The organism is Oscillibacter sp. 1-3 (genome assembly GCF_000403435.2).
Classification (GTDB): Bacteria; Bacillota; Clostridia; order Oscillospirales; family Oscillospiraceae; genus Oscillibacter.
Genome location: NZ_KE159707.1, coordinates 59,945 through 116,556, shown reverse-complemented (window position 1 = coordinate 116,556; position 56,612 = coordinate 59,945). Strand labels below are relative to the sequence as shown.

Below are 56,612 nucleotides of genomic sequence, written 5' to 3'. Positions count from 1 at the left end.
CAACCCCAGGCGTGGTCAATCAGCAGCTCTGCGTTGATTCCAAACAGCTTGTACAGCAAATCCTCATTATAAAAATCACTCGGACCGCCCAGGGAACAGCGGGCGATGTCCCCCATGGTGTACAGGCCGTTGGCTTCCAGCTTCCGGGCATAACCCCCGCCCACCCGCCAGAAATCGGTGAGGGGCCGGTGATCCCACAGCAGATGCCGGTAGCTGCGCTCGTCCAGCTTGGCGATGCGCACGCCGTTGACGTCCGGGTGGATATGCTTGGCCACAATATCCATGGCCACTTTGCAGAGGTACAGGTTGGAGCCGATGCCCGCCGTGGCGGTGATGCCGGTGGTTTCCAGAACGTCCAGAATCATTTTCATAGCCAGCTCCCGGGCACTGAGCCTATAGGTTCCCAGATAGTTGGTCACGTCCATCAGGACCTCGTCGATGGAGTAGTTGTGAATGTCCTCCGGCGCGATATATTTGAGATAGACATTGTATACTTTTGTACTCCACTCCATGTAATGAGCCATCCGGGGCGGAGCCACGATATAATCCACCGCCAAAGCCGGATTGGCCTTCAATTCAATATCGCTGGAGGAGGAGCCGGCAAACTGCCTCCCCGGCGCGGAACGGAGCCGCTGAGCGTTGACCTCCTTGACCCGCTGGATGACTTCAAACAGCCGCGCCCGGCCGGAGATGCCCCAGGCTTTCAGGGAGGGCGTCACGGCGAGGCAGATGGTCTTTTCCGTGCGGCGCAGGTCCGCCACCACAAGGTTGGTGGTGAGGGGATCGAGGCCCCGCTCGACGCATTCGACGCTGGCGTAAAAGGATTTTAAATCGATGGCGAGATAAGTACGGTCTTCCATCGCGGGGCCTCCTTCCTGAATGGCTTTCACACCTCTATCATAGCATACCCAGCCCAAGCCGGACAAGCCAAAATCTATAAGTCAAACGCATCCAATAACCGAGGGCGAAGGGCTGGAGCAGGTTGTTTACAGATAACAGCAAAAGAGGTGAGGCGGAGCATTCCTGACTTGGGATGCTCCGCCTCTTTTGCATTTCAGAAGGAGGTAATCAACATTATGAAACAGCATGCGGACGGCTTCGCTTCGTCCTCTAAAAGTCCCCCAAAGGAAACCTGCGAGATGAGCAGTCAGGAATTTATCGCTCGTATAAACGCGCTCATTCCCTCCCCAAATGAAGAAGCCAGCAAAAATCTGCTGGACTTTGGCAACAGCCTCTGGCTCCGACTGAAAGAGGACCTGTACAATACGTTTTCCTTCATTTCCCGTCACTTTACCCCGGATACATTACAAGGTGTGTACGACCTGAGCGGAATTGCGAATAAAGGGATGCTGCCGTGGGAGATGATAGGCGCGGCAATTTATTTGCAGACAAATACGCCGGTGCAGGAGATCGAGGAGGATTCCTGGGACTATTTCGTAGGTTTTACCGCCCCGGAAGCCCCTGACAAAATCAGCTCCCTGGCGCTCTGCACTGTGCATGAGAACGGGTGCGCAGCGCAGTTCTATACCCGCCACTTTGGGCGGTTCGACCCCCTGGAGCTGCTGTATAACGCAACAGCCCGCTCCGTATACAACGGCGTTACGATAACGGAGGCTATCCAACAGTTCGATTGCAATATGGAAATACGCCACCCATGGGAAACTGCTGTCATTCTTGACCCAGAGCCTAAAATGGTGGAAAAGCTGACCCAGCTGATGCCGGACAGTCCCATTATTGCCGCCCATATCAATTTAGACGCGGACAGTGGGACCGTTGCCACGGAGATAAACCCCCTGTGGGAGAAGCTGCGGGATGAGTTAGATGAGTTAAGTCACGGCCAGCAGCAGAAAACCTCCGAAAAAAAGCGCTCTTCCAAGCGCAGCCACCAAATGGAAAGATAAAGGTGAACACCCTCCGGCAACGCTCCCGGCATCCCAAAACCAAAGGGATGCCGGGGGCTTTTTTCGTTCCCAGCAGGGTGAGTCAGACGCTGAAATTCAACTGGCGATAGTAGCCGTCATAGACGCGGGAAATGGGCTTGTCCGCTACAGCGGGCCGGTCCGGGCCATAGAGCAAACTGCCCAGCTTATAGCTCACGCCATTGACACAGACATTCTCCCCGGCGCTGTGGCTTCCAAACTTTGTCAGCCAAGCCAGGGCCTCCCGCACCGTGCAGCCCCGGCGAAGCTGTCCCTGTTCGTCCCACAGCGGATCATAATCCAGTCCCATCGCACAAAAAACCTCCCATATTTTTTACAATACCGTTGAACATTGTAACTGGAAAGGCCAGGAAAAGCAATGCCGGACATGGAGAAAAAGACGGGCGGATTTCGTGAAAGTTGGGACTTGACAGCGCAAACATTACGGCCCCAGGAGAAGCAGCCGGGCAGGGTATCCCCAAAGGAGTACCCTGCCCGGCTGTTTTTGCTTTCGGCCAGATTGGAGGTGAATTTATTTTGAACGCAAACATGGCCTACGGCTTCACGGAAACGGAGCTGGACATCACCAGGCACACGGATTTGCCGGACCTGCTGTCCTCTCTGGGCTATACGCTGAAGCGGATCGGCAGCTACTACACCACAGCGGAGATGGACAGCATCCGCATCAAGGAGCGCCTTACCTGGAGGCGCTACTCCACCCGGCAGGGCGGCGATGCCATCTCATTCCTCCAGGAGTTCTGCGGAATGCGCTTCCCGGAGGCGGTGGATTACCTGCTGGCCTATCATGGGCGGTCCAGAGACTCCCCCGACCGGGACAAGCCCATCCCCCGCCCCAAGACGCCTCCGCCCAGGGAAAAGCCGCCCTTCGTCCTGCCTCCCGCGAACCCGGACCAGCGCCGGGTGTTTGCGTATCTTCGCAAGCGGGGAATTGCGTCTCAGGTAATCCAACGCTTTCTGGACGCCGGGCTTCTCTACGAGGACGCCCCATATCACAATTGCGTGTTTGTCGGCAGGGACGGCAGCGGCCAGCCCAAATTCGCCAGCAAGCGCGGGACCTTGGACTTCAATGGGTCCGGATTTAAACGGGACGTCCTGGGCAGCGACAAAAAGGTGGGCTTTCGGCTGCCCTGTGAGCCGGAGATCGAGGAGGTGGCGGTTTTCGAGGCCCCTATCGACCTCATGAGCTTCTGCACCCTCTGCCCGGAGGTCCACAGCAACGCCGTCGCCCTCTGCGGGCTGTACAGCGGACCGCTGGACACCTACCTTCGGGACCATCCCCACCTGAAATCCATCAAGCTCCTGCTGGACCATGACGAGCCTGGGATCACGGCGGCGAAGGAGATGCGGGAGAAGTACCGGGCGGCTGGGTACGAGGTGGAAATCCGGGTCCCGAAGTACGGCAAGGACTGGAACGCGCAGCTCAAATACAAGCTCACGGGGGTCTTAGAGGAGGTGAAGCCACCCAAAAGCACAGAAAATCCCACAAAAAAGGAGGAAACCAAACCTATGGCGAACTTAGGCAAGATCATCAGCGACAAATCCACGGCGGACGCCAAATGGCGGGAGGAGCGGCAGGCGGATAAGGAAACCGCCGCTGCCCTTCGGGACGCCAGCGTCATACAGATCACCAAGGACCCCGGGAAATTTGCCCGTTACCTGGCTATGCAGGGGGACAACCCTTCCTACAGCTCCGGGAACATCGCCCTGGCCATGGCCCAGCTCCCGGAGGCCACGGTTCTCCACACCCGCGGCCACTGGAAGGACCTGGGCCGCTTTGTTCTGGACCCGGAGCTGAAAAACGGCGCCAGCATCTTTACACGCTCCGCCACGGGCCGGGGCTACAGCCTCACCAGCGTCTACGATATCGCCCAGACCCAGGGCCGGGAGCTGCGGACGGTCCAGCTTAAGGAGGACACCGAACCCATGGAAGCGGCCCTGACCGCCCTGCTGAACTTCTCGCCCGTTCAGGTTGTTGCCGGTGAAAACCTGCCCTCCGGGGCCTATTATGACCCCCGGCAGATGACGCTGGCTATTGACACTGCCTGCCCGGACGGCCAGGCGTTTGCGGCCATCGCCGCCGAGATTGCCCAGGCCCGGTTTCATGACCGGGGCCGCAATCCTGTTTACAGCCGGGAGAGCTGTGAGTTGAGCGCCCAGAGCGTGTCGTACATCCTTTGCCGCCGCTTCGGCGTCCAGCGGGAGCTGCCGGACCTGACGAAGATGGCGGAGCGCTGCCAGGGCTGGGAGATCGAGGACCGGCTGGCCTTTCTGAAAGAGATTCAAGGCATGAGCCGTCAGATTGGCGGTTCCATTGAGAAAACCATCGCTCCGCCCCAGAGAGCGGCTCCTTCCCGCCGTGAGGCGGAACGATAATAAAATAGGAGAACATTACTTATGAAAAGATCGATTCCTTTGCTCCTGGCTGCATTCCTGCTTTCCACGCTTCTGTCCGTTCCCGTCCAGGCCGCCGAAGAATCCGGACCGGGCAGGGACAGCGCCTATTACCCCATTTCCGTAGAGGAATACACCTACGGTGACTTCGACGAGCTTCGCATCCAGAAGGTGTATCAGCTGTCCCTGGACGATGACCCCAGCCTCATTCCCACGGAGGACTTCGAGCGAAACGGGCGGCTGTACTACCTGCTGGACATGACCCGGAAGGACGAGGTGGGGGTGGATACCAAGCCCCATGTCCAGACCGTGACCATGCCCAGCGACACCAATAACATGGAGAAAATCCTCCAGACTCTGGATGCCGAGATCGAAACCGTCACGGAGGACGGCTACACCGGGAAGCTGCACCTGGACCACACCACGGTCAAGGTGACCACGGACGGCTACGCCACCAAGACCGGCACAGTGTCTGCGACTCGTACCTATCCGAATTTGTCGGACGCGGACCTGTCCCTGGTGCCCAAGACCATCTCGGACGGCGGACGGAGCTTGACCCTGGCGGACGTGCAGTGGAGCAATTCCACTCAGGAGTCCGGCGAGGGCGTGGTCACCCGCTACACCGCCACGGCCCGGTATACCGGCAGCACCTCCAGTAAGTACGCCACCGGGTACACGGTGACCGCCGACTACAGTGGAGAGGTCTCCAAAACCGGCTGCAATGTGGTCACCTACACCGCCGTGTTCGGCAGCACTGACGCTCCCAAGGATTCCGGCGCTCAGGACGGTGAGCCCGTCGACATCTCCGGCATCGGGCGCCCGCTCATGATCGGCGGCGTGGTACTGGCCCTGGTCCTGGGCGGTGTATTTGTATTCAAAAAGATCAGAGGAAGGAGATAATGCCATTGAAAAAGTTCAGACTGTTCCTGCTGGCCTGCATGATCTGCGTCCTGTGCGCCGTCCAGGCCAGCGCATTGGAGTACAGCTACGATGGAGCGGACGATTTCCTGTTCGCCCGGCCCACCAGCGACGATACCATCTACGAGGAGGAGAACCCCAACGTGGACCGGAGCAAAAACGTGGCCCTGGTGGCCCCCGGCTTCGGTACCCCTACCAGCTACCTTCCCGGCAGCGGCGAGGCCCTCACGCCGAACCTTGTCCCCGGCGCTTTGAGCGGCGGACTGGTGAATCAGGTGGGCAGCGCAAATTACTCTGTTTCGGAAAATGGTGTGTCCAGCGGCATGGGCGGGTTCCTGCCCAGCACGTCCATCCTGGACAGCAGTTCCTCCGGCTCTTCCACTCCCCCGGAGCAGTTCACTGTCACCACCCGGCCCAATGACACGGCCTCTGTCGGCTTTACCAGCGTCACCGAGGACAGCTACTACAGCAACGGCTCCCTGGGTACCCTGAAAATCCCCGTCATCGGCCTGAGCGTCAAAATCGTCCAGGGCACGGACAGCGCCGCGCTGAAGAAGGGTGTGGGCCACTTTGAGGAAACCTCCATCTGGAACGGCAACGTCGGATTGGCCGCCCACAACCGGGGGACCAATTCCTACTTCGGCAAAATCCATACCCTGGAGGCTGGCGATGAGATCACCCTCTCCACCAAGGAGGGGACCCGGACCTATGAGGTGACCTCCGTTGCAAAGGTGACGGAAACGGACCGGAGCAGCCTGGAGAACACCTCCGACAACTGCCTGACGCTGTACACCTGCGTCCGGGATGAGCGGGACCTCCGTTGGTGTGTGAGAGCGGTTGAGCTGACGGATTAAGCTGTTCAGCGATTCCATTCGACAATCCCCCAAATCTGTGGTAGTGTTGCGGTTGCGAAAGCCCTGACAAAATCACGGAAATGGAGGAAAAGCTATGAAAAGGAACAGTAAAGTGTTTGGGATGTTGGCGGCTGGCATACTGTCCGCGGCGCTGCTGGCAGGCCCGGCTCTGGCAGCGGACCCGGAGATCCGGGTAGGCAGCTACAAGGGCAATACCCTGGAGGCAGGCGAAAGGAGCTGCCTCATCATCGGACCTGTCGGACCGGAGTACATCGCCGAATCCAGCAACCCGGAGGCTATCACCCTGGAGCGGGTCCTGACCTATTGGGTAGCGGTGGCCAGGGCGGAGGGGACGGCTGAGATCACCGTCACCGATAAGGCCGGAAGCACCGGCGGTCTGACGCTGACCGTAGAAGCGGCGGAGCCGTCCCCGGCCCCCAGCGAAGCCCTGGACCTGTCTGTCAACATGGACATCCGTCTGGAGATGGTCCGGCTCATCAACGAGGTGCGCCGGGAGAACGGCCTCGCGGAGCTTCCCATGGACGAATCCCTCATGAATGCCGCCCAGGATGTCTCCGGTCAAGGCGTCACGGAGCACCGGCCCTATGACCACATGGCACTCATCCGCTACGGCTGGCCCCACGGCGGGCTCTACAACCTCACCATGTTCGGCGCCTATGACTGCCCGGACATCGCCCGGCAGGCCATTGACTACTGGATCGCGTCGCCTGGGCACTATGCCACTATGCTGCTGGAGGAGGCATCCCACGTTGGAACCGGCGTTACCTTCCAAAATGGCCGGGCCTACTGCTACATGGTCGTGGGTGATCCCACCAGCCATAATCCCTACGAATAAACCACTCTGGAACAGCTTCATACCACACGGAGGCCCATTGGCAAGACGCCAATGGGCCTTTTTTCGTTGCCAAATTCAAAATGGAAAGGAACCCTTTATGAACGAAAAACATCATTCCCTGCGAACGCGCCTGACGTCCCTGCTGCTGGCGCTGATCTGCGTCCTGGGCCTGTTCCCCACCACGGCCTTTGCCGCCGGGGATACCATCACGCTGAAGGAGTTCGGCCACTCCGGCGTGGCCTATGAGTCCGCGGCCCTGGGGCGCTGCACGCTCCATGAAATGACCTTCAAAAACGGAAACCAGACCACCACCGGCTTCTGCGGCACCAAGGGCGGCGACATGGGGAACTCTCTCCAGGGCCAGACCTGGGGGAACAAGCGGTCCATCTCGGACCCCACCGTGGAAACCATGATGGCCTACTACTATGCCCACTCCACCGGCGTTTTCACCGATGAGGCCATTGCCCTGGGCGTCAACGACGTCTGGAACGCGGGCTACCGCTGGTATATGAACGCCTGGGTTCAAGCGTGTATCTGGCGCTATCAGCAGGGCAGCATGAGCGACCCTGTCGTGGCCTGCGCCGAGGAACTGATGGCAGTCTACAATTCCCTGGAGGGCACCCACTACACCAGCATCGATCAGAAGCAGGGCAACTCTTCCTTCCGGGACCGGACCCAGTACATTCTGGAGCTGGGCAGCCAGGGCGTCTGGGGCAAGTGCGCTGTGTATGAATACACCTTCACTGGTGCCGGCAGCTCCGCCCACCCCGCCGGGTCTGTGCAGAAGATCATCCTGGGCGACCTGACGGTGGAACACGTTGAGCAGGAGGAATACGTCCTCATCGTCAAGAAGGTGGACGCTACCAATCCCAGCAAGGGCCTTCCTGGGGCCGGATTCCACATCGAATCCACTAACGGCTCCTATTCCAAGGACGTGGTCACGGGCCAGAACGGCACCTACCGGATCAGCGGCCTCAGCGCCGGAACTTATGCCGTGACAGAGACCTCTGCCCCGGAGGGCTATGAAATCGACAGCGCCGCCCCGCAGTATGTCACCCTGCCCAGCAATGGGAATAATACTGTGACGGTCACCTTCCGGGACAGCACCACCATCACCAGCGAGGGCAGCATCCGTAAAGTGGACGCGGATAATCCCTCCAAGGGCCTCGCCGGAGCGGTGATCAAGATCACCGGCGTGGACAATTCTTTCACCGGAACCTACACAACCGCCGAGGGCGGCTGGCTGACGGATGTGCCCTGGGATTCCATGCCCATCGGCAGCTATGTGGCGGAGGAGATGACTCCCCCGAAGGGCTACACGAAAAGCTCTGACCAAAGCAAGGTGAAGCAGAGCTTCCATTGGGATGGAAAATCCGATGTTTCCCTCGTTTTTGAAAATGACAGCAAGGTAAAAATTCAGCTCATCAAGCTGGACGATTCCAACAATCCCCTCCCCGGCGCTGTTTTTAATATCCTGAAGGACGGGCAGATCATCGGCACCGAGGCCACCAAGGAAGACGGCAGTATCACGGTGACGGATGTGACTGAGGGCCTGTACGCCTTTGTGGAGGCGTCCGCTCCGGCCCCCTGGGCCAAGCTGGAGGACCCTGTAATCGTCCATGTAGATCAGGCAGACATCAACGGCGGCGAGACTATTACCGTCTCCGCGGCGGATAAGAGGTTGCCGAACCTGACGATCTTGAAGCGGGACGCTCAGACCGGCGACGTCATCCCGGACACCCATTTTGAGATCAAAGGCATCCACTTCGGGTTCCACGACGACGTGACCACCGGACCGGACGGCAAAGCGGTCCTCACAGGCATTCCCGTGGATTCTTACGAGGTCACGGAAAAGAGCGTCCCGGACCCCTGGGTTGTCAGCGACGAGCCCACCCAGACGATCTGGCTGGGGGCTGGCGACGATCAGCAGCTCATCTTCGACAACCTCAAGCAGCCCTTGCTCAAAATCTCGAAAGTGGAGAAGGGCACCGGCGAAAAAATCCCCGGCACCGTTTTTCTTTTGGAGGCCATTGACGGCGACTACCGTCAGAACCTGACCACCGAGGCCAACGGCTCCGTGGAGCTGCGGGTCGCCCCCGGCAGCTACCGCATCACCGAGCAGTCCGTTCCCGAGCCCTATGTGATTGGCGAGGAGCGGACCAAGACGATCTCCCTTAACGGCGGCGACGAGAAGGAAGTCATTTTTGAAAACCTGAAGAAGCCGGAGCTGACCCTTTATAAGATCGACGCGGACAGTCAGGAGCCGATCCCCGACACCGTGTTCCGGGTGGAGGCCATCAACGGTGATTTCCAGGACGATTGGAAGACCGGGCCGGACGGCATGGTAACGAAGCGGGTGGAGCCCGGCACCTACCGGGTCACGGAGATTTCCGTCCCCGCGCCTTACTTCCTCCCAGACAAGGACGCCGACCGGGTGCAAACGGTTTCCCTGAACGCCGGAGATGTGAAGAAGCTGACGTTCAAGAACCGCAAGGCCCCCGAGCTGACCATCTTCAAGGAAGACAGCGTGGCAGGCGCTCCCATTGAGGGGGCCAAGTTCCATGTGACTTACACCAGCAACGGCGAAGCCGCCGAGGCTCCGGCTGCCATTGATTTTGGCTACATCTTCACGGACGCCAGGGGCGAGATCAAGCTGCACGAACAGGGCAAGCGTCTCTATCCTGGTGAGTACACCATCACGGAAGTGGCTCCTGCCCCCGGCTTCCAGATGAAGGAACCCACCACACAGAAGGTCATTATCCACGGAAACGAGAGCAAAACCGTCACTTTCCAGAACGAACCCTTAAACGGGATCGTCGTTGAGAAGTATGACTCTGTTACCGGCGAGGCCCTGCCTGGCTGCACCTTCCAGCTCCGCTTCCTGGGCGGCACCTCCGGCACGGGCGGCACGGTCATCGGGCAGAAGGTCACCGGGAAAAACGGCACCTGCATCTGGACGGGCCTCACTGCGGGCACCTATATCGTGGAGGAGATCGACCCCGCTGATGGGTATTCCATCATCAATTCCTCTGAAACGGTCTACATTTCGGACGACGGCGTGCAGAATGTCATTACTGTGACCTTTGATAATTCGCCGGACGGAAATCTCCTCATCAGGAAGGTCTGCTCCGTCAACCCCAGCATCACCCTCCAGGACGCTGAGTTCAAGGTCACCTACGCGGATGGAACTTTGATTGGTGATTCCAATGGGATTTACCGGACCGACACCCACGGAGAAATCCGCATTGAGGGTTTGAAGCCTGGCAAGAGCGTGATCGTAACGGAGACCAAGGCACCGGACGGATTCATCATTGACACGCAGTCGCAGACCGTCCAAATTAAGGAGGGCCGGACGGTCAGCCTGACCTTCAAAAACCAGCCCAAGGGAAAACTGATTATCCAGAAGCGGGACAGCGTCAGCGGCCAGCCCCTCCCCGGCGCTCAGTTCCGTGTGACAACTGCCGCTGGCTGCGAGGTGGGTCTGGACGGCGTGATTGGTACCGCTACGCTCACGCAGAACGGCATTTTTACCACAGATTCCAACGGTGAGATTCGGATTTCCAATCTTGCTCCCGGCGCGTATGTGCTGACGGAAGTCAAGGCCCCGGCAGGCTATGTCATGGACGAACCCAGCAAAAACGTGGTAATTGGCCCCAACGGAGACACCCAAACGGTCATCGTGACCAATACTCCGAAGGGCGGGCTCATTGTCGAAAAGTATGACAAGATCACCAAGGAACCCTTGGCCGGAGCACGGTTCAAAATTACCAATGCTAATGGAGAGCTGCTCCCCGATAATGAGGGACTCACCTCCAGCAATGGCCTTTATACCACAGACCAGAATGGGCAGATCGTAATCTCCAAAATTCAGCCCGGCACCTATGTCGTGACGGAGGACAAAGCCCCTGATTTTTATGAGAAGGACCCCACGCCCCAGACGGTGGTGGTCAACGCCGGGGACACGCAGACACTCCGATTCTATGACGCCCCTCTCTGCACCCTGACCATCCTGAAGCGGGACGCCGTGACCCATAAGCCTCTGGCTGGGGCGCAGTTCCTGGTCCAGTACAGCGACGGGCATGTGGCCGGCCCCAACAATGGGCTCTACACCACCGGCGCCGACGGTACTGTGACGGTCTCCGGCCTGAAGCCCAACGCTACCGTTGTCGTGTCTGAGCAGAAAGCGCCGAAGGGCTACATTCTGGATCAGACGCCGAAGAATATCGTCGTCCGCTCCGGTGTGGCCAACGGGCTGATTTTTGACAATCAGCCCGGAACAACACTGATTATTCAAAAGTTCATTGAGGGCACCGAAAACGAGCCTCTGAGCGGCGTTGCGTTCAAGGTCACCGACGGCTCCGGAGCGGCGGTCGGCCCTGATGATGGGACCTATTACACGGACAAGGCCGGCGAGATCGTGCTGAGCGGCATTGAACCCGGCACTACTGTGAAGGCCCGTGAGATCAAAACTGTGGACGGTTTTGTGCTGGATGGGACTCCGCAGGACATTCTCATCAAGGGCGGCGAGGTACAGCGCCTCACGTTCTGGAACAAACGGGCCGGAACTCTCATCATTGAAAAACTGGATTCCGTCACAAAGGCCCCCTTGGCGGGCGCACAGTTCAAGGTGCTCTACGCCGACGGGTGCGTGGTCGACACCGAGGGCGGCAAACTTTCTTCCAACGGCATCTACACCACCGACAGCAACGGGCAGATCAAGATCACCCAAGTGACCGGAACCCTGGTGGTCACGGAGGAAAAGGCCCCCGACGGCTATGTCATGGACCCCAACAGCAAGAGCCAGACCGTCGTGGTCAATCCCCAGGACACCCAGACCCTTCGCTTCTACAACGAACCCATGTGCAGCCTGACGCTGACCAAGTTGGATTCTGTCACCGGAAAGCCTGTGCCCAACACGGAGTTTACCGTCAAGGACGGCAATGGCAATGTGCTGGGCCGCTACACTACCGGAAAGGACGGGACCGTCGTAGTAACGGGCCTCATCCCCGGCAGCACCGTTGTGGTGTCTGAAAGCAGAGTCCCGGACGGCTATGTTTTGGACACCACGCCCAAGACCATCATCGTGAAAAACGGCTCCGGCAACAGCTGGACCAGCGGCTCTTCCGGCGGGACCAGTTCCGGAGGAAGTTCCAGCGGAGGCAACAACGATCTCACTTTCGAGAATGACCCCAAGATGACGCTGACAATCCACAAGTACATTGAGGGAACCGCCAACGAACCCCTGGCTGGCGTAGCCTTCAAAGTGGTGGACGGCTCCGGCAAGCCCTTGAATCCCGACGGAGGCATCTACTACACAAACAATGCGGGCGAGATTGTGCTGGAGGGCCTGGAACCCGGCACCACCATCACCGCCCAGGAGATCAAAACCGTGGACGGTTACGTCCTGGATGGCCGTCCCCAGAGCATCAAGATCGAGGCGGGCAAGGCTCAGAATCTCACCTTCTGGAATGAACCCGCCGGTTCGCTGATTATCCGCAAGCTGGATAAGCAAACCGGAAAGCCTCTGGCTGGCGTAGAATTTGAGGTTATCTATGCTGAGGGCGGCTACGTTGACACAGACAATGGACACCTCTCCAGCAAGGGCCTCTATACGACTGATGACCACGGGGAAATCCATATCTCCGGCATCGTGGGGACCGTTGTAATCAAGGAAACCCGGCCCCTGCCCGGATATACCATCGAACCGGGCAGAGAGAGCCAGACTATTACGGTCAATCCCCAGGAAACACAGACGGCAACCTTTTACAACATCCCCGCCAACACGCTGACGATTCAAAAATTCATCGACGGCAGCGACAACGAGCCGCTGGCTGGTGTGGAATTTCTGGTAACAGACAGTTCCGGGGCTGTCGTGGGACCCAACAGCGGCTACTATACCACTGACAAGGATGGGCGCATTTCCATCCCCGGCCTGACCCCTGGCACGACCATCACCGTCAAAGAAACCAAGACCCTGGACGGTTATATCCTTGACGGTCAGCCCCAGAGCATCCTCATCAAGGAGGGCGAGGCCCAGAGCCTGACCTTTTGGAACAAGAAAGCCGGAGGGCTGATCATCAACAAGATCGACGCCGCGACCAAGAAGCCGCTGGCGGGTGTGAAATTCAAAATCACCTACGCCGACGGCTCCAACGTGGACCTGGATGGCGGAAAGATTTCCTCCAACGGTCTCTACTCGACGGATTCCCTGGGCCAGATCAAAATCCCCGGTATTGTGGGCACGATAATCGTGGAGGAAATCGAAACGCTCCCCGGCTATGTCATCGATCCGAACACCAAGCGCCAGACTGTCCAGGTGAACGCCAATGACACCCAGACCATCACCTTTGAAAATGTCCCCGCAGGCGGCCTGGAGCTGATCAAGGTCAACGAGGCCGACAAAACCCAGCGCATTCCCAACGTCAAGTTTGAAATCCGCAGAATGGACGGCGCTCTGGTGGAAACCGTCGTTACGGATTCCACGGGCCGGGTCCATGCGGACCTGGACGCCGGGGATTACTATGCCGTCGAGATTGAGGCCGCAAAGGGCTTCAAGGTCGATGAAACCCCGCAGTATTTCACCATCAAGGATGGCGAAACCACCACACTCACGGTGACGAACAAGGCTTTCTCGGGCATTTTAATTCACAAGGTTGATTCTGTCACCAAGAAAGGCATCTATGGCGTCAGCTTCCTGCTGTACGACAGCGCCAACACTCCCATCGGGCAGTACACCAGCGACAATTCCGGGTATGTGTACATCGAGGGCATCACCACGGCAGGCCGCTACTACCTGCGGGAACTGGAGAACGAGGGCTACATCACGGACACCCAGATGAAAACCGTCTATGTAAAGCCCGGGGAGACCACCCTAGTGGAGTGGGAGAACACCCCCATTTCCGGTCAGATTCAGATCACAAAGAAATCCGCCGACTACAATTCCACCAATGGCCTCCCCGCCGGAACGCTGCTGGAGGGCGCGGTCTTTGAAATCTACGACAAGGCCAGCAACCTCGTGGACACCATCCGCAGCGATGGCCGGGGCCTCGCCGTTTCCCGTCAGCTCCCTCTGGGCCGCTATACCATCCGGGAGGTCAAAGCGCCCGCCAATTACGGCGTAAACGAAACGCCCCTGACAGCATACCTGGAGCACGAAGGCCAGATCGTCCGCTTCGAAGTGACAAACAAGAGCATGACCACCGGCGTGTCCATCACCAAGACCGGCCCCGCCGAGGTCATGGCGGGCCAGCCGGTCAATTACATATTCTCCGGCATCGCCAACAGCTCCAACGTGCGCCTTGACAATTTCTATTGGCGGGACACGCTTCCCGCCGAGGTGCGGCTGGAGAAGATCGTCACCGGCACCTATAACTTCCCCGGAACCTATAAGATCACCTACCGGGTGAACGGAGGAGAGCCCCAGACCCTGGCGGACAACCTCTCCACCCAGAAAAACTACACCCTCGCCGCCTCCGCCACGGCTCTGGGCCTCGCCAGCAACGAGCGGGTCACAGAAATCATGTTCGTCTTTGGGCAGGTCCCCGGCGGCTTCGCCCAGGTGGAGAAGCCCATGATCCACTGCAAGGCCGTGTCCAGCATCGCCGCCAGTTCCTTTGTAAACAAGGCGGACGTGGGCGGCACCTACCAAGGCGTATGGGTCCAGGCGGTCAGCCGCTGGGTGACCACCGTCTACGGAAAGAAGCCCTCCGTGCCCAAACTGCCCCGTACCGGCTATTGATTCCCGCGCCCAGGCGGTCCGCTTTCCGGCGGGCCGCCTGTAGTCCTATACATTATAAATATATCACCAAAGAAGGAGACTGTCTATGCTAAAAATTGCCGCAACCGGAAACCTGACCAACGACGTGGAGCTGAAGACTCAGGAGGACGGCAGGCCCTACGCCATCCTGCGGATCGCCTCGGACCGGCGCTACCGGGCCAAGGACGGAACCCGCCTCACCGATTTTATCTCCATCAAGGTCCGCGGCCCCCTGGCGGAACGCTGCGCCGCCATGGCCTATAAGGGCTGCAAGCTGGCCGCCGCCGGGGACTTCGAAACCGTTGTGCCCTCCGAGGACCCCACCCGCCAGCCCGGCTTCCTCATCAAGGCCAGCGATGTGGAAGTGCTTTCCCCCAGAAAGGCGCGGGAGGCCGCCGGGGCCATTGACGCTGCCAGAGCAAACCGGGAGGCCGCCGCCTGCGGGATGCCTGAGAGTGAGGCCATCGCTTAATGCGGAACACTGGCGTCGAATATGGCAGCGCGGACCGGACCCCGGTGGTGCTGCCGGAGATGGCAGAGCTGCTCCCCCCTCTCACGGGGGAGCAGCTGGCCGCCCTGGAAGCGGACCTGCTGAAAAACGGATGCTACTCGCCTATCATCGTCAATGAGGATATGGTCATCATCGACGGACATAACCGCCAGCGGCTGTGTGAGGAGCACGGGATTCCGTATAAAATGGCGGTGTTCTCGTTTGAGGACTTGCTGGAGGCGAAACGCTGGGCCATTGAGAACCAGCGGGGCCGCCGGAACCTGGAGAAGTGGGAGCTGGGCAAGATCGCCCTGAAGCTGAGGCCGGATATTGAGGCGAAGGCCAGGGCCAATCAGGCTGCGGCCGGAGGAGACAAATCTGGAGAGGGAGCGCTTTTGACAACATTGTCAGAAGCGCTCCCTCCTGTCAGCACGAGGAAAGAACTGGCTGAGTCGGTTGGCATTGGCGAGGTCACCATGGGCAAGGTCATGCAAATTGATGAGCACGCCCCATCCACCGTGAAGGAGGCCCTGGACAGCGGGGACCTGTCCGTGAACCAGGGCTACAACATCACCCGTCAGGTTCAGGAGCTGCCGGAGGAGGAACGAGAGGAAGCCGCCGCCCAGGCGGTGGAGCTTCTGAAAGCGAAAAAGGAGGTCCAGGCCATCGACGCTGAGGCGGACCGCCGGGGCAAGATCGCTTCTCTCTTCTGTAAAGCCTTTGAGCGAGCCGTCCTGCTGACCCCCACGGAGGAAAACGTCCGTATCTGGGTGGAGAACACCCGTATGCGGCCCGACGAAATTGAGGATTCTGTCAAAGAGGCCCGCGAGCTGGCGGAAACCTTCTCCGCCATCGCAGACGTCCTGGAACGACTTCTGCCGCAGGGAGAGGAGGCGTCTTCGTGAAAGAAGAAATCTCCATCCGCCAGTGGCAGAAGCAGTTCAAGGCCGGATTTTACGACAGCCCGGACATTCACACACAATGCGGGGCGGGCTGGTACGACTGGTTCTGCCAAGACAGAGCCCTGGCAGGACGGCTGAAGAAGATCGCCAAAGTGGTCATGGGCGTCACCAACCCTTTTATTTTGGACCATTATTACATCTGGTTCAAGAACAACGCCCTGGTCTCCGGCCCTATGTACGACGACGTCCGCTTCGAGCCGCTGTCCGGGAAGCGGGACGGCAAGTATTTTCTGGTCCGTCTGGACTGCGCCGGAAGGAAAAAATGGTCGCTGTTCAGCGAACGATACGGCTTTTTTGCGCCGGAATTTGAGTGCGGCAATGTGCGCGGCATGGCCAAGTACATAGACGGCATAGGGCGGCAGTTTGCGCAGGAAATACAGCCTGTGTTTCTTTTGGAAAAGCGGGCAGTGGAGCATTTTATCACACAGCAGGACGGTTTGTGTGACAGCATAGTCTACCGTGCGGGAGAGCACTGCTACCACTACAAATCCTCCAAAAACCCGAAACTGCGGACTGCCATTGCCGCCTCCGCCTCGGGGCCGCCTCCAGACGGTTTCCCTGCGGATCAGGCGAAGGAATTCCGCGGCATTCTCGTCTGGTCCCCGGATGGAATGGAGCGGGATATGAAAAAGGAGGCCGACGCTCAGAAAAAACCGAATTTGAAAAAGAAAGAAGGAACCGAACGATGACGCAAAAAACCACAGGTCCTCCCGGCAGGCCCATTCTGCCTCCGGAGGCGGAGAATGAAATTCTGAACACACTGTTTACCAATATGAGAATCAGCTCTGGCGAAATCGCCGCTATTCTCAAGAAGCACAACGTCTCCGGCGACACGGAGCTTCTCCAGGACCGTTACCGGAAGCAGCTGGGCCAGCGGCTCATGGCCAGCATCCGGGACGAGCAGGGCCGCCGGGAGGTTTTGGCCCGCGGCAGCGAGTACATCGTGCTGGAGTGCTGCAACGACCGGCAGGCCCTCCAGGCCATTCGCCGCCGCATCCAGAGCCAGATGAACGGCCTGGAGGTATCCTCCATGAAGGTGGGCGGGCGCATTCATGTGCTGGAGCGGTTCCTCGCCCGGTTCCGAAAGGCGGGCTGACCATGGGCCCGAGAGAAATGCTCCGGGCGATCCGGGAGTATCCCGCCGCCTGTGTCCGCCTGGAAACCACACAGAGAGAGCTGGATCGAGCGCAAAAGGCTCTGGAAAAGAGCGAACTGGAGTGCCAGCGCCTCAGCGGCGATTACAGCGAGGCCCGGCGCCGGGCAAATTTTTCCGAGAAAAAGTCGGCTGCCCTGCAAGCCGCTTTGGACGCCTACAGCCCAAAGCTGTCCTCCCTGGCGGAGATGATCCGGTTTTATGAGACGGTCTCCCCCAGCCTGGACCCCCAGGGCTTCACACTGTTCCGCGCGGCGAAAAAGATGACGGGCATCGACCTGTACAGCTATTTCGCCTACGAGGACAGCCGCGGCCTGTTTGAGCAGATGGATGGCCGCCAGCTTCTGCGCTGGCTGACCGCCGCCCGGTTCGGCGCGGTGGATTGGGAGATCGTGACCGGGACCGTCTACGAAGAAGCTGTCCTGCGGGAGGTGGATACCTCCGCGCCGGAGTATCTGGCATTTGAGCGGAAGTTGTACCGGAAGGTCTTGGAGCGCATGGGTTTCGGGGACCTGCTTGCCTCGGAGGAAACTCAAAAATCTCAAAAAACAGAGGTGATTACCGCGGAAGAAAAAATTACGGAATGGAAGCTCTACAGCCCCCTGTATGCCGAGCTGTTTGAGGCGGACCCGGAGGAGGAACCCGGCTGCGGGCCTCAAATTCTGACGGGTGGAAACCTGACGGGCTTCCAGACGATCATCCGCCAGGGCATTGAGGATGAGCGGATGCCGGAGGAAGCCGAACGGGGACTCATGACCTACTTTGACGGCTCGAAGGCTGTGGATGAAAAAGTTCTCTCCATCAGCGTAGACGTTGAGGAGGTAGATGGGGAGCTGTTCGGCGTGGCCGTCTGTAAAGTCAGGGGCGCCCTCAGCCCTGGTGAGCTGGAGGAACTGAAGGAGTTTTGCATGGGACAGTATTCCGACGGCTGGGGCGAGGGCTATGAGCAGCGGCCACGAAAGACAGACTATGGCGACCTCTATGTCTCCTTTTGGGAATACGACGGCTTTTTCATCCGCACCAAAGAGGAACTGGAGACTGCAAAGGCCCACGTCCGTCCCCGGCCCCAGAGAGGAGAGGACAGCAGATGAGCGAGACCGTAGAACTGAGGCTGTACAGCCCACTCCAGATTGACATCATCAACCGGGACGCTCCCGGCCGCGCCATTCCCTTTCAAGCGGTAAGCTATCATTGCCGGAGCGAATACACCAGAATCATGCTGATTGATCAGGCAAGGGCCTCCTGCGGCGGAAATCACAAAGAATCCGTATACTGGCTGACGGACCACCTGCTGGCGATGAAGCCGGAACAAATTCTGAATTTCCACAGCATCATGCACGGCTACATGGAATTGGCAAACAGATACGGTCTGTGGAACGCGGCGCTCATCATCCAGGAGAACGGCTGTTATACCGGGCGTCTGTGGAACCATGACGACTCGGCCATCCAAAAGGCAAGGGCGGCAGCTCCCCAAAGGAAAAGGGCGCGGTCCGGCAAACAGAAGGGCGGTGAAAGCAGGTGAATCAGCCTATTGCAGAGATCAACAAGGAAACCTTCTGGGCGCTGATCGCCCAGGCGAAGGAACATCCAAGCGGCCCCGGCGAGTGGCTGATGGAGCAGCTGATGGACCTGGGGCCGGAGCAGGCCAAGAGGTTCGATGACTTTGCCCACGCCTACAGCAGCTTGGCCGATCAGTACGGCCTGTGGACCGCCGCCTCCGTCATGGAGCGCGGCGGCTGCACAGATGACGGCTTTATGGACTTCCGCACATGGCTGGTGGCCCAGGGCAAGGGTGTGTACATGGCCGCGCTGAAAGACCCGGACTCCCTGGTTGACGCGCCGGACTATCAGGACCAGCGCTTTGACTGCCTCCCCCATATGGGAGAGCGGGCCTACGAGGAACTCACGGGCCGGAGCACATATGAGAATTTTGATCCCGCTAGGTTTCAGGCGCTGAAATCGGAGCTGGAACAGGAGGTCGTGTATGGCGACGGAATCGGATATCCCTATGACGCCGCCGATGTCCCCGCCTACCTGCCCCGCCTGTGCCGCAAGTATATGCCGGAAGAAATGTTTCAAAAACAAAAGGTGGATATCGGAACCTGGAACTTGAATAACCCCAATATTCAAAAGGCCCGCGCCACCGCTCAGAAAAGTAAAAAAGTCAAGAAGGAACGAGGTGATGTAAGATAAGCGATCAAAACAAGGAACTGAAGCTGTATACCTCTCTGCGTGTGGATGTGACCGATCTGGGCCGGGAGGACAGCACAATGGAGATGCCCGACCCGGACTTTATGAGCGACGCTGTCAGGGAACGTTTCTCTGAATACCACAGCGCTATCCGGACGGCCCTCGCAGCGGACCCGCCCAAAACGGACCTGACCAGTCTGTTCCAAGCGGACTTCTTAACCCTGGAGGCTTTCCGGGATTTGGCCGGCAAGGTATCCTCCCTGAGCCTTGGGGTGGAGGATGTGGAAGGGAAATTTTTCGGTACAGCTGTCTGCCGCCTGAACGGCGATCTGGAGGCTATAGAGCTTCTGGCATTGAAGGAATACTGTCGGAGCCTTTTCGACGAGGGCCTTGGGAATAAAGCGCTCCAGTGCCCTGCTTCTCCTTCCCATGGGGAGCTCTCCGTTCGAGTCTGGCGGAGCAAGGGCGGCTTTATGCTGACGGAAGATGAAGTGGCGATGGCTCCCTGGTGTAAGGAGCGGAAGCAGAAGCTGGAGCAGAAACGGCAGCAACAGCGGAAACGAGGTGAATCCCGATGAGCGATACCCTGGCCATAGGCGTGGATCACGGCTACGCCGCCATGAAAAGCGCCCATGTTTCCTTCCCCACCGGGCTGGTGGAGTACGAGCATGAGCCGTATACCCAGCAGGATGTGCTGGAGTATAACGGCAAGTTCTATGTGGTGGGCAGCGGCCGCCAGCCGCTCCAGAAGGACAAAACCCTGACGGATGACTACTACCTCCTGACCCTCGCCGCCGTCGCCAAGGAGCTGGCCTGCCGTAAGGCGGACGCCACAGCCTCCGTCCATCTGGCGGCAGGGCTTCCCCTCACCGGCTTTGGGCGGGACAAGAAGAAATTCCGGGCCTACCTCCTCCGGGACGGCAGGCCCGTGTTCTTTCGCTTCGAGGGAATCGCGTACACCGTCAGAATCACGGAGGTGTCCCTGTTCCCCCAGGGCTACGCCGCCGTGCTGACCCAGCCGGAGCTGCTGAACGAGCCTTCCGTCATTCTGGCGGACGTTGGAGGCTGGACGGTGGACCTGATGCGCCTGGATAACCGGATCCCCAACGCCGCCACCTGCCGGAGCCTGGAGCTGGGCATGATCCGCTGCCTGGATGAGATCGCGGAGCAGGTGCGCCGTTCTCTTGGCCTGTCCATGACGGCGGCACAAATTGAGAGCGTGCTCCGAAATGACGCCAGCAGCGTGGACGGGCGGGCCAGGGAGATCATTCAGAGGGAAGCGGACGCCTACGCCCACCGCCTCCTCTCCGCCATCATGGAGAGCGGCCTGGACATCCGGGCCATGCCCGCCGTCTTCCTGGGAGGCGGCGCCGCCCTGCTGAAGCGCCATGTCCGGGCCTCGGACGGCCTGTGCCGCCCGGTCATCCTGGATGACGTATGCCTGAACGCCAAGGGTTACGAGCGGCTGGCGGGCCTCCTGCCGAGGGGCGCTGGCCATGGCTGAAAAGAGGAGATTGAACCTCTCCCTCTCCATGGCTTCTCCTCTCCAGCGGGAGGCATGGAAACGGCTGTGCGCCATCCCCTCGGGGCAGCGGACGGAGGCCGTTTGCCGGGCGGTCTGCCGGGTGCGGGAGCAGGACAGCCTTCTGGAGGCGGTCCGCGCCGCCATCCGGGAGGAGCTGGGCAGCGCCAGCTTTGTTCCTTCAACAGAAAAACCTGTGCAGCCACAGGCCGGGGACATGGATGAAAATGTCCTCGGTTTTTTGCTTGCGCTGCAGCACGACGGAGGTGAAGAATGAACTGATTCGCTATTTTGATATGTTCGCGGGGATCGGCGGCTTCCGGGCCGGGCTGGACCGCGCGGGCGGTTTCCAGTGTGTCGGCCACTGTGAGATCGACAAATACGCCGACGCCAGCTACCGTGCCATGCACGACATTGGGGAGGAGGAATGCTATTATCCAGACGCCAGAGAAATCGACCCCGGCGGAATGCCGGACTTCGACCTGCTTTGCGGAGGTTTTCCTTGCCAAAGCTACTCAATGGCAGGGCATCGACTTGGCTTCGCTGACCCCCGAGGCGCTCTCTTTTTTGAGATTGCCCGACTGGCTGAAGCAAAGCGGCCTTCGTATCTGCTTCTCGAAAACGTACCCGGACTCCTGTCACACGATCAGGGGCGGACATTTGCGGCCATCCTCTCCACGCTGGGCGACCTGGGGTATCATGTCGAGTGGTCTGTGCTTAACAGCGCCGCTCATAACGTGCCGCAATCCCGGAGAAGGCTGTTCCTTATCTGCTATCTTGATTCCCGATGCGCCGGAAAAATATTACCTGTCTTCGGAAATGGTGAAAAGGCTCTTATACAGCTCATCGGCGGTCCCCAGGGCTACCGGGTCTACGACGTCGAAGGAGTAGCCTGCACGCAAACCGCTGGTTCCGGCGGCACCGGAGCCAAGACCGGGCTGTACCTCGTGGACCTGAGCAAGGGCGCGCCGGAACGGACGGAGATCGCCCGATGTCTCACGGCCCGTTATGGGCAGACAAGCCTTTCCACTCATCCACGGGAACGGTCCGGGGTGCTGCTGGTTCGGGAACCCACCAAGCAGGGTTACAAAGAGGCCGTCCCCGGCGACAGCGTGGACCTGGGCTATCCCGGCAGCAAAACCAGAGGCGGCAGAGTCAGCAAGCTGGCCCATGACGCCGCCAGTGTGCAGGGCATCGTGGAGCGGGGCGGACGAATCCGCCGCCTCATGCCCAGGGAATGCCTCCGGCTCCAGGGCTTCGAGGAGGACCAGATCGACCGCCTCCTGGCTATCACCTCGGATGCCCAGGCGTATAAACAAGCCGGGAACAGCGTCACGGTCAATGTGATCGAGGCCATAGGCCGCCGTATCCGGGCCGTGGATGACGAGCTCCAGAAGGAGAAAACGGCATGATCGGGATGAAGGAACAGTGCTTCGGCGTGGAGATAGAAATGACAGGAATCACCCGAGAGGAGGCCGCTCGGGCTCTGGCGGATTATTTTGGCACAACACCCCGGTATTATGGCCGCACCTATGACGCCTGGATCGTGAAGGACCCGGCGGGCAAAGAATGGAAGCTCATGAGCGACAGCAGTATCCACCCGGAGTGTCAGAGCGAAGATGGATATTTGCGGCTCGAAAAATATTCCAAAGAAGGAAAGCGTTATAAGGTGGAGATGGTCACCCCCAAGCTGACCTATGCTGAACTGCCCCGCCTCCAGGAGTGTATGCGGCGGGTAACAGCCATCGGCGCGAAGGTGAACGACTCCTGCGGGCTTCACGTCCATGTGGACGCCTCCAACCACAACCGCCAGAGCCTCAAAAACCTGATCAGCATCATGTATTCTAAGGAGGACCTCCTCTTCAAAGCCTTGCAGGTGAATGAGGAGCGGGCGCGGCGCTGGTGCCGGAAGGTGAGGGAGCCGATGCTGAAAGAGGCCAGAACACTGTCTGCGGAGGAAACGCCGGACCTTACCCGATTGGAGAATATCTGGTATGAAGGCTTTGAGAATGAAGATCAAGACCGCCATAGCCATTACAACAAATCCCGCTACTATGCCCTGAACCTCCACTCCGTCTTTTACTGCGGCACCGTCGAATGGCGGTGCTTCAATTCTACCCTGGACCCCGCCAAGGCGGCGGCCTATGTGCATCTGTGCCTCGCCATGTCCGCCCAGGCCATCGTCCAGCGGAGTACCGTCATGCAGAAAACCCGCAGCGACAACGAGCTGTTCACCTTCCGGGTCTGGCTGGTCCGCCTGGGCCTTAACGGCGATGAGTTCAAGGAGACCCGCGACCTGCTTCTCGCCAATTTGAGCGGAGACCGGGCGTGGCGCCACGATAAGGACAGCTATGAGGTGAACAGAAGGAAAAAACGAAACCGAGAGAATGAGAGGTAGTTTATTGCGCATGAAAATCCGCATTGATACAAGGAGCTATGAGGGAACCGGGACAGAAATTCTGGACCAGCTCCGGCTGACCGCCTTTGATCCCACCGAGTTTCCCGACGCCGAGAGCTACCTCTGGCAGCTCCGTAGCAATTTCATGAGAGCCACCGATCTGGACTGTCCCCTGCCAAACGGCAGTCTGGAGCGGCAGGCCCGCGCCATGTTCGCCCTGCTGGCCAAGGCCGGGGCCCTGGAGGTGCTGGAGGATGGCTGACGGGAGACTGTATTTCGCCTATGGCAGCAACATCAACCTGGAACAGATGGCCTGCCGCTGCCCGGACGCCACGGTGGTGGGGCCGGTAATGCTGGAGGGCTATGAACTGCTGTTTCGTCGAAATGGCTTTGCCTCCATCGCTCCCAAGGAGGGCGGGACCGTCCATGGCCTGTTGTGGAGCATTACGCCAGAATGTGAGCGGTCTCTGGACAATTACGAGGGCTATCCCCGTTTTTACGACAAGCGGACGGTGTCCGTTCGAGACAACAAGGGCCGCTCCCTGTCCGCCATGGCCTATATCATGGACGAGCGGTTCCGGGAGCCGATGATGCCCTCCGAGTCCTACTACGCCGTCATCCTGGAGGGCTACCGTCAGAACGGCCTGCCGGTGACTTTTCTAAAAGAAGCGTGGGAGCACACTGTGCAGGAAATCCACGCGGAAACGGAACGAATCAACGCCGGGTTTATCAGACGCGGCAGACCGCCGAAAGGAGGAAAACCGCATGAACGGTAAAAAAGTTTCATTAACCGGCGAGATTCATATCTCCACCGGCAGCGTGTACACCACCGTGGACGCTCTGGAGACCCTGAAATGCGTTGGCTTGACCTATGGCCTGTACGACCGCGCCGAGGATATTCGCGGCGCCCGCGTCATGCTGGAGGAGGGAGATAAGCCCGCCCTGGTTGTTCAGTCGGATATCAGCCATCATGGGTCCCCGCTGTGGGAAACAATTCGCGTCATTACAGATGACCCGGAGCAGATTCACCGTTATCTGGCTTTTCGGGAAGTTGTGAAAATGATTCGGCAAATGGAGATTGAGCGGGAGCACGGTCCCGCGCCGGAGAAACCCTTGTCTCCCAAAAAGAAGGAGGCGAAGGGCCATGAGCGCTGAAGCATATTCGCTCCATGTGGTTGGCAAAGATGAGGAACTTCTGTCCTTCTCCGGCAGCGACGAGGAACAGGCTTGCGTCGGCCACCTGCGGGGAGATTTTGGCCGGGGGACGGAGTTCTGGACCACATGGTGGGACCACCAGGGGGAACTGAAGGACCAGGAGTTCAAGGACGAGCTGGACGAGGTGGTCAACACCTTGCGGAAGGACGGCCCCCTCAAGGATCTCAGCGCCATGCAGAGTTTTTGCCGGAAGCATGAGCAGGCCCGGATGAGTCCCGCAGCCGGTACGGACTACTACGGCTTCCGGGTGGATACCCCTAAGCGCCGCTACTATCTGCGCTTCCTGCCCCTGCGGGGAAATTACAATTTTTACATTTACTGCTACCAAACAGACAAGCTGGAGAGGATGGCGGAGCTGCCGCCCAGGGAAGAAAGAATGAGCAAACAAACGATTAAGGTCCTTGTGGTTGAGCCGACGAAGCCCTGCGAGGTGCGGGAAATCCTTCCCGATCTCAAGTCCCTGCAGGGTGTTGCCGGCGGGAAAATTGAAATGGTTTCTCCTTGTACGGAGTCTGCTGCCATTATCTGCAACGCCGAGGGCAAAAACCTGAATTTGCCTCCCAACCGTCTCCTCTGCGACTGCTATGGCGATCCGTATGACGTTCTCTGCGGGACCTTTCTAATTGTCGGAGTGGGCGGCGAAAATTTCATTTCCCTGACCGATTTCCAGCTTCATTCTTACAAGGAGATGTTTGATCATCCCCATCTGCTTGCCATTCCGTTGGAAGCGCCTGATTCCCCCGAAAAACCCACAGAACAAAAAAAGAAAAGAGGAAAGACTCATGAGAGATAACTACATCCTGACCGCCGAATCGGTCACCGAGGGCCATCCGGACAAGCTGTGCGACGCCATCGCCGACTGCGTTCTGGACGCCTGTTTGAAGCATGATCCCGCCGCCCATGTGGCCTGCGAGGCCATGGCCACGGCGGGAAAAATCATTGTCGCCGGGGAGATCACCGCCCGGCAGCTGCCGGACATCCCCGCCATCGTCTGCCGGACGGTACGGGAAACCGGCTATTCCTGCGATTACGAAGTGGAGGTTATCACCCACGATCAGAGCGGCGACATCGCCGGCGCCGTGAGCGGCTCCAGTGAGATGGGGGCTGGCGACCAGGGGATCATGTACGGCTTCGCCTGTTCGGAGACGCCCCAGCTCCTCCCCCTGCCCGTGGTCCTGGCCCACCGGCTGACGCTGATGCTCACCAATGCCCGCAAGCTGGGGACCATCCAGGGCCTCGGTCCGGACGGCAAGGCCCAGGTATCCGTGGAATACCGCAAGGGCAGGCCCACCCGGATCGCCGCCGTGGTGGTTTCCTGCCAGCACGATGAGGAGAAAAATCTGGAGGAGCTTCGGAAGGAGGTCACCCGCCACGTCATCGTCCCCGCCCTGCGGGACCTCTACCCCGACCACGAAACGGAGGTCCTCATCAACCCTTCCGGGCGCTTCGTCCTGGGCGGCTTTGAGGCGGATACGGGCCTGACGGGCCGGAAGCTGATGGTGGACACTTACGGCGGCCTCGTCCCCCATGGAGGCGGGGCGCTCTCCGGAAAGGACGCCAGCAAGGTAGACCGCAGCGGGACCTACATGGCCCGGTACGTCGCCAAGAACATCGTGGCCGCCGGTCTGGCGGAACGCTGTACCGTCGGCCTCGCCTACGCTATCGGCAGGGCGGAGCCGGTGGCCGTGGACATTAACCTCCATGAGACCGGACGATACCCGGAGGCGGTTCTGGAACAGGCAGTCCGGCAGGTGTTCGACCTGACTCCCGGCGGTATCATCCGGGCCCTTGGGCTGGATCGTCCCATCTTCGCTCCGTTCTGCAATTACGGGCATTTCACCCACCAGGACGCTCCCTGGGAGCAGACGAACCGGGCCGCCGCCCTGGCGGAAGCCTGTGAAAGGGAGGCGCGATGAACGGCGATACCCCCGTCAATGTATTTGGTGTTCTGGCTTTCCCGAACGAGGCGGACGGCGGGTTAGTCCGCTTCATCGATAGCGATTACAACACCCTCTTCCATGTGCCGGACGGAGAGAATATCACCCTCACCACCTTCGGCGATGACCGGAGAATCCTCCCCTGCCGGTACATTGACGCCACACACGCCCGGATCGGCGGCGAAACCTTCCACATCTGCCAGTTCGCTGAGATCCAGGAGCGGAACGGGGCTGTTTATGCTCCCGAGCATCCCAAAGAGGGCGACGTCTGCGACACCTATACCATCTACCAGCTCAAAGACGCCAGCGCCGCGTCGTACGCCTTCATGCCCTACGAGCAGGCGAAGGCCAAGCTGCGCATGGCCCATTACCAGCGGGCCTACCGGGGCGTTCTCGCCCCCAAGGTCACCCTGGAGGCTTTGTACGCCAAGCACAACCGGGGCAGCCGCCCCTTCGGACAGCGGATGCGGTCCCTGTCCATGAGCGACGTGATCGTCCTGAACCGGGGCGGGGAGGAAAAGGCGTACTACGTGGACACGGTTGGCTTCCAAGAGGCAAAGCGGTTCCTGAACCCGCCTATTCGGAAGCGGAAGCCGCCCCGTCAGGAGCGCTGATATGGAACGGACCAAATTTATTGCCTCCTGTTCTTTTGGCAAGGACTCTCTGGCGACTCTGCTGCTGGCTTTGGAACATAACGAGCCTCTGGACGAGGCGGTCTACTGCGAAGTCATGTTCAACAAAGACATTTCCGGCGAGGTGCCGGAACACCGGGACTTCATCTACAAAACCGCCATCCCCGCCCTGGAGCGAATGGGGGTCAAGGTAATCGTCCTTCGAGCTCAGAAGACCTATGTGGACCTGTTCACCGGCAGGATCACCCGCGGCCCGAAGAAGGGCATGGTGCACTCCTTCCCCCTGTGCGGGAAGTGCGCCGTCCAGCGGGACTGCAAGGTCCGGCCCATTGAGCGGTATCAAAAGTCCCTTCCTCCTGGGACCGTGCAGTACGTCGGCATCGCCCAGGATGAAACGGACCGTCTGCTGCGCCTGGAGGACGGCAGACAGATTTCCCTGCTGGAAAAGTACAACTTCACAGAAAAAGACGCCTGGGAGCTCTGCAATCGCGCGGGGCTCCTTTCGCCTGTCTACGCCTTCACGGACCGGGGCGGCTGCTGGTTCTGCCCCAATGCCAAGCGGGCGGAACTGCGCCACCTTTACGACCATCACCCGGACCTGTGGGCCAGGATGCTGGAACTCCAGGCCATTCCTGGAAAGGCGACAGAAAAATTCAACCGCACTCAGCGCTTCTCGGACATCGACGCCCTCTTCCGGCAGGAAGATCAGGGCGCGCTTCGGAGCGCCGCATGAAGTACAAGACAATAGTTCGGGGAGGTTCTATGAAAAGAGAAGAATTTGAACGTCAGCTCCAGCAGTTGGTCCCCCGCCCGAACGCCAAAGCCACGGAGGCGTGGTACGCCTACGGGCTGGATATGTGCGACGAGTTCTCCCACAGCTTTTTAGAGAAGATGGTCACGGTCTTCGGCTTCCTTGCGAACAATTTCAGCCCGGAAGCAGTACAGGCTGTTTACGAGTCCATTTCCTGCGCCACGCTCCTGCCTTCCGAGATGGCCGCCGCCGCTGTGTATATGCAAAGCGGCAGTACGTTGGAACAGATCGCCGCGCTGGCGGATCAGGGCTGCTTGATGTACTTCCATACGCCCCGGTCGGCAGACGAGAACAGCCCTCTGGCTCTGCTTACGGTCCGGGAGGGTAATAAATTGAAAACCTTCTACACCGTGGACTTCGGCTGCTTCCATCCGGAAATGGCCCTGCTGCGGGCCAGAAACTTTGCCAGGGAACACGCTGTCCCTGTGATCAATGCTGTCTCGCTGCTGTGGAACGACAAGAGTACCTGCCCCGCCAAGGCGGACGATTCCTCCCACCGGCTGTTTATGGGAAACGACCCGGAGATGACCCAGGCCATGACTGCCATATTCAAAACCTGTCCCGCCGTCGCCGCCCAAATCACCTTTGAAGTGGAGAAAAACCGTGTTCAGGTAGAATACAACCCCCTCTGGCGGGAGCTGGCGGAACGGCGGTTTGCGGAGGCGTTCCGCCAGAGCAAGCCGCTTCGCCGGGAAAAGGGCTCCAAAAGGAGGGAAAAGCCAAAGGACAGGTAGTCTGCCCCCTGTCGCTTTCGCCGGGTTTCCACCTGTTTCTTTGTTGAATATCGTGATAGCCTTTTCACCATAAAAATAGTACTGTTTGGGGCTGACCCAAAGCACAATTTTTACAGAGGAGTTGATGTAAACGAGCAGTAAAAAATATGAGATCACGGACATCGCCCATGAGAAGTACCCCTTCCTCCACCGCATCCGCGCCCTGCGGGACGTGGGCATTGAGGTGCGGGCCGGGGACCTGGGCGGCTTCGTGGAGGGGGAGCACAACCTTTCCCAGGAGCAGGAGGACGCCTCCTGGATCTTCGGCGACGCCATCGCCGCCGGGAGCGCCTCTGTGGACAAGGATTCCTGCCTGCGGGATGAAGCCGTCGCCTGTGACCAGGCGTATGTAACGCAGCGGAGCACGTTGTCCGGCCACGCCAGGGCGGAGGACGCTGCGTACATTCGGGGCGCGGTTCTCAGTGAGTCTGCCAGGGCAGCCGGCACCGCCATGCTCCTTGACGCTAAGGACAAAGGGAAATTCCCAAAGCTCAGCGGGCAATCCGTCGTCTACGGCACGGTGGCGGGCGCTGTGGTGGTTACCGGAACCGCGGTGATCCTCTGGGAGGAAAAAATCCGCAACGACACACAAGATGCGCTGATCCTTGACGGCCTGAGCCGCTCCATCATTCCGGGGCCATCCAGGGATGAGCTGAAACCCTGCCGGGGCGCTGAAAAACGGGAGAAACAGCCCAAGAGGAAGGGGATGGCCCGATGAACTTTTTCGAGGGAGAACTGCGGAAATTATTTGGGGATGGTCAGACCATTTCGGACCCCAATTTCACGGGCAAGATTTGCCTGGGAACGCTGGGGAAAGAGCTGCGGGTCCGGGCGGAGTTCGTCACCACCGGGGTCATGGATCATTACGACGCGATGAAGCTCACGGTACTGAACCGCTCCGGCGGACCCGTGGATACCCTGCTGCTGAGATTCCGGGACATTTGGGGCAGGAAGCCCGTTCCCGGAAACCCTAATTTTGCAAACGGCGTTATACCGCATATTTGGACCTGCAACGGCCAGACGGAGTGGTATGCCTGGGTCCCCACCCAGGCGGACCGGGAACAGCTTGTCCGGCAGGTCCGGCAGTATCTGGAGCCGTTCCGGGAGAGGCCGCCTCAGCCTGTTCACAGCAGCCCAAAGCTGGTGTACATCTGCGTCCCGCTCCGGGGGGATGTGATCGGCAACATTGAGTTCGCCCGGCAGAAGGCTCAGGAGGTATTTCAATCCGGCAGCATCCCCGTCTGCCCCCACATTACGCTTCCTTCCAACGCCGATCCGGCCTGTTCCGTTCAGGACGAGGCGGCGCGGGAGATGGGCCTGCAGCTGGTGGAGTCCTGCCAGCAGCTCAATGTCTACGGCTCCACAATCACCGAGGGGATGCGGGCGGAAATCCACCGCGCCCAGGAGCGGGGAATTCCTGTCGTTTATGAACAGGAACCTGTCCGGCAAGTCTGGCCCCGCAAGCAGCCTGTTCGAAAGGCGGGCCGTGACAGATGAGTCAAGATCGAAGTGAGCTTTTGCAGGCGAGATTGGACCAAAACTACCGGGACTATCTCGCCCAGCTTCGGGAAAAACCCTTTGATGAGATCATTAAACTGGCCCCGGAGATTACCGCCGCCCAGCAGCTCTGCGGGGAGCTGCTGAACGCCTGTGATGACGATGACATGGAATTTCTGCTCCAATTCGATGACCCGCTGGAGGTTGTGCGGGGCTGTTGGGAATCCGAGATCACAGGATACAGCCACAAGGGCGAAATGGGCCATATGCTGTGGGAAATCCGGGACAGGGAGCTGTACAAAAAAGAGCAGCTTGCCCAACCTTCGGAGAAGGCGCTCCCTTCTCCTGTCACGCCGGATAACCCCGCAAAGCCCAAGATTCCGCTTGCCTATCCGGGCGAGGATGTTTACTCTGTCCTGCGCCGCGCCATCAAGACGCTGAAGGAGGCCGGACAGCAGCAGGAAGCGGCGGCGATGGCGTTTCTGGTGTTCAGCGCCAAGAACCCGCAAGACGCTTTGACGGTCCTCTCCAATTATGTAGAAATTGAACCACCGCACACTCCAAAAAGGAAAACCAGATCAGGAAAGGGGAAAAACGTACATGAGCGATAACGCAATCCGGCAGATTACTGCGGACGATCTGCGAACAATGAACAATCAGGAGGGTCTCATCCTCCAGGGCTGCGGCGGCCCTTTGCGGGAATGGCTGAACGGCGTCAACGGACTGCTCACCGAAAGCGGTATCCTGCTGGACGGCAGCACGTTTCATACTGAGAATGTGACCGTGTTCCAGCACGATGATCGGACCTGCCTGCTGTTCCCCTTCGAGGATGTGAAGCTGGACGTAGGCAAGCTGGCCATGTGGCGGCTCCAGACCCACGGCCAGTTCGGCGGCACATGGCTTTCTGATTACGTCCCCAACCGGCTGGGCGGCTTCATCCAAGCGGAGCAGCGACCTCCCCGGAAGCCGAAGATGGAGCTGATGGGCCATGACGGCAACATTTTCTCCATTATGGGCCGGGCCTCCTTCTTGCTGCAGATGGCGGGAATGAACGCCGAAAACAAGGAGATGGTGGATCGCATCACCTCCTGCAAGGACTATGACAAAGCCCTCAATATCATCAGCGAATATGTGGACACGGAGCTGTCCACGCCCTCTATTGAACCTAAAAAATCTCATAAAAAGAAAGGAAAATCTGCCTATGAACGATAAATGGACAATTCTTCACGGCGACGCACTGAAGCTGCTGGGAGAGTTCTCCCCCGGAACCTTCGACGCCGTCATCACCGACCCGCCCTACGCCTCCGGGGGACGGACCCAGGGCGAGAAAAATAAATCTACCATCAAAAAGTATTCCAGCATGGGCGACGCCGCGCCCCCGCCCTTCGAGGGGGACGCCAAGGACCAGCGCTCCTGGACCCGCTGGGCGGCGGCATGGCTGGCGGACGCACGGAAGCTGTGCAAGCCCGGCGCGCCGGTTTGTATGTTCATCGACTGGCGGCAACTCCCTGCGGCCAGCGACGCCCTCCAGTGGGCGGGCTGGATCTGGCGGGGCACCGCCGTCTGGGATAAGGGCAACAGCCGCCCTCAGAAGGGCCGCTTCCGCCAGCAGGCCGAGTACATCATCTGGGGCTCCAACGGTGATATGCCCATCAGCCGCCCGGTCCCCTGCCTCCCCGGCGTGTTCAAGTACGGCAATCCCCAGAACCGCATCCATCTGACGGAGAAGCCCCTCCAGCTCATGCGGGACATCGTGAAGATCACGGAGCCGGGAGGCCACATCCTGGACCCCTTCGCCGGGTCCGGCACCACCGTCCTGGCCGCCGTGCTGGAGGGCTACACCGCCACCGGCATCGAGGTCACGGATGAATACGCCCGCCTTGCCAGAGAGCGGATCGAGAGGGAGCTGGAGCAGGCAGCGTAAGGCGCGGCTGTCTGCCGATTCTTCTGGATATGGTCAAAAAAGTACGGTATGATGTGGGCTACAAAACAAAGAGGAGGTATCAAGCATGAACGTAAAAATTACCTTTGACAAAGCTGCCGTGGAGCGGCGGGGCCTTGTCCTGGAGAATGTGCGGCAAACCGTCAAGAGCCTGTTCGCCGTCCATGATTTACCCTGCGTCTCCGACGGCGAGGTCCTGATCTTCCAGGACAAGGGCCACGGCGACGACTTCGCCTCCATGTGGGACGTGATCCTGTCCCTGCTGCGGGCGGACTGGTTCCGGGACTGCGCCGCCTCCTGCGTCTGGCAGGACGAGGACGGCGAGGAGGATGTGCTTGCCCAGGCTGGAAAGGTGTGTGTGGAGCAATGACGGACGTATTTCCCGGCGGGTGGCGAAAAGGGGATGTCTGCTATCTGATCACGAGCAAGGCCAAGAGGACCTCTCTGGCGCATACCGTGGAGTCCTTTGACGGCAGATACTTCGGTGTTCGTGGGAACAGCGGGCTGTTCCACCGTGTCTCCCCTGGCCGTATGTTCCGCTCAAAGGAGGAGGCGACCGCGTCCTTGCGGGAGAGCGCTCTCGAAGGAAAAAAGGAGCGTGAGCGCTGACCATGAAGACGACTCGAAAGCAGATCACCTTTGACCTCAGCCAGGAGGCGCTGGAGGCCCACTATCCTCGCGGCGAACGGGCGCGGAGCGAACATCATTACAGGAAAGCCTATCAGGACATTCGGCGGTTCATGGAAAAGCAGGGCTTTGCGTGGCGGCAGAACTCCGTCTACGTTTCCGACGCGCCAATGACCACCATGGACATTGTGCTCCTGTCCCAGCAGATGGCGGAGAGTCTCCCCTGGATGCGGCTGTGCGTGAAGGAGATCACGGCGACGGATATCGGGGCGCAGTACAGCCTCCTGGGCCTGCTGCGCTCCGACACGCCGCCCGCCGAACTGCTGCCGTCTGCTCCACAAAAACGGTCTGTTTCAACCAAAAACCGTGTCTGTGAAAGATAATCCGCGCGAAGGGAGGAATTGACGATGAAACGTTTTTATGTTTTCAAGGACGGCACACAATGTGGAAGTGCGGCCACAAAAGACCGAGCCGTGGATCTGATACGTCAATATCAAAAGGACGAAACGCATTATCTCCTGCGGTCAGAATTCAGCATCATTGAGGGAGAGGAAGAATTTGTACCTTATCCCTCTCAGCAAAAGTCGTCCAGAAAAAAGAAGAATATGGAACGATAGCCGGGGAACGTGTTTTGCGTTCCCCGGCTTCGCTGTGTGCGAAGGAGGCGAATGATCATCCAATATTATTCCATCAATGAGGAGCTGGCCCGCCGGGCCAAGGAGATGACCAGCTACTTCGACTACAAGGAGGGCAGCGCCACGGCGGAGTACCGGAGGTCCGTGGACGAGGCCGCCCGGATCGCAGAGGAGCAGAAGCGAAAGGTAGACCCCATCCATCACGAGAAGATCGACCACCTGCTGGACCTCTACGCCCGGAGACTGGCGGAGAATATCAACCGGCGAAATGCCATCGCCACCCGAGTCCCGTCCATTCTGGTGGCCGGAGGGGGCAATTTCCCTGTGCGCAAAAAGGAGAAGCAGAATCAGGCGGAGAATGCGGCCTTACAGGAGTGGCAGGAGATCCAGGGCATCCTGGACAAAATCCGCGGCACAGGCCGGGGCGGCATCAGCTCCGACGATCCCGAGGTGGTCCAGAAGCTGAAAGCCAAGCTGGAGAACCTGGAGCGGGACCAGGAGTCCATGAAGGCCGTGAACGCCTACTACCGTAAGCACAAGACCTTGGACGGCTGTCCGGGTCTGGATGCTGTGGAGGCCGAGAAGCTGAAGGCTTCCATGGCACGGGACTGGAGGAAAGACCCCGTGCCTTATCCGAGTTTCCGCCTCACCAATAATAACGCCTCGATCCGGCAGACGAAGAAGCGGATCGAGGAGCTGACGCGGAGAGCGGAGACAGAGTATGAGGGCTGGGCCTTTGAGGGCGGCAAAGTGGAGATGAACCGGGAGGCGAATCGCCTGCAAATTCATTTTGATGAAAAGCCGTCCGCCGAGGTCAGGGCCGCGCTGAAGGGCAAGGGCTTCCGCTGGTCTCCAAAGGCCGCTGTCTGGCAGAGGCAGCTTAATCACGACGCCATTTGGGAGGCGAAGCACCTGGAGTGCATCCGGCCCTTGCCCGACCGGCAGCCTGGAGAAGCCGGCCCGGAGCCTGAGAATGACTGGCGGCTGTATCTTGTTCAAGACCTTAATACCTGGTCCGTCAAATCTGAAAAGTACACCCCCATAGAACGCTTTGCCTCTCTGGAAGAAGCAAAAGCCCGTTTCTTGGAGTTGCGGCCCCAGGACTATAACAGTGAAGCTGTAGGACTCGGTCCGGATGGACGGCCTCCCGCCCACCTCGCCCTGGGTATTGAGAGTGCCGATGGCCTCAGTGCCGCTGACATCCTCTATGTGCGTCAGGGACGGAACTACCTCGTCACCGATTTTACTCAGATGGACCGTCTGCGGGAGGACCCGGTTGTGTCGGAAATCCTGGGCTGGGTGTCCAAGGAAATCGGCTTCGATCTGGTGCAGCCTCCGGGCTGTGCGCCGGTTTCCTTTGAGGAGTGGGACAACCCATACTTCCCCGCTGTCACGGCTGGCAGCATCGCCGCGCGAATCTATGACCTGGGCCGGCAGTGCATCCCCGAGGACTTTGCGGACGAAACATCCCGAGAGGGTACGGTTGCCGTTTTTGCCCGGATGCTTCAAAAAGGAGGAACCGGCGGCGCCAGGGAGATCGCGCTGGCTGTGTCCGGCATAGCGATGGATGGGAACGAGGCTGTACAGGCAGAGGCCAATGCGATCATCCAGGACATTGCCGCATATGGGCTCAAAGAAGAAGCGCCGGAAAAAGTGCGGCGCAAATCATCAAAAGAGCGGTAACGTCAGGGGGCTGGGTGTTATGTACTAGCACCCAGCCCTGTCTGCCAAGGGGGTTATATGTAACACCCTCGCTCTGGAAAAGGAGGATAAGATGGCGGTATCCACGATCTATACCCATTTTCATTTCAAGGCCAATCGTCTGCGGGATTTGCAGAACATAACACAGGACAAGCCCATTCGCGTCGAGGTTGTCAAGGTTGTTGAGCTGACCGAGAAGCAATTCCGGCATTTTTCCACGCATATGCTGGATGACATGCCCTTTATTATCGAAAACAGGAACCTGATGCGTGAGGTTGACGGCGTGTATCATTGCCTTTTAGTGTGCGTCAAAAATCATCGGGGCGGCATTTTGGTGGAGAGCGAGGGCTACAATTACGCCCGCTACGCGGCAGACGTACTGGATAAATCGGCTCTGGACCTGCGGGACGTGCCGGTGGACCACTATGACCTGAAGCTCCGGCAGCCACCCTCGGGGCCGGAGCGGTGAGAGTGATCCTCTCGAAACCGCGGCCGCCTCCTGCGGCCATTCCAATCAGCCCTTCCGCTTGAAAACGGCCCCGCCAGAGGCGGGGCAAGACCCTGCCGCCTCTGGCGGCAGGGCCGCAAGCATAGCGCAAATGTACATTTTGCGCGCTTGCAGGGGGAAATCCCCCTGTCCCCTATGCCGCCTGCGGGCGGAGGATCGGCGGCCGCAGGCCGGGAAAGGAGGCAGTACGAGCAAAACAGATAAAAACGGGTTGCATCATCTTCATATCACATTGACGCCGGAGCAGTACCAGAGCCTGTCGGAACAGGCAAAGTCCTGCGGCCTGAGCAAGCGGGCCTACCTCATCCGGCTTATGGAGGGCAGACCTGTCAGGGCCAAGACCTCTCAGGAGATCAAGGACCTCCGTTGGGAGGTTCACAAAATCGGGGTGAACATCAACCAGATCGCCCGGAGCGTCAATGCTGGCGTTGCCAAAGCCGGAGACGCCAAGCGAGGGCTGTTCCTGCTGAATCAGGTCTATGAGCTGATGTATGAGATTGCCAAGAAATGAATCCCCCGCAAGCTGAAATTTTACTATTTCATTTTTTCTTGGCATTCGCTGCATTCTCTATCGTGGATGGAAATAATACCTCCGCATATGGGGCAGGTGTATATGGCTTTCTGTTGTTCCATGAATTGTTCCAAACCATGCGCTTGCACAAAACGGCTGTTTTCTATAAGACTTGCCTGGCAGCGTTTATTATAGCTTTTTTCAAGGTTTTTCATCAACTTACATGGATACTCCGAACATTCAAAACAGCGGGACAACGTTTTTCCGTTGATACAGTCCTTTATTTTACATTTGCGATCATGCTCTGGTTTTCCCTTATCACGATTCAAACACCCGGCACATGGTTTTTTATGGTTACAGTGCCTGTAACAGACTTTACAGTTCATTCCGCACGGGGCGAACATATTTTTATCAATGTTTCCTTCTGGCATTTTCATAGCTGACCGCCCTCTTCTGTAACTCCTGATTTACCAGTGCAATTATACCCTGCTGATACCAGAAACACAATATTGGAAAGGGGCCATAACCATGGCCGTCACAAAAATACTGGCCCGGAAAGGACCGCTGGCCGCTGGCGTCGATTATATTCTCAATAAGGACAAAACCGAGGAGCAGATTCTCACCGTCCACCTGAACTGCGACCCTGGTCGGGAGGTCCGTCAAATGCTGGAAACGAAACAGACTGCGGGGGTCCATGGCAAGATGGACGGTGTCCAGTATTACCATGTGATCCAGTCCTTCAAGCCGGGAGAGGTCACGCCGGAGCTGGCGCTGGAGATTGCCACGGAGTTCGCACAGGAACATCTTCCAGGCTTTGAAACTGTGATTGCCGTCCATGTGGACAAAGAGCATATCCACGCCCATCTGGTTTTTAATTCTGTGAATGCGGACACTGGACAAAAATACCACAGCAACGCCCAGAGCTACTACAGCCAAATTCGGGCCACCTCGGACCGGCTCTGCCGGAAGCATGGCCTGTCCGTGATCATGGAGGGCAGCTCCGGCAAGACCGTCAGCTACATCGAATGGCTGCGGCATAGCAAGGGCCAGCCCACCTTCCGCTCCATGCTGGAGGCGGACCTGCGAACCGCCATCGAGGACGCCAACGACCTGGGCCACTTCTTTATGCTCATGGAACACATGGGCTGGGAAATCAGTCACGGGAACCGTCTGGGCTTCCGACTCCGGGGACAGGAGCGGTTCATGGTCCCAGGCCGGAAGAATCCGCTGTTCACGGAGGACGGCATCCGGGCGGCAATTCAAGGGAATCTATCGGCTATCGAGGCAGGCCAAAGGCCAGCGGCGATGTACCGCATCCCTTACCAGCCCTACAAGAAACATCCGAAATATACGGGCTTTCTTGCACTGTATGTTCACTACCTGTATGTCCTGGGCAAGATTGAGAAACGGCAGTACCCTCCCCGGATAACGCCGCAGCTCCGAAAGGAGGTCCTGCGGTTCGAGCGGTGCCGGGAGCAGTTCGCTTTCCTCCGTGAGAACGGCATCGCCACCTCGGAGGACATGGCTTCGTTTCAGACCCGCACGGAGGACGCACTGTCCGGGCTGATGAAGCAGCGGACCATCCTGAACGTGCGGAATAAAAAGCGCCGCGCCCTGTACAATGCTCTCGCCGACGCCGAAGCGCTGGCGGAGGCCCGGCGGCTCTACGAGGATGGGCTGTCCGGCATGGAGGAGGAATACGCCCGCTACATAGACGCTGTTGCCCTGCTGGATACCTGCGGCATCCCCAGGGAACGTCTGCTGGCGGAAAAGGCAGAGGTGTATCAGCAGTTGGCGGAGGTCAATTGCCAGATTCGTGACCAGCGGAAGAAGCTGGTCCTCTGCCGGGAGATACAGGAGCATATCCCCAAAATGAAACAATCCATTGAAAAAATTGAAGCGAAGGAAGTGATTCGTGATGACTATCGGAGGCGGTGAAGCCGCCGATCAGCTGGTGCGCATGATGCTCTCCGGCTCGGAGGTGGCCGCCCGGCTGGGCGGCTCGGCCCTCAAGAATATGCTGGCGCTGACCATGGCGCTGGCGAAAAACAACAAGAAGGTTTCCGGTAAAATCAACCTGGGGAAGATGCTGCGGGAGACGCAGGACCTTCGCCGGTTCCCCATGACGCCGCGGCAGTACAAGGAGTTTCAGAAGCTGGCCAAAAAGCACAAGCTGTTATATTCCATGATCCGCGACAGGGGCCGCCACGACAAGCTGATGGACGTGATCCTGCCCGTAACCGAGTTAGACCGGGCCAACGCCATTTTTGAGCAGATTCTGTACACGATCCCGCCGGAGCCGGAACGGCAGCCAAAGCGGCAGCTCCAGCAGGGGCGGGAGGTATTCCAGCCGGAGCGCTCCGCCCCCCAGAAGGCCCAGGAGGGGCGGCAGGCGAAGCGGCAGGATCGTGGGAGGGCCGACCCCCAGAAGGGCCAGGAACAGCCCCAGAAGGCCCCGGAAGGGCGGATTCCCAAGGACAAGAGCTGGCGGGAGGTCATCCCGCCAAAAAAAAATTCTCGGTCGGGACGAGACTCGCCCGCTACAAAACCCAGCTCCTCTACACCCAAAAAAGCGGCGGTTACGAGGACGACGAGTGACCGCCCTTCCGTGGAGGGGCGGCTCAAGGCGTACCGGGTCCAGCTGGACCAGAAGCGGGCGCCTGTTCCGGCCAGGGCAAAAACGAAGGGCAAATCCAAGCCCAAGACCAGATGACGGTTTTCAGTCATTGAAATTTGTGGTATGCTGTTTTCATCATCAACACGAAGGAGCTGTTCAAAATGCGGAAAATGCTGATTGTCGTGGATATGCAGAACGACTTCATTGACGGCGCTCTCGGGACGCCGGAAGCGGAAGCCGTCGTGGACCGGGTAATTGAAGAAATTGGCAAGTATCCCCTTTCCGATATCATTGCCACCCGTGACACCCACGCTGAGAATTACCTGGAAACCCAGGAGGGCCGGAAGCTGCCGGCCGTCCACTGCGTCAAAGGCACTCCCGGCTGGGAGCTGCATCCCAAGATCGCCGCCGCCCTGGAAGGCGCGGTCATTATCGACAAACCCACCTTCGGTTCCAGGGAACTTGCCGAGAAGCTGGCTCTGCTGGCGGAGCTGGACGAGCTGGAGATTACCCTCGTGGGGCTCTGCACCGACATCTGCGTCGTCTCCAACGCCCTGCTGGTCAAGGCGTTCCTGCCGGAAACGCCGGTCCGGGTCATCGCGGACTGCTGCGCCGGAGTCACGCCGGAGAGCCACAAGGCGGCGCTGGACACCATGCGGATGTGCCAGATCGAAATTTTATAAAATAAGCGGTGAGCGCCCTGTGCCGTTTGGCATGGGGCGCTCGCTTCATGGAGGTGGTTATCATTTGAAGCAAACCACAAAAACAGGCCGTCTCGCCGTCTGCCTGTTCCTGTACATTCCGGTGGTCTGGGCCGCGTTGCTGATCGCTCAATCCCTGGGCGGAGGGCTGCCCGACATCGTGGCCAAGCTGACGGCGGCGCTGGAAAACCCTTTTGACGTTCACTGGACGCAATACAGCGGCCTGTCCATTCTGGCCTGTACGGGAGCGTATATCCTGGCCCTGCTCTACCGTTCCGCCAACCAGGGCCGGACGCGGGAGGGCGAGGAGCACGGCTCCGCCGCATGGGCCTCGCCCCGTGAGGTGAACGGGCAGTTTTCTCAAAAGGAAAACAAGCTCCTCACCCGCAACGTCCGCCTGGGGCTGGATACCCACAAGCACCGCCGCTCCCTCAACGTGCTGGTCATCGGCGGCTCCGGCGCCGGTAAATCCCGGTCGTATGTTAAGCCGAACATTTTGGAAGCCAACACAAACTATGTTGTCACGGACCCTAAATCGGAGGTTTTACTGGCCACAGGCGGCTGGCTGAAGGAAAAAGGTTATGATATCCGGGTGCTAAATCTTGTGAACCTGGAGGAGAGCGACGGCTACAATCCCTTCCGCTATATCCGGGACGAGAAAGACGCCCTGCGGCTGGTGAATAATCTCATCCAGGCTACCACGCCCAAGGGTACCAACAGCAGTGACCCGTTCTGGGAGAAGTCTGAAACAGCTCTGCTGCAAGCCATCATCCTCATGCTGTTTCAAGAGGCCCCGGAGTACGAGCAGAACTTCTCCATGGTGATGCGGGTGCTGGAATACGCCGAGGTCCGGGAGGAGGACGAGGAGTATGTCTCGCCGCTGGACCTGCTCTTCCAGGCCATCGAGCGGGAGAAGCCGGACAGCGTCGCCGTGCGGCAGTATAAAGTCTTTAAGCTCGCCGCCGGCAAGACGGCGAAAAGCATCTTAGTGTCCACAGCCGTCCGGCTGGCTCCCTTCAATCTGCCGCAGATCCAGGCCATTACAAATCACGACGACATGGATCTGTATACGCTGGGAGAAAAGAAGTGCGCACTCTACGCCGTCATACCGGACAACGACCAGACCTTCAATTTTTTGGTGAGCCTGCTCTACGCCCAGGCGTTCCAGGCCCTCTACTACAGCGCCGACCAGATCCACCACGGGGCCTTGCCCTGCCACGTCCATTTTGTATTGGATGAGTTCGCCGCCATGCCCCTGCCGGGCTTCACCAGAGAGCTTGCCACCATGCGTTCCCGCAACATTTCCGCAAGCACCATTATACAGAATATGGCACAGATCAAAGAGTTGTATAAGGACTCGTGGGAAACAATTCCGGGCAATTCGGACACGATTTTATACCTTGGCGGCAACGAATCCAGCACCCATAAGTACATTTCCGAGGCCCTTGGAAAGTCAACAATCGACACCCGGACCCATGGTCAGACCAAAGGCCGCTCCGGCTCGTACTCCACCAATTTTCAACAGAGCGGCCGCGAACTTTTGACCCCGGACGAAGTGCGGATGCTGAACAACCGTTACGCCATTTTATTCATCCGGGGCGCGAAGCCGGTCCTGGACCTGAAGTATGAGCTGACCCAGCACCCCGCCATCCGCCACACCGTCGACGGCGGCGGGCCGCCCTACATCCACCATCAGAAGAAACCCGAAACCTGGCTCTCAGGCAAACCGCTGTTTGTCCTGGGGGCCGAATCTTTTGAAAACGAAAAGGAGACTGCAATCTATGAAGAAACCGAAGAACACCCTGACGAGAGAGCAGACGAGGATTGAGCGCCGGGCCAAGCGGCTGTACGCCCTGGCCGCCTGCCTGCTGCTGGCCATGGCCGCCATGATCGTCCCCGCCTTTGCTGCCGACGATCCCCTGGCCGTGGTACAAAACCTGTCCGACTTCAGTGCGCCCGTAAGCGGCAGATAATTCCAAAATCTGTTGTGCGGGTTTATGTAGGATTCCGCCTTTGGCAAGGCGGCGGTGTAAAAGTATACCCGGCGCAAAAGCGCCACACTGTCATCACCCAATTTATCCTGATGGGAAACCTGACGGGGAGTGTAGCATATTGGGAACGTCGTAAGTTGGGAAAGTCATCTACCCACGACTGAACGGCAAGATGAAATGTTGTGAATGAGGGTGAAAGCTAAACTGCTTGATGGGCAGTCCGAGGGGGCATAGGACAAGCCAGCAGCGAAGGATGGTTGAAAAGCTGCGCGCCGCGGCAACAGGTATGATGAAGTGACCTGTCGCATTATACTCGTGGCGACCAACCGCAATAAGCGGAAAAGGACGAAAACCCCACTCCGACATCACAACGAGCTATATCCAGTAAACCTAAACGGGGATTGCCTAAACCGGAACGCCATAAAAGGCTATGGCTGTAGAGTCTGAAAATCCGGCATGGCAACGGAGCCGCCGTAGTAGTCCGAGCAAGGGAAAGCTTTGCACATGGCGAAGGGCGGCAGGAAATCACCCAATACAAATTGAGGAAAGGTGCGTGAGGCATTATGAGAAGTCCCATAAATGTATTGGAAAGTCTAAAATCCAAAGCGTGCAATCGCGATTATCGCTATGAACGGTTATACCGCAACCTGTACAACCCGGAATTTTACCTGCTTGCTTACCAGAACATCTATGCAAAGGAAGGCAATCTCACAGCGGGGACAGACGGGTTGACAATCGATGGAATGAGTACCAAACGAATTGACACGTTAATAGCGTCACTGAAAGATTTCAGCTACAAACCGCACCCTGCCCGCAGAACTTATATCGACAAACAGGGCAATCCGCAAAAAAAGCGTCCCCTGGGTATTCCCTCTTTCAACGACAAACTGTTGCAGGAAGTTATCCGAATGATATTGGAAAGTATTTACGAGGGTACTTTCTCCACCCATTCCCACGGATTCCGACCGCACAGGAGTTGCCACACGGCACTTCTGGAGGTCAAGAAGAGATTTACAGGGGTGAAATGGTTCGTTGAGGGCGACATCAAAGGCTGCTTTGACAATGTTGACCACCATGTTCTTGTTGATATTCTCCGCAGAAGAATCAAAGATGAGCACTTTATCGGCCTGATTTGGAAATTCCTGAAAGCCGGATATATGGAGGACTGGGTTTACCACAATACCTATTCCGGCACCCCACAGGGGTCTATTATCAGTCCAATCCTTGCGAACATCTACCTGAACGAATTGGACATTTTCATGGATGAATATGCCAGACGTTTTAGCACAGGGAAATGCCGCAGACGCAGTAAGGCTTATCAGAGTAAATTAGGACATTTTCTATATCTCAAACAGCGGAAATACAGCAAGGATAAGTGGGACAGACTGACGGATGAACAGAAAATGATAGCTAGAGAGGAAATGAAACAAGCCCGCAAGCAGATGATGAGCCTGGAGTGCGGCGACCCGATGGATGAATCTTATCGCCGGGTCGTGTACGTTCGCTATGCGGATGATTTCCTGATTGGCGTGATTGGTTCCAAGCAGGAAGCAGAAACCTTAAAGCATGATGTGGGTGTATTTCTGAAAAACACCCTACACCTCGACCTGTCGGAGGAAAAAACGCTGATAACCCATTCAAAGGACAAGGCGCATTTTCTCAGCTATGAGATTTTCTCCTGCAAAACAGTCACGCCCAAAAAGGACGTAAGAGGATTCACCCGCCGCTCCAAGAGTGGGCGAATCATGCTTTATGTTCCAAAGGAAAAATGGGTAAGGCGGCTGATGTCGTACGGCGCACTCAAAATCCACTATGACGCACACAACGGAAACAAAGAAGTTTGGGAACCCATCCACAGAAATCACCTGATACACCTCGATGACCTTGAAATCCTGAAGCAATACAACGCCGAGATTCGTGGCCTGTACAATTATTATAAGATTGCCAACAATGTCTCGGTGCTGAACAATTTCAACTATGTGATGAAGTTCAGTATGTTCAAGACATTTGGCGCAAAATACAAGGCGCATATTGGGGAAATCAGAGATAAGTACCGTATTGGTAAGGATTTCGGCGTCAAGTACCAGACAAAAAAGGGATGGACAACATTGTTGTTCTACAACCAGGGATTCTGCCATGTGGAGACACCCGCAACTGGTAACATTGATTCCATGCCAAACCAATATTTCCGTACAAGTGCCAACAGTCTTATCACGAGGCTGAAAGCCAAAAAGTGCGAATGGTGCGGTGCAGAAGATGTGGATTTGGAGATTCATCACGTTAGAAAACTCAAAAATTTGAAGGGCAAGGCTGCATGGGAACGTGCCATGATTGGACGTAAGAGGAAAACAATGGCATTGTGCGTATCTTGTCACGACCTGTTGCACGCAGGAAAATTAGACTGATTTCTGGAGAGCCGTATACGCAGAGATGTGTAAGTGCGGTTCGGAGGGGAGCGTTTGGAAACCTACCGCAGCAATGCGGCAAGGCGCTGGGTGCTTACCCTACTCTTCTCCCTCATCCGCGCCGTGGGCCTGATCCTGCTGGGCTACGGCATCCTCCAGGTGGGCCTGTCCTTCCAGTCCCACGACCCCTCCCAGCGTTCCAACGGCATCCTCACCATCGCAGGCGGCATCGTTATAACTTTTACAAAGGAAATTCTCACCCTTATCACCGGATAAGGGCGAAAAGGTGATTCCATGACCTATGAAAACTTTTTCAACCGTATCAAGGAATTGGCCCCCGGCTGTAAGCCGGAGGCCATCCCCCGCTGGCGGGATTTCGCGGTGGAGTGTGTAGAATCGGAGCAGTTCGTCCGGTTTCAGCAGACGGAAGATAAAGCTGCGGCTGTGGAGCGGTGGCTGGACGTTCTCTCCTCCGGCCTCCAGGCTGTGGGGGATGAGTGCGGGCCGGAGACTACGGCGGCTGTGGTTGACCTGAGCTTGGAGCCCTGCTGTCTTTACCCCGGCGAGATGATGCAGGCGGCGCTCTGCCTGGAACATGGCGGCGACGCAAAAGAGATATCCCGGAAAATCGAAAATGGGGAGATCGACTGCACCGACCTCTTTTCGCCTATATCCCGGAGGGAGGCCGAGGGCCGCCGGGCCGTCCGAGATCGTTTGAGCACTCCGAAAAAGAGCGGACAGCAGAAGAAAGGCGGGGAGCGGTAATGGGCAGCGGCAACTGGATCGTGGACAATCTCAACTCCGCCCTGGGGACCTGGAGCGAAAAGCTGGCGGAGATTTGGACCCTTCTCTCCACCAGCCCGGAAAATTTCAAGGGCGGCGGGGTTTGGACGGTAATCCTTAATATCAACGAAGGACTCAAGGCCATCGGTTACGCCCTCCTGGTCATTTTCTTTGTAATGGGCGTGGTCAAGACCTGTGGCAGTTTTACGGAATTAAAGAAACCCGAGCAAGTCCTCAAATGCTTTGTCCGGTTCGCCTTGGCCGAAGCTGCCGTGTCTCACGGCATGGAGCTGATGACGGCGCTGTTCACCGTGGGCCAGGGAATGGTCACCACCATCATGGACGCCTCGGGCCTGACAGCGCTGTCCACCGCGGCCCTGCCGGACGAGATGGTTGCCATTATAGAGGATGTGGGCTTTCTGGAGAGCATCCCCCTGTGGGCCATCACCCTGCTAGGGTCCCTGTTCATTTGGGTGCTTTCTCTGGTGATGATTTTGACCGTCTATTCCCGTTTTTTCAAGCTCTACATGGCGACCGCTATCGCCCCCGTACCCCTTGCCAGCTTCGCGGGACAGCCCTCCAGCAGCATCGGCATAGCGTTTTTGAAAAGCTACGCCGCCATATGCATGGAAGGCTGTGTGATCGTGCTGGCCTGTGTGATTTTCTCGGCGTTCGCCTCCGCCCCGCCCGCGCTGTCGGATACCAGCCTCGCGGCGGCCACCATCGTGTGGAACTATGTGGGCGAGATAACCTTTAATATGCTTGTACTGGTGGGGGCCATCAAAATGAGCGACCGGCTCATCCGGGAATTGATGGGGCTGGGATAATCACCAAAGGCCCTCCGTGCTGACGACGGATTTCCCCGCCGCTCTGGCCTGACGGACCCGGCTGGCCAGGGCCTTCGACATGGCCCGGTCCACAAGGATATCTTCTAAAATTCCAAACGCTTTCCGCGCCAAAGTTACTGCCCAGGACAGCGCCGCCAGCCCGGCCAGGGCGAAAAAGATGCCGTCCGCCAGGGCGGTGTTGGCCCGATACCAGCCGTGGAACACCGTGAGCATCAGTGCGCCGTACAGCAGCGGGATGCCCAGGCGGAGCCTTACCGCCAGACGGAGCAAAAGCGGGAACAGCATAAGCCCAATTCCCAATACCATAATCGCCATATCGCAAGCCCTCCTTTGTTGGTTTGCGACATCTTACCATAAGCGGGCAGACCTTGCAACGGTCTGTCCGCCGATTCATTTCAGGAGGATAGAATGAAACGGTTCTATGTTTTCAAAGACGGAACGCAGGTGGGCAGCACCGCCTCAAAGGAACAGGCGATCCGAATGATCCGTCTGTACCAGGAGCAGGAAACGCATCCGTTTTTGAAGGCGGAATTCAGCGTCATCGCGGGAGAGGAGGAATTTATTTCCTACCCCTCCCGGCGGAAGCCGCCCGCGAAAAAGCGGAGCGCGGAACGATAAAGGAGAGAAATAAATGGATATCAAATCAGCGCCTTTTCACAGCCCCTTTGGAGAACGCGAGCTCACAGTAACCGTATGCTCCTACGCGCAAAATGGCCGGCTGGCGGTCAGCCTGCTCTGCAAGGAGGACGATTTTTGGGAGCCGTATGCGTTCCTGACAGTCAATCTGCCCAGGGAGCCGCTCCAGGCGAACGAAGCCTTCATTAAGGACTTTGACGAAAACACGGGGCTTTTAGACTTTGTTCTGAAAAATCAGCTTGGGACGCTCTGCCCGGATAGAGGCTACTCCGGGCGGTGCGCTTATCCGAAAATTGCGTTTGACATGGAGAAACTGCGGGAGTTTGACCCGGAGGGCGTGGAAAAGTATTTGCGGAAAGTACAGCAGAAAAAACGATCCCCAAAGGGAAAGGAGAGATAAATCATAGAAGTTCGTATCAACAAAGAAGTCCGGGACTACCAGGAAAGCCTGTTCTTCGGCCTGTCCCTGCGGCAGTTCCTGTTCGCCCTGCTGGCCGTCGTGGTGGCCGTGGCTGTGTACTTCGGCCTGCGGAATGTCGTTGGAACAGGAGAAATCGGCTGGATCTGCGTCCTGGCTGCGTTCCCCTTCGCCCTCGGCGGCTTTTTTACCTACAACGGCATGACCCTGGAACGCTTCGTTCTGGCGTTCATCCGCTCGGAATTTCTCTACCCGAAGAAGCTGGTATTCCGGGCGGAAAATCTCTACGCAAAAGCCCTGGACCATTCTACGATCAAGGAGGCCCTAAAGATTGATTAAAACTCTTCAAAATACGCTGAAACAGGATAAGGAGGGCTTTGTCCTCCCCAAATCCGTGCAGGACGCCATCCCCATCCGCCGCCTCTGGCCGGATGGGATTTTTCAGTTCGGGAGCAAGTTCTCCAAGACCATCCGCTTCTCGGACATCAACTATGCCATCGCATCCAAAGAGGACAAAACCTCCATGTTCCTGGGCTATTCCGAGCTGCTGAACGCCCTGGACACCGGCTCCACCACCAAGATCACCATCAACAACAAGCGGCTGAACCGGGAGAACTTTGAGCAGGAGATTCTCCTGCCCCGCCGTGACGATTATCTGGACGGCTACCGAGCCGAGTACAATTCCATGCTCATGGATAAAGTCACTGACAGTTCCAACAGCGTGGTCCAGGAGCGGTATGTCACCCTCTCCGTCCACCGGAAGAACATCGAGGAGGCGCGCGCCTTCTTCGACCGGGTGACGGCGGACGTCACCACCCGCCTCAGCCACATGGACGCCCACAGCGAGGAGCTGGACGCTGTGGAACGCCTGCGGGTCCTCCATGACTTCTACCGCACCGGCGAGGAAACGGACTACCGCCTGGACCTCCGGGACCTGACGCGGAAGGGCCATTCCTTCAAGGACGCCATCTGTCCCGACAGCCTGGAGTTCAAAAAAGACCACTTCATCATGGGAGATAAGTTCGGGCGGGTGCTGTTCCTCAAGGAGTTTGCCAGTTACATCAAGGACTCCATGATCAACGAGCTGACGGCCCTGAACCGGACCATGATGCTGTCCATCGACGTGATCCCCGTCCCCACCGACGAGGCAGTTCGGGAGATGCAGAGCCGCCTGCTGGGCGTGGAGACGAATGTCACCAACTGGCAGCGGCGGCAGAATAACAATAACAATTTCTCCGCCGTAGTGCCTTACGATCTGGAGCAGCAGCGGAAGGAAACGCGGGAGATGCTGGACGACCTGACCACCCGTGACCAGCGGATGATGTTCGCGGTGGTGACGCTGGTGCATCTGGCGGATACCAAGGAGGAGCTGGACAGCGACACGGAAACCCTCCAGTCCGCCGCCCGGAAGCACCTCTGCCAGCTCGGGACCCTAAACTGGCAGCAGGCGGACGGCCTGACCACCGCCCTCCCCCTGGGGCTTCGGCGGATCGACGCCCTGCGGACCCTGACCACGGAGGCGTTGGCGGTCCTTATGCCCTTCAAGGCCCAGGAGATCCGGGACCAGGGCGGCGTGTACTATGGGCAGAACGTCATCAGCAAAAACCTGATTATTGCCAACCGGAAAGAGCTTCTGAACGGAAACGGCTTTGTGCTGGGCGTCTCCGGCTCCGGCAAGTCCTTCACGGCGAAGGAGGAAATCGTGGACGTGGCCCTCTCCACGGAGGACGACATCATCGTCATAGACCCCGAGTCCGAATACGGGCCGCTCATCGAGGGCCTGGGCGGCGAGGTGGTCAATATCTCCGCTGCCTCCCGGAATCACATCAACGCAATGGATATGGAACAGGGCTACGGCGACGGGGAAAACCCGGTGGTGCTGAAGTCCGAGTTCCTGCTGTCCCTCTGCGAACAGCTGGTCGGCTCCGGGAAGCTCTCCGCAAAAGAAAAGTCCATCATCGACCGCTGTACCGCCAGTGTCTACCGGGAGTACATCCGCCGTGACTATCGGGGCAAAGTCCCGACGCTCCAGGACTTCCACGCCATGCTGCTCCAGCAGCCGGAGGACGAAGCCCGCGACGTGGCCCTGGCAATCGAGCTGTTTACCGAGGGCAGCCTCAATACCTTCGCCAAGCCCACCAACGTAGACACCAGCTCCCGGATTCTCTGCTACGACATCCGGGACCTGGGCAAGCAGCTCCTGCCCGTGGGAATGCTGGTGGTCTTGGACAGCGTGTTCAACCGCTGTCTCCGCAACCGGAAGTTGGGGAAGAACACCTGGATTTACATTGACGAAATCTATTTGCTGTTCCAGCATGAGTACAGCGCCAACTTCCTCTTCACCCTTTGGAAGCGGGTGCGGAAGTATGGCGCCTGCTGTACGGGCATTACCCAGAACCTGGACGATCTGCTCCAGTCCCACACCGCCCGGACCATGCTGGCCAACAGCGAATTTCTGGTCATGCTGAACCAAGCGGCGACGGACCGGGCGGAGCTGGCGCAGCTCTTGAACATTTCGGATAATCAGCTCTCCTACATCACCAATGTGGACTCCGGGCGGGGGCTGATCAAGTGCGGGAGCACTATTGTACCCTTTGTGAACAGCTTCCCGAAGAATACCCGGCTGTATAAATTGATGACCACGAAGTTGTCAGAAACCAAAAGCTAAGCAGCGCTATCAGAGATTTTCCCTGTTATGTGAGTGGCAGGGACACCAAATCATGTGGTCATCCACCATCCCCACCGCTTGCATAAAGGCGTAGATAATGGTAGAACCCACAAATTTGAACCCGCGGGCTTTCAAGTCTTTACTAATCCTGTCGGAGAGCGGCGTGGACGCCGGAATACCGGCCATGCTTTCGGGTGTGTTGATGATGGGAGTACCGTCGACATAGGCCCACACAAATCGGTCAAAGCTGCCGTACTCTTTTTGAATCTCCAAAAACGCTTTGGCATTGCCGATGGCGGCGCTGATTTTTGCCCGGTTTCGGATAATGCCTGTATTTGCCAAAAGTTCTTCGACTTTGGCGTCACCATACAGCGCAACCTTATGCGGATCAAAACCATCGAACGCAACCCGAAAGTTTTCCCGTTTTTTCAGTACGGTGATCCACGCCAATCCGGCCTGCATCCCCTCCAGAATCAGCATCTCAAACAGTTTATTGTCATCGTGAAGAGGCTTGCCCCATTCGTTGTCGTGGTAGTCCATATAGATCGGGTCAGGTCCGGCCCACTCGCATCTTCGAATCTGTTCCATGTTCGGCATCCTCCTTTTCCGACAGTTTACCACAAGATAATAAAAATGAAAAGTGGGGTGATAAATCATTCCAAAAGTGAAAGAAAAACGCGCGCTGGAAAAAAGGGCGAAAGAAAAAGTCCATGCCGCGCCGAAGGAACTCCTTCGTCGCGGCCTTTCAGATGGGACAGAGCGTCTCCGGGGCCAGTTCCGTGACGCCAGCCAACGAGGGCAACAGGACGGCTGCGGCGGCGATCAGATCGAGGACGCCGCCTGGAAGGGCGTCCACTGGGGAAGTCGCGGCGTGGAACTTCTGCTGAAAGGGAAAAAGAACGGCGGTAAGGCGGTGGGCACAGAATCTTCGCCTGATACGGATTTCCCGGAAGCGGAACCGCCGATTGAGGCCCCGCCGTCAACAGATGGCCGGGAGCGTGTGTGGGTCAAAACCAGAGAAGCGGCTCCCCGGCAGGCTGAAGGCCCGAGGCCCGCCAGCCGCCAGCGGTCCGCTCCGGGCCCTGTTCATTCTGATGCGTCCCCTCAGAGCAACGCAAAGCCGTTGAAAATCAAGACGCGGGAGGCTGTTCAGCAAACAGCGTTCTCCGGCGGCACAGACACCCTGCCGGTAGATTTGGAGCAGGCTGTCTCTGGCGGGCCGCCGCATATCAGGGCGGGAGCATCCCAGCCAGCGTCCCAGCTTGGGCGCCGCCCTGAACCGAAAACTACGCCGCCTGCCGGGCAGGGGACATCCCAACAGCCGCTGGACATTAAGACGAGGGATTCCTACATTCGCCGGCAGAGGACGGACGCTCACAATGCAGCGGAAAAACCCACCCAGGCAAGAGAACCGGGCCAAAGGATGGAACGGTCCTTTTTCCGTCAAAAGAGATCGGCTCCCGCCAAAGGTTCATCCCCGGCTTATGCCCAAGGTGAGAAGGAGTTCATCCAGGCCCAGGGCCGGAAGGAGGCTATGAAACGGTCAGGACTGCGGCGGTCCAGGCGCAAGGAAGCCCTTCGGCGGACTGATTGCGATACAAGCGCCAGTCCGCGGAGCGGCGGCATGGCAGAACCGCCTTTCCGCCAGCGCATAACACCTCCGCTCTCCGTCGGTCAAAATGGTTTTACACCGACTGACGGCGGACTTGGGAAAAACAGCGGTACAGTCATATCCAAAGGTGCCTCGAAGGGCAAAACCACGATTAAAGTGTCCAAAAACGGAATCCAGCCCACTCATCGAACTGCTCGGAAGGCTGTGAAAACAGCGGAGCGCTCCGCCAAAACGGCACAGACGGCTCAGGCATCGGCAAAGGCCCCACAGCGGGCCGTACAGGCCGCTCGTGCCACGGCAAAGGCCGGAGCGGCTACCGCCAAGGGCGTGGGCAAAGCTGCCGTGTCGGCCATAAGAAAGGCCGTCGCCGCCGCTCGGGAAATGGCTGCCGCCATCATGGCTGGGGGCTGGGTGGTGGCCGTGATCACGTTAATCATCTGTATCGTGGGCTTGCTGGTCACTTCTCCTTTCGGCCTGTTCTTCTCCGATCCCGGCAGCGGAATGACGATTCCGGAGGCCGTCGCCCAGCTTAACGGGGAACTCACTGCCCAGATCGAGCAAATCAAAACGGACAATCCTTATGATACGCTGGACATGGACGAAAGCGGAATCGCGGCCGTCACAGCCAACTGGCCGAATGTCCTGGCGGTCTACTCGGTGTGCGTTTCCAGCGGTGATGGCACCGGTGCTTCGATCCTTACCAGCGAAAATCTGGCTGTCCTTCGAGAAACTTTCTGGGATATGACCGAGATCACCTATGCCGCGGAAACGGTGGAGCATGAGGATGAGGACGATGAAATCATCCTGCATATTTCTGTCACTGTAAAAACCGCACAGCAAATTGCGGATGAATACGGCTTTACCGAGGAGCAAAAGGCTCTGTTGGAAGAAATTTTGAAGCCCGAGTATCAGGATCTGTTCCAGAACCTGATTGGCAGTAACCAGAGCATGACCCTCTCACCCCAGGAGGTGCGGGACATCCTCTCCCGCCTGCCGGACGATCTTAGCGAGGAGCGTCGTCAGGTGGTGCTGATGGCTTATCAGCTTCTTGGAAAGGTCAATTATTTCTGGGGCGGTAAAAGCCTTGTCTTAGGCTGGGACTCCCGCTGGGGGACTCCCAAGGAGGTCTGGGCCGCCGGAAGCCCTAGCACAGGGACCATCCGGCCCTACGGCCTGGACTGCTCTGGCTTCGTCGATTGGGTTTTCTACAATGTCAGCAGAGGGAGCTACATCATAGGCCACGGAGGCGGGGCCTCGGCACAGCACAGCTACTGCACCGGAATTACCTGGGAGGATGCGCAACCGGGCGATCTGGTCTTCTACCCCGGCGACAGCCATGTGGGCATTGTCTGCGGCTTCGACAGCGGAGGAAATGTCCAGATCATCCACTGTGCCAGCGGGTCCAACAATGTGGTGGTGACTGGAAAAATCGGCTTTGCGACCATTGCGCGGCCCAACTACTACTCATAACAAACCAGCCCCGGCGACTTTGGCCGCCGGGGCTTTGCACGCTTTTATGCACATTTTCATGGAATTCATCTATTTTTGACTGCTTATTTTGGGAGGTACTTCATGCCTTTGATTTTAGATTATTACTATGGAAACGAGTCTGAACAGTTCAGCTTTTACCGCATCCCCAAGGTCCTGTTTACAGATGATCATTACAAGACCATTTCTCTGGAGGCCAAGACCCTCTATGGTCTGATGCTGGATCGGATGAGCCTGTCCGCCCGAAGCGGCTGGCTGGACAGGGATGGGAAAGTATTCATCTACTTCACCCAGGACGATGTGCGGGAGTACCTCGGCTGCGGCCACAACAAGGCCACAGCCTTCATGCGGGAGCTGGAAGCTCTTGGCCTCATTGAGCGGAAGAAGCAGGGCCAGGGAAAGCCCGCGAAAATTTATGTCAAAAACTTTGTCACTCCCTCCGACGAAAGCCAGGACCAGGCAGTCAAGACCGCCTCTTTCGGGCAGTCTAAACAGCCCAAAGCGGGCGGCCAAGACTGCCCGAAAGGGGCGGCTAATAATACTGAGAAGAAAAAAACTGAGCGGAATGAGACTGATCAATCCTCCCCCTTACCCCTTCCGCCCAGCAGGAAGCGCTACCGGAAACGGAAGGACAGGATGGATGAGATGGATTCGGTTCGGGAGATCATCCGAGAGAACATTGACTACGAGGGCCTGGTCTGGGATTATCCCACAGACAGCGGCATTTTTGACGGCTATGTGGAGCTGATGGTCGAGACAGCCTGTTCCGCAAGGGAGACCATCCGCATCTGCGGGGAGGATATCCCAACCGCTGTTGTCCAAAACCGGTTCCTGAAATTAACGCGGGAGCATATCACCTATGTTCGAGACTGCCTGTGCAGTGCTGCCGCCGCCATTGGGAACATCAAAGCGTACACCCTGGCGGCTCTGTACAACGCGCCCGTGACCATGGGGCAGTATTACGCCGCGCTGGCCAGCCGGGACATAGCGGCGGGACACATATAGGACCGGATTTGGACTGCGAAAAATCAAAGAGAAAAAACGATGCGGTCAGTCAAACCCTCGGCGTTTCCCCACTCCTTTGCGCGGCGGCAGAAGGTCCTCCGGGACAGGCCCAGGCTTTTTGCCGCGTGCTCCCCAGACACCTCGCCGTTCCACCACTGCTGGGCCAGTGTCTCAAATTCCTCCGGCATGGGCAGGCGGTCCGGTCCAAAGCGAACGCCCCGCTCCTTTGCTTCCGCAATTCCCTCTGCCTGTCTTTGGCGGTTAAACTCCCGCTCCGTCTGCGCCACATAGCTGAGCAATTGCAGCACGATATCCGCCACCAGCACGCCGGTCAGATCCCGGCCCTGGCGGGTGTCCAGCAGCGGCATGTCTAAAACGACGATAGCGATCTCCCTGGACTTGGTCAGCCAGCGCCACTGCTCCAGGATTTCCTCATAGTTGCGGCCCAGCCGGTCAATGCTTTTGATCACCAGCACATCCCCGGCGTCCATTCGCATGACCAGGGCCTGATACAGCGGACGGCAAAAATCCTTGCCGGACAACTTTTCCACCACAACACGGTCCGCTTCCACGCCAAATTCCCGCATAGCCGTCAACTGGCGGTCCTCTTTCTGCTCTTTGGTCGATACCCGGACATAGCCGTACATGGTCCCTTTCATTCCACGCGCCTCCTCTCTAAAAGGGATTCATTCCATATTTTAGAACAGTTTGCCGACCCCTTAAACAAACAATGCCCAAATTTATCCAAATAAAAGCACCTGCCGGAGGTTCCGGCAGGTGCTTTTGATAACTTTTGGGCACATATAACGGGCAAGTTGCGTGCTTTTTGCCCACCCTCAAAAATATGTGAGCCTTAATACCTTTCACTATTTATTTCGGCGGGTTTCAGAAAAACTTAAGCGTTTTGCGGAACTTTTTTGAAACCCTCTAAAAAGCGACAGGAACCGGGCAAAAAGCACGCTTCCTGCCCACTCTCGGCAAAAGCCGACAGCGAAGATTCATCGCGCTTTTTCTTTTCGGTTTTTCCGCGGATAGGCACGGTTTTGACAAGGAGGGGATGGAATGGCCGCCAAACGATCCAAAAGCGAAACACTGCGGTACACCACCCTCAAGGTCCGCCTCTACCCCAGCGCCGAACAGGCGGCGCTGTTTGAAAAGACCTTCGGCTGCTGCCGCTATATCTGGAATCAGATGCTGGCGGACCAACAGCGGTTTTACATTGAAACCGACAAGTTTTTTATCCCCACCCCTGCCAAGTACAAGGCCGGAGCGCCCTTCTTGAAGGAGGTCGACAATCAGGCGCTGATTCAGGAGCACAACAAGCTGGGTCAGGCGTTCCGTGTGTTTTTCAAAAGCCCGGAGAATTTTGGCTATCCCAAGTTCAAGCGCAAAAAAGACGACCGGGACTCCTTCACAGTCTGCAACCATGTGATGGGAAACAGCGAGACGGTTTATACCACGAGGGACGGCCTCCGCATGACCAAGGCCGGGATCGTCCGGGCGAAGTTCCCCCGCCGCCCGCAAGGCTGGTGGAAGCTCAAGCGCGTCACCGTGGACAGGACCCGTTCGGGCAAGTATTACGGCTACATCCTCTACGAATGCCCGGAGAAAAAACCGGAAGTGGTCGTTCCCACGCCGGAAACGACCGTGGGCCTGAAATACTCCATGGCGCGTTTCTATGTGGCGGACACCGGCGAGACGGCGGACCCGCCCCACTGGCTGAAGCAGTCCCAGGAAAAGCTGGCCAGGATTCAGCAGCGGCTGAACCGGATGCGGCCCGGCTCTAAAAATTATCAGGAAACCGTCCAGAAGTACCGCCTCCTCCACGAGCATATCGCCAACCAGCGGCGCGACTTCATCCACAAGGAATCCCGGCGGATAGCCAACGCCTGGGACGCCGTGTGCGTGAGGGGCGACGACATGGAGCAGATTAGCCGGATCACGAACCGGGGGAACGCGCTGGAAGCCGGATTCGGAATGTTCCGGGAGTGCCTTCGCTACAAGCTGGCACGGCAGGGGAAGGAGCTTCTTGTGGTGGACCGCTACTTCCCATCCACCCGGACCTGTTCCGCCTGCGGCCGCGTCATGCCGGAGGAAATTTCCATGAAGCGCCGGACCTGGACCTGCCCGCAATGCGGCGCGGTCCTGAAACGGGAGGCAAATGCCGCCAGGAACATCAAGGACCAGGGGCTGGCCCAATATTTCAGTACGCGGGAGCGGCGCGAAAGCGCGTGAAGCTCTTTGTATTGTCTCAGCTATACCGGTCGGAACGCCGGAGAAGGCCCATGCTTGCGGGAAACGTTGAGCGAAGCACAATTGAAAAAGTTGCGTTTCGTTCAGCGTTTCCATAACCAGGATGTTGGGAAACGAGAAGATGTGTTCGCACATCCAAAGCCCTGCGGGGCGTTCCAAACATTATGACGATGAAAGATCGTCGATGCCGTGAAGCGCGGCTTGAAGGGCGGACGGAAGGATGATCGTGCCGCCAGACAAAAAAGGAGGAATCCTCATGCTTTGCTTAAACCTAACGCCGGGAGAGTACATGACCATCGGCGACAGCGTAGTCGTGCAGCTGGACCGCATTTCGGGAGACCGCTGCAAGCTGATGATCGACGCGCCCCGTGAGATCCCCGTCCTGCGGGGCGAGGTCCTGGAGCGGACCGGAGGGGAACGTCCCTCCTGCGTGGTGGAAGGCCCCCGCTGGCACAGGCGGGAGATCCCCTGGAACCGGAGCAAAGCCCAAGCCCTCGCCGCCATGCGGATGCTGTTATCTGAGATGGACGGCAGGGACAGCAATGTCCAGGCCCTGCGGAGGCAGCTGGACCACATGTTCCCGCCGGAGCCGGGCAGGGAAAAAACGGAACTCCCTGCCAGGGCTTCCAACAATTAACATACAGGCGGCCCGAAGGAACGGGCCAGCGGCGAAAGGAGACTGCCATGCTATCCCTCTATCTCAAGGACGGGGAGTACCTGACCATAGGCGACGAGATCGTCGTTCAGGTGTTCACGAACTCCACGATCCGCCTTTCCGTAAAGGCGCCAAAAGACATGACCATCCTCCGGGGCGAGGTCCTGGAGCGCAACGGCGATGAGCCCCCGGACTGCCTTCTCGACCCCAAAGCCAAAAAGAAGAAGGCAAAGCCGCCCCGGCAGACCGGGGAACAGACCCAGCGATAAAAATTGGTTTCATTCGGCCCGCAAACCGGTAACGCGGGCTGGTT

At 58.2% G+C, this 56,612-nt stretch carries 62 protein-coding genes (1 of these 62 cut by a window edge); 56 read left to right on the top strand and 6 right to left on the bottom strand.

The genetic code is table 11. The features are described from left to right. Positions 1–860 carry the 5' portion of a Y-family DNA polymerase gene (locus C816_RS06960; protein ID WP_016321684.1) on the bottom strand. 652 nt of this gene lie to the left of the window's left edge, so the window shows 860 of its 1,512 coding nt (coding positions 1–860); it begins with the start codon at positions 858–860; its stop codon lies beyond the left edge, outside the window. Positions 861–1,076: 216 nt separating this feature from the next. Here C816_RS06960 and C816_RS06955 point away from each other — a divergent pair, with 216 nt between their 5' ends. Then, positions 1,077–1,901, top strand: a complete 825-nt coding sequence (locus C816_RS06955; RefSeq protein ID WP_016321683.1) for a hypothetical protein — start codon at positions 1,077–1,079, stop codon at positions 1,899–1,901. 82 nt (positions 1,902–1,983) lie between these two features. Here C816_RS06955 and C816_RS06950 read toward each other — a convergent pair whose 3' ends face one another. Continuing rightward, positions 1,984–2,229, bottom strand: coding sequence for a hypothetical protein (locus tag C816_RS06950; protein ID WP_016321682.1), 246 nt, complete (start codon positions 2,227–2,229; stop codon positions 1,984–1,986). A gap of 227 nt (positions 2,230–2,456) precedes the next feature. Between C816_RS06950 and C816_RS22535 the strand changes: the two genes are divergently transcribed. The 37 genes from C816_RS22535 to mobC all read left to right on the top strand — a co-directional run bounded on the left by C816_RS22535 (position 2,457) and on the right by mobC (position 36,219). Then, the gene (locus tag C816_RS22535; protein WP_016321680.1) at positions 2,457–4,313 is read left to right on the top strand and encodes a DUF3991 and TOPRIM domain-containing protein; all 1,857 of its coding nucleotides are present in this window, start codon (positions 2,457–2,459) and stop codon (positions 4,311–4,313) included. 21 nt (positions 4,314–4,334) lie between these two features. Further along, on the top strand, positions 4,335–5,231 hold the full coding sequence (locus C816_RS06940; RefSeq protein WP_016321679.1) for a hypothetical protein: 897 nt from the start codon (positions 4,335–4,337) through the stop codon (positions 5,229–5,231). Then, the gene (locus C816_RS06935; RefSeq protein WP_016321678.1) at positions 5,231–6,103 is read left to right on the top strand and encodes a class D sortase; all 873 of its coding nucleotides are present in this window, start codon (positions 5,231–5,233) and stop codon (positions 6,101–6,103) included. Before C816_RS06940 ends, C816_RS06935 begins: the two co-directional genes overlap by 1 nt. 94 nt (positions 6,104–6,197) lie before the next feature. After that, positions 6,198–6,959, top strand: coding sequence for a CAP domain-containing protein (locus C816_RS06930; protein ID WP_016321677.1), 762 nt, complete (start codon positions 6,198–6,200; stop codon positions 6,957–6,959). Positions 6,960–7,056: 97 nt separating this feature from the next. Further along, positions 7,057–14,697, top strand: a complete 7,641-nt coding sequence (locus C816_RS21685) for a SpaA isopeptide-forming pilin-related protein (protein ID WP_016321676.1) — start codon at positions 7,057–7,059, stop codon at positions 14,695–14,697. A gap of 85 nt (positions 14,698–14,782) precedes the next feature. Further along, the gene (locus C816_RS06920) at positions 14,783–15,187 is read left to right on the top strand and encodes a single-stranded DNA-binding protein (protein WP_016321675.1); all 405 of its coding nucleotides are present in this window, start codon (positions 14,783–14,785) and stop codon (positions 15,185–15,187) included. Continuing rightward, on the top strand, positions 15,187–16,110 hold the full coding sequence (locus C816_RS06915) for a ParB N-terminal domain-containing protein (protein WP_016321674.1): 924 nt from the start codon (positions 15,187–15,189) through the stop codon (positions 16,108–16,110). Before C816_RS06920 ends, C816_RS06915 begins: the two co-directional genes overlap by 1 nt. Beyond that, positions 16,107–16,856, top strand: a complete 750-nt coding sequence (locus C816_RS06910; RefSeq protein ID WP_016321673.1) for a hypothetical protein — start codon at positions 16,107–16,109, stop codon at positions 16,854–16,856. The genes C816_RS06915 and C816_RS06910 overlap by 4 nt, the downstream gene beginning before the upstream one ends. Then, a complete protein-coding gene (locus C816_RS06905) occupies positions 16,853–17,263 on the top strand; it encodes a hypothetical protein (protein WP_016321672.1) in 411 nt (136 codons plus the stop codon). Before C816_RS06910 ends, C816_RS06905 begins: the two co-directional genes overlap by 4 nt. 2 nt (positions 17,264–17,265) lie before the next feature. Beyond that, entirely contained in the window at positions 17,266–18,411 is a 1,146-nt protein-coding gene (locus C816_RS24220; RefSeq protein ID WP_016321671.1) for a hypothetical protein, read from the top strand. Continuing rightward, a complete protein-coding gene (locus tag C816_RS06890) occupies positions 18,408–18,842 on the top strand; it encodes a DUF4240 domain-containing protein (RefSeq protein WP_016321670.1) in 435 nt (144 codons plus the stop codon). Before C816_RS24220 ends, C816_RS06890 begins: the two co-directional genes overlap by 4 nt. Beyond that, positions 18,839–19,513, top strand: a complete 675-nt coding sequence (locus C816_RS06885; protein ID WP_016321669.1) for a DUF4240 domain-containing protein — start codon at positions 18,839–18,841, stop codon at positions 19,511–19,513. The genes C816_RS06890 and C816_RS06885 overlap by 4 nt, the downstream gene beginning before the upstream one ends. 41 nt (positions 19,514–19,554) lie before the next feature. Next, positions 19,555–20,088, top strand: coding sequence for a hypothetical protein (locus C816_RS06880; RefSeq protein ID WP_207636899.1), 534 nt, complete (start codon positions 19,555–19,557; stop codon positions 20,086–20,088). Continuing rightward, positions 20,085–21,014 carry a ParM/StbA family protein gene (locus tag C816_RS06875; protein ID WP_016321667.1) on the top strand — a complete coding sequence of 310 codons (930 nt, stop codon included), beginning with the start codon at positions 20,085–20,087 and terminating at the stop codon, positions 21,012–21,014. Before C816_RS06880 ends, C816_RS06875 begins: the two co-directional genes overlap by 4 nt. After that, a complete protein-coding gene (locus C816_RS06870; RefSeq protein ID WP_016321666.1) occupies positions 21,007–21,309 on the top strand; it encodes a hypothetical protein in 303 nt (100 codons plus the stop codon). Before C816_RS06875 ends, C816_RS06870 begins: the two co-directional genes overlap by 8 nt. After that, positions 21,299–22,444 (top strand): DNA (cytosine-5-)-methyltransferase, encoded by a 1,146-nt coding sequence (gene dcm / locus C816_RS06865; RefSeq protein ID WP_371254364.1) that lies wholly within the window; start codon positions 21,299–21,301, stop codon positions 22,442–22,444. Before C816_RS06870 ends, dcm begins: the two co-directional genes overlap by 11 nt. Further along, positions 22,441–23,430: an amidoligase family protein gene (locus C816_RS06860; protein ID WP_016321664.1), complete on the top strand. Its 990-nt coding sequence runs from the start codon at positions 22,441–22,443 to the stop codon at positions 23,428–23,430. The genes dcm and C816_RS06860 overlap by 4 nt, the downstream gene beginning before the upstream one ends. A gap of 10 nt (positions 23,431–23,440) precedes the next feature. After that, the gene (locus tag C816_RS06855; protein ID WP_040655219.1) at positions 23,441–23,692 is read left to right on the top strand and encodes a hypothetical protein; all 252 of its coding nucleotides are present in this window, start codon (positions 23,441–23,443) and stop codon (positions 23,690–23,692) included. After that, the gene (locus tag C816_RS06850; RefSeq protein WP_016321662.1) at positions 23,685–24,206 is read left to right on the top strand and encodes a gamma-glutamylcyclotransferase family protein; all 522 of its coding nucleotides are present in this window, start codon (positions 23,685–23,687) and stop codon (positions 24,204–24,206) included. The genes C816_RS06855 and C816_RS06850 overlap by 8 nt, the downstream gene beginning before the upstream one ends. Next, positions 24,196–24,585 carry a hypothetical protein gene (locus tag C816_RS06845; protein WP_016321661.1) on the top strand — a complete coding sequence of 130 codons (390 nt, stop codon included), beginning with the start codon at positions 24,196–24,198 and terminating at the stop codon, positions 24,583–24,585. The genes C816_RS06850 and C816_RS06845 overlap by 11 nt, the downstream gene beginning before the upstream one ends. Next, the gene (locus C816_RS24815) at positions 24,575–25,438 is read left to right on the top strand and encodes a DUF3846 domain-containing protein (protein WP_016321660.1); all 864 of its coding nucleotides are present in this window, start codon (positions 24,575–24,577) and stop codon (positions 25,436–25,438) included. Before C816_RS06845 ends, C816_RS24815 begins: the two co-directional genes overlap by 11 nt. Then, on the top strand, positions 25,428–26,561 hold the full coding sequence (gene metK, locus C816_RS06830; RefSeq protein WP_016321659.1) for a methionine adenosyltransferase: 1,134 nt from the start codon (positions 25,428–25,430) through the stop codon (positions 26,559–26,561). Before C816_RS24815 ends, metK begins: the two co-directional genes overlap by 11 nt. Then, positions 26,558–27,196 carry a YodL domain-containing protein gene (locus C816_RS21680; protein WP_016321658.1) on the top strand — a complete coding sequence of 213 codons (639 nt, stop codon included), beginning with the start codon at positions 26,558–26,560 and terminating at the stop codon, positions 27,194–27,196. Before metK ends, C816_RS21680 begins: the two co-directional genes overlap by 4 nt. A gap of 1 nt (position 27,197) precedes the next feature. Beyond that, on the top strand, positions 27,198–27,947 hold the full coding sequence (locus C816_RS06820) for a hypothetical protein (RefSeq protein ID WP_016321657.1): 750 nt from the start codon (positions 27,198–27,200) through the stop codon (positions 27,945–27,947). Between the two features lie 29 nt (positions 27,948–27,976). After that, a complete protein-coding gene (locus C816_RS06815) occupies positions 27,977–28,759 on the top strand; it encodes a hypothetical protein (RefSeq protein ID WP_016321656.1) in 783 nt (260 codons plus the stop codon). A 211-nt stretch (positions 28,760–28,970) separates the two neighbouring features. Beyond that, entirely contained in the window at positions 28,971–29,516 is a 546-nt protein-coding gene (locus C816_RS06810) for a hypothetical protein (protein WP_242832153.1), read from the top strand. Beyond that, positions 29,513–30,295: a DUF7768 domain-containing protein gene (locus C816_RS06805; protein WP_016321654.1), complete on the top strand. Its 783-nt coding sequence runs from the start codon at positions 29,513–29,515 to the stop codon at positions 30,293–30,295. The genes C816_RS06810 and C816_RS06805 overlap by 4 nt, the downstream gene beginning before the upstream one ends. Continuing rightward, on the top strand, positions 30,292–30,906 hold the full coding sequence (locus tag C816_RS21675) for a hypothetical protein (protein WP_016321653.1): 615 nt from the start codon (positions 30,292–30,294) through the stop codon (positions 30,904–30,906). The genes C816_RS06805 and C816_RS21675 overlap by 4 nt, the downstream gene beginning before the upstream one ends. Further along, complete coding sequence (locus C816_RS06795) at positions 30,896–31,507, top strand: hypothetical protein (protein WP_016321652.1); 612 nt, start codon at positions 30,896–30,898, stop codon at positions 31,505–31,507. Before C816_RS21675 ends, C816_RS06795 begins: the two co-directional genes overlap by 11 nt. After that, positions 31,497–32,219 (top strand): DNA-methyltransferase, encoded by a 723-nt coding sequence (locus tag C816_RS06790; protein WP_016321651.1) that lies wholly within the window; start codon positions 31,497–31,499, stop codon positions 32,217–32,219. The genes C816_RS06795 and C816_RS06790 overlap by 11 nt, the downstream gene beginning before the upstream one ends. A gap of 85 nt (positions 32,220–32,304) precedes the next feature. Further along, positions 32,305–32,607 carry a hypothetical protein gene (locus C816_RS06785; protein WP_016321650.1) on the top strand — a complete coding sequence of 101 codons (303 nt, stop codon included), beginning with the start codon at positions 32,305–32,307 and terminating at the stop codon, positions 32,605–32,607. Further along, positions 32,604–32,846: a hypothetical protein gene (locus C816_RS06780; protein WP_016321649.1), complete on the top strand. Its 243-nt coding sequence runs from the start codon at positions 32,604–32,606 to the stop codon at positions 32,844–32,846. Before C816_RS06785 ends, C816_RS06780 begins: the two co-directional genes overlap by 4 nt. A gap of 2 nt (positions 32,847–32,848) precedes the next feature. Continuing rightward, a complete protein-coding gene (gene vapD / locus C816_RS06775) occupies positions 32,849–33,247 on the top strand; it encodes a VapD family protein (RefSeq protein ID WP_016321648.1) in 399 nt (132 codons plus the stop codon). 24 nt (positions 33,248–33,271) lie between these two features. After that, positions 33,272–33,481 carry a hypothetical protein gene (locus tag C816_RS06770; protein WP_016321647.1) on the top strand — a complete coding sequence of 70 codons (210 nt, stop codon included), beginning with the start codon at positions 33,272–33,274 and terminating at the stop codon, positions 33,479–33,481. A gap of 51 nt (positions 33,482–33,532) precedes the next feature. Then, complete coding sequence (locus C816_RS25575; RefSeq protein WP_016321646.1) at positions 33,533–35,182, top strand: hypothetical protein; 1,650 nt, start codon at positions 33,533–33,535, stop codon at positions 35,180–35,182. A gap of 91 nt (positions 35,183–35,273) precedes the next feature. After that, entirely contained in the window at positions 35,274–35,669 is a 396-nt protein-coding gene (locus tag C816_RS06760) for a DUF6329 domain-containing protein (RefSeq protein WP_016321645.1), read from the top strand. Positions 35,670–35,919: 250 nt separating this feature from the next. Then, on the top strand, positions 35,920–36,219 hold the full coding sequence (gene mobC, locus C816_RS06755) for a plasmid mobilization protein (protein ID WP_040655077.1): 300 nt from the start codon (positions 35,920–35,922) through the stop codon (positions 36,217–36,219). Between the two features lie 23 nt (positions 36,220–36,242). On the opposite strand, the gene C816_RS22530 is transcribed toward mobC, so the two are convergent. Then, complete coding sequence (locus C816_RS22530) at positions 36,243–36,605, bottom strand: DUF3795 domain-containing protein (protein ID WP_371254367.1); 363 nt, start codon at positions 36,603–36,605, stop codon at positions 36,243–36,245. A gap of 142 nt (positions 36,606–36,747) precedes the next feature. On the opposite strand from C816_RS22530, the gene C816_RS06745 reads away from it, so the two are divergent. The 9 genes from C816_RS06745 (at position 36,748) to C816_RS06705 (ending at position 45,543) form a co-directional block, all read left to right on the top strand. Then, complete coding sequence (locus C816_RS06745) at positions 36,748–38,157, top strand: relaxase/mobilization nuclease domain-containing protein (protein ID WP_016321643.1); 1,410 nt, start codon at positions 36,748–36,750, stop codon at positions 38,155–38,157. After that, entirely contained in the window at positions 38,138–38,932 is a 795-nt protein-coding gene (locus C816_RS06740) for a DUF3801 domain-containing protein (RefSeq protein ID WP_016321642.1), read from the top strand. The genes C816_RS06745 and C816_RS06740 overlap by 20 nt, the downstream gene beginning before the upstream one ends. A gap of 65 nt (positions 38,933–38,997) precedes the next feature. Beyond that, the gene (locus C816_RS06735) at positions 38,998–39,519 is read left to right on the top strand and encodes a cysteine hydrolase family protein (protein WP_016321641.1); all 522 of its coding nucleotides are present in this window, start codon (positions 38,998–39,000) and stop codon (positions 39,517–39,519) included. Positions 39,520–39,583: 64 nt separating this feature from the next. Continuing rightward, on the top strand, positions 39,584–41,365 hold the full coding sequence (locus C816_RS06730) for a VirD4-like conjugal transfer protein, CD1115 family (RefSeq protein ID WP_016321640.1): 1,782 nt from the start codon (positions 39,584–39,586) through the stop codon (positions 41,363–41,365). Continuing rightward, entirely contained in the window at positions 41,319–41,510 is a 192-nt protein-coding gene (locus C816_RS06725) for a hypothetical protein (protein WP_016321639.1), read from the top strand. The genes C816_RS06730 and C816_RS06725 overlap by 47 nt, the downstream gene beginning before the upstream one ends. Positions 41,511–42,091: 581 nt before the next feature. Beyond that, positions 42,092–43,933 (top strand): reverse transcriptase/maturase family protein, encoded by a 1,842-nt coding sequence (locus C816_RS06720; RefSeq protein ID WP_016321638.1) that lies wholly within the window; start codon positions 42,092–42,094, stop codon positions 43,931–43,933. A gap of 54 nt (positions 43,934–43,987) precedes the next feature. After that, positions 43,988–44,209 carry a hypothetical protein gene (locus C816_RS06715; protein ID WP_016321637.1) on the top strand — a complete coding sequence of 74 codons (222 nt, stop codon included), beginning with the start codon at positions 43,988–43,990 and terminating at the stop codon, positions 44,207–44,209. Positions 44,210–44,227: 18 nt separating this feature from the next. Beyond that, positions 44,228–44,698: a hypothetical protein gene (locus tag C816_RS06710; protein WP_016321636.1), complete on the top strand. Its 471-nt coding sequence runs from the start codon at positions 44,228–44,230 to the stop codon at positions 44,696–44,698. Then, positions 44,698–45,543 (top strand): VirB6/TrbL-like conjugal transfer protein, CD1112 family, encoded by an 846-nt coding sequence (locus C816_RS06705; RefSeq protein WP_016321635.1) that lies wholly within the window; start codon positions 44,698–44,700, stop codon positions 45,541–45,543. The genes C816_RS06710 and C816_RS06705 overlap by 1 nt, the downstream gene beginning before the upstream one ends. Here the strand turns inward: C816_RS06705 and C816_RS06700 are convergent, their stop codons facing one another. Continuing rightward, entirely contained in the window at positions 45,544–45,879 is a 336-nt protein-coding gene (locus tag C816_RS06700; protein ID WP_016321634.1) for a hypothetical protein, read from the bottom strand. It abuts the gene before it with no gap. A gap of 93 nt (positions 45,880–45,972) precedes the next feature. On the opposite strand from C816_RS06700, the gene C816_RS06695 reads away from it, so the two are divergent. The 4 genes from C816_RS06695 to C816_RS06680 are packed head-to-tail and all read left to right on the top strand — an operon-like array spanning position 45,973 to position 49,286. Beyond that, on the top strand, positions 45,973–46,182 hold the full coding sequence (locus C816_RS06695) for a hypothetical protein (protein WP_016321633.1): 210 nt from the start codon (positions 45,973–45,975) through the stop codon (positions 46,180–46,182). A 13-nt stretch (positions 46,183–46,195) separates the two neighbouring features. Continuing rightward, positions 46,196–46,600: a DUF4313 domain-containing protein gene (locus C816_RS06690; RefSeq protein WP_016321632.1), complete on the top strand. Its 405-nt coding sequence runs from the start codon at positions 46,196–46,198 to the stop codon at positions 46,598–46,600. A gap of 3 nt (positions 46,601–46,603) precedes the next feature. After that, the gene (locus C816_RS06685; RefSeq protein WP_040655070.1) at positions 46,604–46,957 is read left to right on the top strand and encodes a PrgI family protein; all 354 of its coding nucleotides are present in this window, start codon (positions 46,604–46,606) and stop codon (positions 46,955–46,957) included. Continuing rightward, positions 46,950–49,286, top strand: coding sequence for a VirB4-like conjugal transfer ATPase, CD1110 family (locus tag C816_RS06680; protein ID WP_016321630.1), 2,337 nt, complete (start codon positions 46,950–46,952; stop codon positions 49,284–49,286). Before C816_RS06685 ends, C816_RS06680 begins: the two co-directional genes overlap by 8 nt. Before the next feature lie 9 nt (positions 49,287–49,295). Here C816_RS06680 and C816_RS06675 read toward each other — a convergent pair whose 3' ends face one another. Further along, on the bottom strand, positions 49,296–49,874 hold the full coding sequence (locus C816_RS06675) for a DNA-3-methyladenine glycosylase I (protein WP_016321629.1): 579 nt from the start codon (positions 49,872–49,874) through the stop codon (positions 49,296–49,298). 1,228 nt (positions 49,875–51,102) lie between these two features. Here C816_RS06675 and C816_RS22525 point away from each other — a divergent pair. Together C816_RS22525 and C816_RS06665 are read left to right on the top strand one after the other, a co-directional pair. Next, positions 51,103–52,368, top strand: coding sequence for a C40 family peptidase (locus C816_RS22525; protein WP_016321628.1), 1,266 nt, complete (start codon positions 51,103–51,105; stop codon positions 52,366–52,368). A 102-nt stretch (positions 52,369–52,470) separates the two neighbouring features. Further along, entirely contained in the window at positions 52,471–53,391 is a 921-nt protein-coding gene (locus C816_RS06665; protein ID WP_016321627.1) for a DUF6017 domain-containing protein, read from the top strand. Positions 53,392–53,414: 23 nt separating this feature from the next. On the opposite strand, the gene C816_RS06660 is transcribed toward C816_RS06665, so the two are convergent. After that, entirely contained in the window at positions 53,415–54,050 is a 636-nt protein-coding gene (locus tag C816_RS06660) for a recombinase family protein (RefSeq protein ID WP_016321626.1), read from the bottom strand. A 403-nt stretch (positions 54,051–54,453) separates the two neighbouring features. Between C816_RS06660 and C816_RS06655 the strand changes: the two genes are divergently transcribed. From C816_RS06655 to C816_RS06645, 3 genes are all read left to right on the top strand, one after another. Next, positions 54,454–55,626, top strand: a complete 1,173-nt coding sequence (locus C816_RS06655; protein WP_016321625.1) for an RNA-guided endonuclease InsQ/TnpB family protein — start codon at positions 54,454–54,456, stop codon at positions 55,624–55,626. A 274-nt stretch (positions 55,627–55,900) separates the two neighbouring features. Continuing rightward, entirely contained in the window at positions 55,901–56,281 is a 381-nt protein-coding gene (locus C816_RS06650) for a carbon storage regulator (protein ID WP_016321624.1), read from the top strand. Positions 56,282–56,328: 47 nt separating this feature from the next. After that, entirely contained in the window at positions 56,329–56,568 is a 240-nt protein-coding gene (locus C816_RS06645; RefSeq protein ID WP_016321623.1) for a carbon storage regulator, read from the top strand. Positions 56,569–56,612 lie beyond the last annotated feature (44 nt).

Excerpts from the sequence above, each read along its gene's own strand:
- C816_RS06760 (WP_016321645.1), top strand. The coding sequence starts at position 35,274 with ATGGCGGTATCCACGATCTATACCCATTTTCATTTCAAGGCCAATCGT.
- C816_RS06725 (WP_016321639.1), top strand. The coding sequence starts at position 41,319 with ATGAAGAAACCGAAGAACACCCTGACGAGAGAGCAGACGAGGATTGAG.
- C816_RS06790 (WP_016321651.1), top strand. The coding sequence starts at position 31,497 with ATGAACGATAAATGGACAATTCTTCACGGCGACGCACTGAAGCTGCTG.
- C816_RS06780 (WP_016321649.1), top strand. The coding sequence starts at position 32,604 with ATGACGGACGTATTTCCCGGCGGGTGGCGAAAAGGGGATGTCTGCTAT.
- C816_RS06705 (WP_016321635.1), top strand. The coding sequence starts at position 44,698 with ATGGGCAGCGGCAACTGGATCGTGGACAATCTCAACTCCGCCCTGGGG.
- C816_RS06805 (WP_016321654.1), top strand. The coding sequence starts at position 29,513 with ATGAACTTTTTCGAGGGAGAACTGCGGAAATTATTTGGGGATGGTCAG.
- C816_RS06815 (WP_016321656.1), top strand. The coding sequence starts at position 27,977 with ATGAAAAGAGAAGAATTTGAACGTCAGCTCCAGCAGTTGGTCCCCCGC.
- C816_RS06795 (WP_016321652.1), top strand. The coding sequence starts at position 30,896 with ATGAGCGATAACGCAATCCGGCAGATTACTGCGGACGATCTGCGAACA.
- C816_RS06950 (WP_016321682.1), bottom strand. The coding sequence starts at position 2,229 with ATGGGACTGGATTATGATCCGCTGTGGGACGAACAGGGACAGCTTCGC.
- C816_RS06650 (WP_016321624.1), top strand. The coding sequence starts at position 55,901 with ATGCTTTGCTTAAACCTAACGCCGGGAGAGTACATGACCATCGGCGAC.
- C816_RS06920 (WP_016321675.1), top strand. The coding sequence starts at position 14,783 with ATGCTAAAAATTGCCGCAACCGGAAACCTGACCAACGACGTGGAGCTG.
- C816_RS06690 (WP_016321632.1), top strand. The coding sequence starts at position 46,196 with ATGGATATCAAATCAGCGCCTTTTCACAGCCCCTTTGGAGAACGCGAG.
- vapD (WP_016321648.1), top strand. The coding sequence starts at position 32,849 with ATGAAGACGACTCGAAAGCAGATCACCTTTGACCTCAGCCAGGAGGCG.
- C816_RS24220 (WP_016321671.1), top strand. The coding sequence starts at position 17,266 with ATGGGCCCGAGAGAAATGCTCCGGGCGATCCGGGAGTATCCCGCCGCC.
- C816_RS22530 (WP_371254367.1), bottom strand. The coding sequence starts at position 36,605 with ATGAACTGTAAAGTCTGTTACAGGCACTGTAACCATAAAAAACCATGT.
- C816_RS06820 (WP_016321657.1), top strand. The coding sequence starts at position 27,198 with ATGGAACGGACCAAATTTATTGCCTCCTGTTCTTTTGGCAAGGACTCT.
- C816_RS06870 (WP_016321666.1), top strand. The coding sequence starts at position 21,007 with ATGGCTGAAAAGAGGAGATTGAACCTCTCCCTCTCCATGGCTTCTCCT.
- C816_RS21675 (WP_016321653.1), top strand. The coding sequence starts at position 30,292 with ATGAGTCAAGATCGAAGTGAGCTTTTGCAGGCGAGATTGGACCAAAAC.
- C816_RS06845 (WP_016321661.1), top strand. The coding sequence starts at position 24,196 with ATGAACGGTAAAAAAGTTTCATTAACCGGCGAGATTCATATCTCCACC.
- C816_RS06890 (WP_016321670.1), top strand. The coding sequence starts at position 18,408 with ATGAGCGAGACCGTAGAACTGAGGCTGTACAGCCCACTCCAGATTGAC.
- C816_RS06855 (WP_040655219.1), top strand. The coding sequence starts at position 23,441 with ATGAAAATCCGCATTGATACAAGGAGCTATGAGGGAACCGGGACAGAA.
- C816_RS06850 (WP_016321662.1), top strand. The coding sequence starts at position 23,685 with ATGGCTGACGGGAGACTGTATTTCGCCTATGGCAGCAACATCAACCTG.
- C816_RS06735 (WP_016321641.1), top strand. The coding sequence starts at position 38,998 with ATGCGGAAAATGCTGATTGTCGTGGATATGCAGAACGACTTCATTGAC.
- C816_RS06745 (WP_016321643.1), top strand. The coding sequence starts at position 36,748 with ATGGCCGTCACAAAAATACTGGCCCGGAAAGGACCGCTGGCCGCTGGC.
- C816_RS06720 (WP_016321638.1), top strand. The coding sequence starts at position 42,092 with ATGAGAAGTCCCATAAATGTATTGGAAAGTCTAAAATCCAAAGCGTGC.
- C816_RS06955 (WP_016321683.1), top strand. The coding sequence starts at position 1,077 with ATGAAACAGCATGCGGACGGCTTCGCTTCGTCCTCTAAAAGTCCCCCA.
- C816_RS25575 (WP_016321646.1), top strand. The coding sequence starts at position 33,533 with ATGATCATCCAATATTATTCCATCAATGAGGAGCTGGCCCGCCGGGCC.
- metK (WP_016321659.1), top strand. The coding sequence starts at position 25,428 with ATGAGAGATAACTACATCCTGACCGCCGAATCGGTCACCGAGGGCCAT.
- C816_RS06655 (WP_016321625.1), top strand. The coding sequence starts at position 54,454 with ATGGCCGCCAAACGATCCAAAAGCGAAACACTGCGGTACACCACCCTC.
- C816_RS06660 (WP_016321626.1), bottom strand. The coding sequence starts at position 54,050 with ATGAAAGGGACCATGTACGGCTATGTCCGGGTATCGACCAAAGAGCAG.
- C816_RS06770 (WP_016321647.1), top strand. The coding sequence starts at position 33,272 with ATGAAACGTTTTTATGTTTTCAAGGACGGCACACAATGTGGAAGTGCG.
- C816_RS06785 (WP_016321650.1), top strand. The coding sequence starts at position 32,305 with ATGAACGTAAAAATTACCTTTGACAAAGCTGCCGTGGAGCGGCGGGGC.
- C816_RS06675 (WP_016321629.1), bottom strand. The coding sequence starts at position 49,874 with ATGGAACAGATTCGAAGATGCGAGTGGGCCGGACCTGACCCGATCTAT.
- C816_RS06710 (WP_016321636.1), top strand. The coding sequence starts at position 44,228 with ATGACCTATGAAAACTTTTTCAACCGTATCAAGGAATTGGCCCCCGGC.
- C816_RS06930 (WP_016321677.1), top strand. The coding sequence starts at position 6,198 with ATGAAAAGGAACAGTAAAGTGTTTGGGATGTTGGCGGCTGGCATACTG.
- C816_RS06665 (WP_016321627.1), top strand. The coding sequence starts at position 52,471 with ATGCCTTTGATTTTAGATTATTACTATGGAAACGAGTCTGAACAGTTC.
- C816_RS06700 (WP_016321634.1), bottom strand. The coding sequence starts at position 45,879 with ATGGCGATTATGGTATTGGGAATTGGGCTTATGCTGTTCCCGCTTTTG.
- C816_RS21685 (WP_016321676.1), top strand. The coding sequence starts at position 7,057 with ATGAACGAAAAACATCATTCCCTGCGAACGCGCCTGACGTCCCTGCTG.
- C816_RS06905 (WP_016321672.1), top strand. The coding sequence starts at position 16,853 with ATGACGCAAAAAACCACAGGTCCTCCCGGCAGGCCCATTCTGCCTCCG.
- C816_RS06875 (WP_016321667.1), top strand. The coding sequence starts at position 20,085 with ATGAGCGATACCCTGGCCATAGGCGTGGATCACGGCTACGCCGCCATG.
- C816_RS24815 (WP_016321660.1), top strand. The coding sequence starts at position 24,575 with ATGAGCGCTGAAGCATATTCGCTCCATGTGGTTGGCAAAGATGAGGAA.
- C816_RS06695 (WP_016321633.1), top strand. The coding sequence starts at position 45,973 with ATGAAACGGTTCTATGTTTTCAAAGACGGAACGCAGGTGGGCAGCACC.
- C816_RS06860 (WP_016321664.1), top strand. The coding sequence starts at position 22,441 with ATGATCGGGATGAAGGAACAGTGCTTCGGCGTGGAGATAGAAATGACA.
- C816_RS06740 (WP_016321642.1), top strand. The coding sequence starts at position 38,138 with ATGACTATCGGAGGCGGTGAAGCCGCCGATCAGCTGGTGCGCATGATG.
- C816_RS06915 (WP_016321674.1), top strand. The coding sequence starts at position 15,187 with ATGCGGAACACTGGCGTCGAATATGGCAGCGCGGACCGGACCCCGGTG.
- C816_RS06935 (WP_016321678.1), top strand. The coding sequence starts at position 5,231 with ATGCCATTGAAAAAGTTCAGACTGTTCCTGCTGGCCTGCATGATCTGC.
- C816_RS06940 (WP_016321679.1), top strand. The coding sequence starts at position 4,335 with ATGAAAAGATCGATTCCTTTGCTCCTGGCTGCATTCCTGCTTTCCACG.
- C816_RS06645 (WP_016321623.1), top strand. The coding sequence starts at position 56,329 with ATGCTATCCCTCTATCTCAAGGACGGGGAGTACCTGACCATAGGCGAC.
- C816_RS21680 (WP_016321658.1), top strand. The coding sequence starts at position 26,558 with ATGAACGGCGATACCCCCGTCAATGTATTTGGTGTTCTGGCTTTCCCG.